The following is a 57530-nucleotide window of genomic DNA, read 5'->3' on the forward strand; positions in this document are numbered from 1 at the left end:
CCTGCACATCGCAGGCGCCGGGCCTTTCGGCGTTTGGGAAACCGGCGGCCGCCGGGTCTTCCGCACAGAATATCCGGGATGCGGTCATAACAGCTTTCCGTCGTCCTCGTTGGTGGAATCGTTGTGATCCTGGCGGAACGCCTTCAGGTCCGCCCGGTGCTCCGCGATGGGTTTCGTCACCCAGCTATGGTAACAGATCCGGATGGCGTCCCGCTCCTCGTAGAGCATCTGATCCATGGCAATTTTCCGTTCGTTGGGTTCATACTGTCCGTCATGAGAGGTGTCATTATCCGACGCACCTGTCTCCGGAAATGACGGAGCTTCCTTTCCTTCCGTCGTCTGCGGACGACTCAACTCTGCCAGGCCTTCCCAGCGGATCTTTTTGTGAGGCGTTCGAAAAAGCTGCACGAAATTTTTGCCGGCCATTTCACAAGAAACCGAGGCAAGATTTCGTGCGAAGGGCCATTTCCGAGGCCGCGGCACGACCCTTGCAGGCGAATTCTGAAAAGAGAGCGATAACAAGGCTTTTAGCGGCAGCGGAAAGAGCGGCTCCCCGACCGGGACCCTGAGAGAACACCCTTTTCCGCTGCCGGGGCAAACAGCGGCGGACGTACGCAGAAAACGCCGGCCTCCCATGCACGGGCTACCGCTGATATTCGAATTCCAGATTATAGAGGGAGACGGGATCCCCGTCCTGGATGCCCATCTCCTCCAGACGGTCGAACAGACCGCACTGGCGGAGCATCCGGTCAAACCAGTTGCGGGACTCAAAGTCTCCAAAATTGACGTTGGCCATCAGCCGCTGAAGGGCGGGGCCCTCTACGATCCAGGTGCCGTCATCCTCCCGGGTGATGGTCATGGGCTCGCTCAAGTCCACCTCCGGCGGCCGCTCCACATACGTGGGCTCATACACCGTGATGGGCGGCAGGCTCTCCAGTTCACGGGCGGCGGCGTACATCAGCTCCCGCGTCCCCTGCTGGGCGGCGGCGGAGAGTTCGAAAAAGGGCATGCCCAAGCCCTCCGCATGGGCGCGCAGCGCCTCCAGTCCGGTGCGGTCGGCGGCGATGTCCACCTTGTTGCCCGCCACCAGCATCCGGCGGGAGGCCAGTTCCGGGCTGTATTCCCGCAGCTCCGCCTGGATGGCCTCGAAATCGGCCACCGGGTCCCGGCCCTCGCTGCCCGAAACGTCTACCACATGGATGAGCAGGCGGCAGCGGTCGATGTGCCGCAGAAAATCGTGTCCCAGGCCCGCGCCGTCGGCGGCGCCCTCGATGATACCGGGGATATCGGCCAGCACGAAGGAGACCCCCTCCTCCACGTACACCACGCCCAGATTGGGGGAAAGGGTGGTGAAGTGGTAGTTGGCGATCTTGGGCTGGGCCTTGCTGACCACCGAAAGGAGGGTGGACTTGCCCACGTTGGGGAAGCCGACCAGCCCCACGTCCGCCAGCAGCTTGAGTTCCAGGATCACCTGCCGCTCCTGACCGGGCAGGCCTGCTTTGGCAAAGCGGGGGACCTGCCGCGTGGGGGTGGCGAAATGCTTGTTGCCCCAGCCGCCGTTGCCGCCCCGGGCCAGTACGAAGGGCGCCCCGGTGGACAGGTCGCAGATGATCTCGCCCGTCGCGGCATCCCGCACGACAGTGCCGCGGGGCACCTTGATGACCAGGTTTTCCCCATCCTTGCCGGAGCAGCGTTTGCCCTGGCCATCCATGCCGTTGCCCGCCGCATACTTGCGCTTGTAGCGGAAGTCCATCAGGGTGGACAGGTGGTCGTTGACCTCCAGGATCACGTCGCCGCCGCGGCCCCCGTCGCCGCCGTCAGGACCGCCGGCCGCCACGTATTTCTCCCGGTGGAAGGATACCACACCGTTGCCGCCGTTTCCGGCCCTTACCGTAATGCGGGCGGTATCCACAAAAGAAGCTGCCATAATTTCCCTCCTCCGTACAGGAAATGGCCCCGAACGGGATACGTTCGGGGCCATTAGTATACCCATTTTTACTGGGCGATCTCCACGATGGAGACCTGCTTGCGGTCCTTGCCCAGGCGCTCGAACTTGACCTTGCCGCTCTTGAGGGCGAACAGGGTGTCGTCGCTGCCCTTGCCCACGTTCACGCCGGGGTGGATGTGGGTGCCCCGCTGGCGGACCAGAATGTTGCCGGCCAGAACGTACTGGCCGTCGCCCCGCTTCACGCCCAGGCGCTTGGCCTCGGAATCGCGGCCGTTGCGGGTGGAGCCGACGCCCTTCTTGTGGGCGAAGAACTGAAGACCGATTTTCAGCATTGTGTTACACCTCCAAACACGTGTGTAGCAGTTGCGTGGGGAGTTATTCCTCCTCCACCACGATGATATTGTCCGGATACTCCTCGTGCAGCGTGGTAAAGTAGACCATCAGGGCCGTCATCAAAGCCTGACAGGTGGCCTCGTTGGTCTGCCCCAGGGCGCCGGGGAGCTTGAGAGAGATGGACGCGTCCTTTTCCTTCACCTTCACCGCCGCGCCCAGGCCCAGTACGTCGTTGACGGCGCACTCGGTAAGACGGACGGCGCTGGTGACTGCCGCGCAGAGCAGATCCTCCCCCGCTTCGGCGCAGCCGCTGTGGCCCGCCACGGTGAAGCCGGTGATGCGCTCCCCCTCCGTGCGGAAGGAAACGGTGGTCATCAGACGGAGATCTTGCCGATGGTCACCTTGGTATAGGGCTGACGATGGCCCTGCTTGCGGCGGTAACCCTTCTTCGGCTTGTACTTGAAGACGATGACTTTCTTGCCCCTGCCGTTCTTCACGACGCTGGCGTCCACCTTGGCGCCCTCCACCACGGGAGTGCCAACGGTGAGCTTGTCGCCGTCGATGACGGCCAGAACCTTGCGGAAGGTCACGGCGTCGCCGGCCTCCGCAGGCAGCTTCTCGATGAAAAGGGTGTCGCCCTCCGCCACCTTGTACTGCTTGCCGCCGGTCTCAATGATCGCATGCATGTAGTTTCAACTCCTTCATTACGGGCTCGCTGTCGGGGGTGGAACGAAGCGCGGCAGTGACGCGGCGCTTTTTCACTTGCTGACCCATTCAAAGCGGCTTTGATAGTATATCAGCCCAAACGGAGAAAGTCAAGTGCGATTTCCCGGAAGATCCGTGTTATAATCGTGGGTATGGAAGGGAATTAAGAGCGGTCTCTTCCCGCGGTTCTGCCGCGCAGATTTGAACCAGCGGCAAAGGCGCCGTTTCGGCGGCCCGGACGACGCTGCGGAAGGAGCGACGACCATGAGCCTGTTCTGCTGCCCCATCTGCCGCGCGCCCCTGGAGCGGGGGGAGCGGAGCTATACCTGCCCCAACGGCCACAGCTATGACCGGGCCAGGGAAGGATACGTCCACCTGCTGCCCGCCAACCAAAAGCACGCCAGAGATCCGGGGGACGACAAAGAGATGGCGGCCGCCCGCAGCCGCTTTTTATCGGCGGACTACTACGCGCCCCTGCGGAAGGCCCTGTGTGCGCTGGCCCTGGAGCACGCCGGAGCGGGGGCGGCGGTGCTGGACGCGGGCTGCGGGGAGGGCTATTATACCGCAGGGCTGTTCGGCGCGCTGGCCGTGGCGGGGCGGGAGAGCCGGCTGGCGGGCGTGGATCTGTCCAAGCCGTCGGTGCGTCTGGCGGCCAAACGCCTGCCCCATGGGGAATTTGCCGTGGCCTCGGTCTACCGCCTGCCGGTGGGCCGGCGGCAGATCGACCTGCTGCTCAACTGCTTTTCCCCCCTGGCGCTGGACGAATTCCGCCGGGTGTTGAAGCCGGGAGGCGTTTACCTGTACGTGGTGCCGGGGCCGGAGCATCTCTGGCAGCTCAAGCAGGTGCTCTATGAACGGCCCTATCCCAATCCGGAACAGGCGATCCCTTACGAGGGCTTTTCCTATGAGCGCATCGTACCGGTGGAGGCGGATCTGGCGGTGGAGGGGGCGGCGCTGCAGGATCTGTTCCGGATGACGCCGTACTATTGGAAAACGCCCAGAGCGGGCGCGCAGCGCCTGGCGGCGCTGGACGGGCTGAAGATGCGCGCTTCGTTCCGCATTCATGTGTTTCGGCGGGAAGGATAGGCATCCGGGCGGCGTCCGTCACAGCCCCGCTTCCGGGGATACAAAATTTGATCAGTATACCAGATCAGCCTGCTGTTTGCAAATAGAGAAGCAGTATGATATAATCAATCGGTTCCGGAGGCGCGGAGTGCTTCCGCAGCCTTCCCACCTGGGGGCGCGCCGGCGCTTCCGTTGATTTGAGGTCGCGTCCCCCGGACGGGGCGGGCGTTTGGGTACGAAAGAGCGTTTCGATGCCTGTGGGGACCTTGAATCAGGCAATTTGAAACAGAAGGGAATTTTGTACCAATGGAGATCAACGGCGAGCAAGTCAACGAGATCGTCAATTACGCGCAGCTGGACCTTTCCCCGGAGATCATGAAGGCAATCGACAAGAAGGGCTATGTCCAGGCCACTCCTGTGCAGGCGGGCGCGATCCCCTATTTTATGGATTGGAAGGACGTGATTGCCAAGGCCCCCACGGGCACTGGCAAGACCTTTGCATTCGGTATCCCCATGGTGGAGCACGTCGACCCCGCCGGTGAGGATGTGCAGGCCCTGGTGCTGGCCCCGACCCGGGAGCTGGCCGTGCAGATCCAGGAGGAACTGCGGGACCTGTGTGAATTTAAGGAAGGGGTGCGCACGGTCTGCCTGTACGGCGGCGCGCCCATCGACAAACAGATCACTACGCTGAAAAAGCGGCCCCAGATCGTGGTGGCAACCCCGGGACGCCTGATGGACCATATGAAACGGCGCACGGTGAAGCTGGACAAGGTGCAGACCGTGGTGCTGGACGAGGCGGACCGGATGCTGGATATGGGCTTTGTCCGGGATGTGACCCGCATCCTGGACCAGATCAAGCATCGCCGCAACCTGGGGATGTTTTCCGCCACCATCTCCCGGGAGGTCATGGATATCTCCTGGGTGTACCAGCGCGACCCTGTAGAGATCACCGTGCGTCCCGTGGAGGACTCCAAGCCGGATATCCAGCAGTACCGCATCGACCTGGACGGCCGGGAACAGAAGGTGGATACACTGGCCGCACTCATTACCCACGGCGGGTATGAACGGGCCATCGCCTTCTGCAACACCAAAAATATGACCGACCGGCTGGCGGGGCTGCTGCAAATGCGGGGGATTTCCTGCCAGGCGATTCATGGGGATATCCAGCAGCGCATCCGGGAGAAGACGCTGGAGCAGTTCAAAAAGGGTGAAATGAAGGTGCTGGTGGCCACCGACGTAGCGGCCCGGGGCCTGGATATCGACGATGTGGACGCGGTGTTTAACTACGACGTGCCCGATGAACTGGAGAATTACACGCACCGCATCGGCCGCACCGGCCGGGCCAAAAAACACGGCGTGGCCTATACCTTTGTAGCCACCATTACCGAGGGCATCCGTATGGACGATATCGTACGCAATACCCGCGCGGAAGTGCAGCGGCTGAAGTACGACAAGGACGGCTGCCTGATGCTGGTGGAAGAGAACGGCAGATGATTTAACCCAATTTATTGGAGCGGGACGTCATGACACAAACACAGATGGAATATTTTGAGAAAGTATACGAACTAAAGAACATTGCTAAGGCAGCTGAGGCCTTATTTGTCTCTCGGCCCGTAGTATCCCGTGCCATTCTGGGAATTGAGCATGAATTTGGTTGCAGGTTGTTTACCCGTTCCAAAACCGGAGTTGAGGTAACGGAGTCGGGTGAACTGATTCATGATATGCTTAAAAACATGACTAATCTCTACCAAGGGACGCGTCAGCACATTGTCCAATGTGGGGCTCTTTCAGATCAACGGCCAGAGATTCGCATTGGCATTTCACGTACCAACATCAATCGGCTGTATACATTGCTCTGTCTTCCGTTCATCAAGGCCCACCCTGATATCAATTTAAAGGTGTTGGAGTACCCCACAACACAAGTATGCGATGCCTTTCGGCGCAATGAGATTGACTTTGCATTTTCTCCAAAGCAGCCGTATGGTTTCTCTTCCCTAGAATCACTGGATGTCTTTCACGACAAGATGTCCCTGTGCGTCAGCAAAACATTCCCTCTGGCCCAGAAGGATAGCGCCGACACTCAAGATCTGTCCGACTTGCCGCTGGCTTTGTTGGGGGTACCAGTAGCCGGGTTTGAACGTGTTTTAAAGACACGCTCAATCTATATCGACCGTCTAAATGTCGTCTTGAAGACCTCCAGTGCCTCCTTGCTGCAGCAACTGACGGAAAGTGGTCAGGTGTGCTCTATTCTGCCCGAACATATGGTGGAGCACTGGGATCATGTAAAAGCGCTTCCACTATCGTTTTATCCGCCCATTACCCACAATATGTACTGGAATATTAGCCTGTCACATAATTCAGCCGCATCGGAATTCATTCGTTATGCCACAAAGATCATGTCTGACCGCCCGACCGGACGCGACAGTAGAAGACATTGAAGACTTTTCGGATGTTATATGTGGTATCTGTTCCACTTCACCGAAACGCTGAAAGCGGTTCCTATCTAGGCGCCGCTTTCAGCGTTTCGCTGTATTTATTTGCACTTCTATCCGTAGCACAAGAGGTACGAATCGGTAAAGAAAGGTGCTTTTTAATAGCCGCCCCCCCCTTATAATATATTCAAACAGCGCGAATTCCAGCTGGAGAGTTATTTTAAGAGAGGGAGGAGGCATTCACATATCAGAGTAACACCACACCCCGCAGTCATAGTTCTTTGTACACAAAAATTGCTAGGCGAGCAGAAAGGTATGGTTGTAATATGGGACAAGCAATTAGCGCACCCAAGAAATCTTCTGATAAGCTCTACTATGTATGGGTCGTAATTGGTCTATTCTTTATCTTCATTTTCGGTCGTGTGGTTCCTCCGTTCGCGGGTATTGATTCTGTAGGCGTCAGCATCATCGGCATCTTTATCGGTACCCTGCTGATGGTTTCCTTCGGCAACATGTCCTTCTGGCCCTTATTGGTCGCTTTTATTGCTATGATTGACTGTGGTTTCTCCACGTCCGGTGATTTGCTTACCAGCTGGTTCGGCAATACAACCATTCAAATGCTGATTTGGCTGCTTGCCGTTACCGGAGCCGTTGCTGATTCCGGTGCAGTTCAGGTACTGGTCTACAAACTACTCTCTCTAAAAATCATCAAAGGTCGACCCAAGACATTCCTGTTTATTCTATTCATCGGCTTCATGTTCTGTGCCCTGCTGCTGCAGGCTTCCACCGCTCTGGTCATCCTGTACCTTACCATTGTAGACGGAATCTGTAAAGCCTGCGACATCGAAGATGATAATGAATTGCGGCGCACGATGCAGCTGGGTGTCTACAACTCCGTGATGGGCATTTACATCCTCCCCTTCAAAATCGTCGGTGCTCTGGCTTTGGCCGAGGCTGCTCTGGAACCTGCCGGTTTGGCCTTTGACACCGGTGCCTATATCATCACCGCTGGTATCATCATCGTTGCTATTATGCTGATTTACTGGGCTATTGTTTGCTTTGTCTGGAAGCCTGATATGACCAAGCTGAAGAATTTCAACTTCGAGGACATGAACCTTAAGCCCGAGCAGAAGAAGCTGAACCGTCGTCAAATTATCATGCTGGTTCTGCTGCTCGTCGGTGTTGTTTATCTGTTTGCCAGCACCTTCGCACCCGCCGGCGGCACTATCCGAGCCTTTACCGGAAAATACGGCAGCGTGTGGATCTGGGTCGGCCTCCTGGCCGTCATGTGCATAATCCGCATTGATGGCAAGCCCATGATTAACGGTGCCAAGGTCATGTCTGATAAGGTCCTGTGGGGGATTATTGCTATGGCCGGTTGCTTTTCCATCCTGGGCAACTGTATCGCTTCCGACACTCACGGCATTAAGACCGCAATTGCCAACCTCATTAACAACACCATCGGCACCCCCAGCGTCTTCGTTCTGGTCCTGTTCTCCGTGGTGCTGACTACCGTGGTCACCAACTTGACCAGCGGCTTTGCCGCCTCCTACCCCTTGCTGGCGATCTGCCTCCCCATCGCTGCCACCATGCAGGCTAACGGAGTGATCAGCAGTGCCACTCCTCTGGCCACCGTCATCATCGCAAGTTCCTTCTTCGCTTACATGACCCCCGGAGCCATTATCTATGCCCCCATCTTGCTGGAGAAGCCCGGCATGACCAAGAAGTTTATTTGGACTAAGGGCTTGCTCGTTGTTGGCATCTTTATTGTTCTGGCAACTGCAGTCGGTACCATCTGCAGCTATATTCTGTAATCTAACCCCATCATCAAAGGAGCACAACTATGAAAGACACCTATGTCGAACCTTCCAGTACGTTGGAAATATACGAAGAGTGTGACATATTGGTGGTGGGCAGTGGTGCTGCAGGGCACTCCGCCGCCATCGCCGCCGCCCGCGCCGGCTGTAAAGACATCGTACTGATGGAACGTTATGGATACTCTGGCGGCGATGTCACCGGGGGTTATGTCATCATGGTACCCAACCTGTCCTGGTACGATAAGCAGTTTGTGCGCGGGCTTCAGGAGGAGTGGTTTACCCGTCTGGAGCCCATTCCTCAGGCCGTCCGCGGGCCCAAAGGTAACCAGCTGGCAGCACCGACCCTGTGCTGATTGACGCATGGAAAGCCGTCCACGACTGCGTGAGCCGCAGTGGTCACGAGGGTGCCAAGCCCAGCTGCCTGGTGCGCGCCGTCTACTACGAGCCCAACCAGCTGAAGATCGAGATGGACAAGATGCTTCTGGAGCATCAGGATTCCATTCGCGTCATGTATCACAGCTGGGGCTGCAAGCCCATCCTGGAGGACGGTGCCGTCAAGGGCGTCATCTTCGAGAGCAAGGAGGGGCGCAAGGTAGTTATGGCCAAGGTGGTCGTTGACGCCACCGGTGACGGTGATTTGTTCAGTCAGACCGGCGCGCCCTACAAGAGTTTGGCCGATGGTGAGACCCGTTCCAGTACCACCGCTTTGGTCTGGCGCATCGCCGGCGTCGACTGGGAGGCATTTGAACAGTGGAAGCGCACCCGGCCCGAGGCATTGGGGGCCCTGCGCGCCCAATTGAGTAAGGTGGCCGGTTTCCGCAGCTCTGCCCTGCCCACCAATCAAAACGATATGTGTTGGATCAACAACTGGCACCCCAACATGGACTGCACCAAGATCGCCGACCAGACCAAGACTGAGATGGAGACTCGTGCCACTATGCGGGATGTGTTGGCTTATCTGAAGGAAGCCATCCCAATGGCCTTCCACAACGCCTATCTCTATGATATCGCCCCTCAGCTGGGTACCCGTTGCTCCCGCCGCCTGCAGGGCGAATACATCATGACCTCCGATGATTTTGCCTTTGCCAAAAAACACGATGACGTCATTGCCTGGCACTCCACCATCTGTCAAATCAACGACTGCGGTCCTGTGGAGATTCCCTACCGGGCCATCCTGCCCCAGCGGGTGGATAACCTGCTCTGCCCCGGCCGCCATCTGTCCGCCGACGACGTGGCCATCGACTGGCTGAACCTGATCCCTCAGTGCGTAGGCACCGGACAGGCCGCCGGCATTGCCGCCGCTGTGGCAGTCGCCGATGGTACCACTGTCCGCAGTGTGGATATCAAGAAGGTACAGGATATCCTGTGCGACCAGGATGTGCCCCTGCCCCGCAACGCCAAGACCGATCCTTCCTACACTGAATGCTGTGAGCAGCACGAATATGGCCTGTATACCGGACTGGCTCAAAAGGCCCGCGAGAGCGCCGGCGGTATGAAGGCCTACCGCCAGTGGTAAACCTATCCCTATCCCACATCCTGTAACGACCGATCAGTCACCCGATCTTGCGAATGGAGGTACATAGAGACAATGACAACCAAGACTTATACCGAGACCAATGCGGTCCCCTATTATGACGAATGTGACGTCCTTGTGGTCGGTAGCGGCTGTGCCGGTCACAGCGCCGCCATCGCCGCCGCCCGCGCCGGTTGTAAGAATATCATTTTGATGGAGCGTTACGGCTACTCCGGCGGAGACGTCACCGGAGCCTATGTGCTGATGGTACCCAAGCTGTCCTGGTACAATCAGACCTATGTCCGGGGTATCCAGCAGGAGTGGTTCGACCGTCTGAAGGTGATCCCGGGCGCGGTGCTGGGCCCCGAGCCCGAGGAAGTGGGCTCCAGTGATCCCGTGTTGGTCAACCTCTGGGGTTCCTACATGGGCGGTGTCACCCGCCCCAATACCACCGGCGTGGCCAACAACCGAAACAATGCCAACAGCATCAACGACATGGACAAGCGCGTGGTCAATGCCGTCTGTTATGATGCCGACGAGCTGAAAATCGAGATGGATGCCATGTTGCTGGAACACAAGGACGCCATCCGGGTCCTGTACCACTGCTGGGGCACCAAGCCCATCATGGAGGACAATGAGATCAAAGGCGTGATTTTTGAGAGCAAGGAGGGCCGCCGGGCCATCTCTGCTAAGGTAGTCATTGACGCCACTGGCGACGGCGATATCTTCCGCCAGGCAGGGGCCCCCTTTGCCGGCCTTGCCGACACCAGAATGCGCTCCAGCGCCACATCGCTCGGCTGGCGTGTGGGCGGCGTCAACCACGAGGCATTCTATGAGTGGAAGAAGGCCAATCCTCAGGTGTTTGAGGCTATGCGCGCCATGATCACCAAACGCACCGGCTTTATGACTGGCCTGAACCCTGAGAGCCGCGACGGCGTCTACTGGGCTTCCAACTTCCACCGTAACCGCGACTGTGCCAACATCAAGGATATGACTTATACTGAGATCATCACCAGAAGCACCATCCGCGAAATCCTGGACATCTACAAAAAGTATTGCCCCATTGGGTTCAAAGACGCCTATCTGTACGATATTGCTCCCCAGCTGGGCTGCCGCTGCAGCTACCGTCTGGTGGGTGAGTATGTCATGTCCCCCAAGGACTGGGCCTTTGCCGCCAAGCACGACGACGTCATTGCCTGGCACTCCACGGTCAGCAGCGTGAACGACGGTGCCCCTGTGGAGATCCCCTACCGCGCTATTCTGCCCCAAAAGGTAGATGGTATGCTGTGTCCGGGACGCCACATCTCTACGGATGACGTGGCCATCGATTGGGTCAACCTGATTCCCCAGTGCATCGGTACAGGCCAGGCCGCCGGTATCGCCGCCGCTGTGGCGGTAGCCGACGGTACCACCGTACGCAGCGTGGATATCAAAAAGGTTCAGGATATTCTGGTACGGCAGGGCGTGCCCCTGCCCCGCCGCGGCGACGTGGATCCCGCCCTCACCCAAAACTGTGAGGAGCACGAGTACGGTATGTATACTGAGGTCTCTAAGAAGATGCGTGAGGAGATGTCTCTGGACAAGGATTTCATCGCCAATTTTCAATAAATAATCGACAAAGATAATGTGAGTGATAATTCACTTTGGGCGTATTTGCTTTCAGCTTCTAATCATCAGTAACCTGTCGGATGCGGTCTGGCGGACTCCTCTACAGACACGGTGGAGTCCGTCGGCCGCTCTGATTATAGACGGAGGAACATTTTATGGGTAAAGTTTCTAATGCGTTTATTGATTTTGCCTGCGAATACAGCAACTACAATAAGCTTCCGGAGCGTGTGATCCAGGGGGCCAAAAAGGTGCTTTTGGACGGAATTGGAGACGCGCTGGGCGGGATCTCGTCGGACAAGGGTAAAATCGGTGTTTCTATGGCCCGCGCAATGGGCGGTGTGCCACAATCTACGCTCATCGGAATCGGCGGCAAGTACTCTGCTCCGGTGGCGGCCTTTGCAAATGCAGAGATGCTGAACGGTCTTGATCTGGATCCAGTGCCCCACATTCCACCCATCGTCGTCCCTGCCCTATTGGCAGTGGCGGAAGCTCAGGGAGCCAGTGGCAAGGAATTGCTGGCTGCGCTCAGCGTTGGCCAGGAGGTAGCGCGCCGCCTCAGCCGGGTTCTGCTGTCCATCATGACCGTTTCCGTTATGAAATGTGGTAAGACTCCAGATATTTTTGGCAACAGCAACGAGCACATTATTGGCGCCGCGGTGGGCAACGGCATCTTGATGGGGCTTGACCGCGAGCAAATGGCCCATGCCATCGCCATCTCGGCATACTTCTGTAGCTTGCCTGTTTGCCGTGACTGGGAGTCCACCATGCCAAAATCCATGATTAAGTATGTGCCTGTCTCCTGGATGGCCCAAGGCTCTGTCCAGGCCGCCCAGCTGGCCAAATTCGGCTATACAGGAAACAAGGAGACCTTGGACACGGATCTGGGCTTCCCTGCCATCTACTGCCGCGAGGAGGGGGTTTGGGATCCAGACAAGGTGATCGAGCGGCTGGGCGAGGAATGGTTCTCCACTGCGTACAGCTTCAAACCCTACCCCTGCTGCCGCTATCTGCATAGCGTGCTGGACTGCTTCTATAAGCTCCTGGGGAAATACCGCTTCGCCCCTCATGAGATTGAGTCTGTGGACTGTTATACCAGTGCCTTTGTGGCGCATCCTGACCAATACGCCGTGGAAAACCAAATTGATGCCCAATTCAGTGGCCCCTACTGTATCGCCTTGGCGGCCATGAACTACAAGCCAGGCCCTGCGTGGCAGGACACCCAGGCCCTGACCGATCCAGCCATCCACGACTTTATGCACAGAGTCAAGATGCATGTCGCCCCCGAGTACGCCGAACATAAGAAGAAAGACCAGCGCTCCTGGTATGGCCGGGTGGAGGTCCATGCCCGCAGTCAGGTATTCACGGAAGAAACCCTCTACTCCAAGGGCACTAACATGGAGGGGTGGGAATTGTCCGACGAAGAATTCTATGATCGTTTCCGTACGTGTGCTTCAGTGATCCTTCCTAAATACAAAATAGAGCGGGCAATTGAGATTATAGAACACATCGAAGACTATCCCAGTTTAGACAAGCTGATGGAGAATATCACGCTGTAATTCCGGTCCTGCCCCGCTTAAACCGGACTGAAAGAGGTGCCTGTGTATGACAGACGCAGATAAAACTGACGAAGTCCCTGAGCCCGCCGCCGCTGAAATTGCCGAGCATTGCTCGACTAGTTTTTACCTTGAATTGCTGGATCTTCCCGCCTGTAAGCGCGGCCGGCCGTGTGATCTCTGTGGGCGGTGTGAGCACTAAGCTGTCGTATCATAGCTATATAGGATACAAGGAGTTGACCATTATGAGCAACGAGCGCTACGCTCCGCCGAAGGTGACCGACCTTCTCTGTAAAACCGTTGTAAATACTAAATTCGAACACCTGAGCGACTGGAACGTGAAGTGCTTCAAGGACCGACTGCTGGATACCACGGGCTGTCTGTTCGGCGGTGCCATCGTCAAAGACAACCAAGTCCTCACCGATCTTCTGTATAGGTGGGGCGGTGCTGGGGAGGCCCCTGTCTTTTTGCATGGCTTTCGTACCCCGCTTCCCAATGCGGTGTTGCTCAACTGCGTGACCACCCGCTCCAACGACTATGGCAGCATGGCCTTCAAAATCTTCGGCGAGACGCTTCCTTCCCATGTGGGTGAGACTTTGATCCCTCTGAACCTGACGTTGGCTGATGCCTATGGTGTCAGCGGCGCTGATTTTATTGCCCATAACGTGGCTGCGGAGGATATGACGGCACGTCTGCTCTATTCCCTGCGTAGACGCTGGCCCTATGATATGCTCCTGGTATCCTCCGCCGCGGCCGCTCTTACATCGCGTTACTATGGTTTGGATGCTGCCCAAACCAAGGCTGCCCTCTCTTATGCCGCCACCAACAGCACCGATCCCGCCAACGCGTACTATGACTATTCCCAAGAGTTTAAATACCACAACGGAGAAAGTGCCCGATGCGGCATTATGTCCTGCGAGTTGGCTAAGGGTGGATGGAGTGGTCTGTCCGATCCGTATTTTGGACATTGGGGTCTGGCTGTCCGAAACGACAATGATGAATTATCGCCCAATTACGAGAAATGTATCGAAGGGTTGGGAACAGAATATTTTACTGAGGGCTGTTTCAAGCGTTTTCCCTGCGGCATTCCGAATACCGGGGCCTGTATTGCCGCCATGAAGGTACGCAGGCAGTTTGAAGGTTGCTACAAGTTAGCTGATATCAGTCGGGTGGATGTGGATCGATCCGGGAACATTCGCTACAACTACTATGCAGCGCCTTTCAGCAGTCCAACTCAGATCAACGCTCTTTTCTGCCGTCAGTTCAACGTCTGTTGTGTCCTGTATCATGGGGATATACGGATAGAGTATATACAGTCAGAAGCGCTTCAGAGCACCCCCGAACTTCTGGAGTTGGTTCAAAAGTCTACATCCGGGGTCTGTCCATTGCCTAGTGGCCAAACCGACCCCTTTTTCCGAGTCCGCGTCACCATGAAGGATGGCGCCGTGTTTGAGGATGCAGAGCCTGCCATTTTCAACACGTCTTATCCGACTCAAGAAGAAATTATCGGAAAATTCCGTAAACAGGTTCAGGCCTACGGCAAGCTGCCCAAGGCGGCGGAAGAAAAAATTATCGATTTGGCCCTGCATATCGAAACGCTTTCTGATATGCGGGAGTATACTTCTCTCTTAATGGGGTAAGTAGGAAAATATGCACGACGGAGACAATTTTGCTGCAACGCCAATTATGCCATTATGGCACCGCTTCACATCACTGCATGCACACCAATCGGCTGCTGCCCTAATGCTGCGGCTGTGCCCCCGCAGCAAGTGCTTGTGCCTATTTTTAGCTACAGTGCTACTCCACAGAATCGTTGCAGTATTACCTGTTTTAACAGACAGCGGTGATTAGCCAAATCGCCTCTATGCAGAGATTCCCTTTTCTATAACGCTAGACATGTATCGAATCTTAGGGCGCAACATGCCACTAACTTTTGAACGTTGTGAATAATGCCGGATTGAAAAAAGCAATGAAAATGTGGTAAAATGAGAACCAGCGGCGAACCGGATGGATACCGATCTCCAATCATGTATTTCTTCTTTTGACCCAATTTTAAAGGTTCCGGAAGGATTTTTTAACAGCGGCGTGGTATCATGTACCCAGAACGACAAGGAGGGGTCAACATGAATGAACCCAAAAAGCTCTATCGAATCGAGCAGGGAGCCAAGCTGTTCGGCGTCTGCGGCGGTATCGCGGAATACTTCAATATCGACGCCAACCTGGTGCGGCTGATCTGGGTGGTGCTCAGCCTGCTCACCGTAGTGGTGACCGGCGTTGTCCTCTATCTCATTGCCGCGCTGCTCCTGCCCAAGAAGAGCGACGTATATCCGGGTTATTAGCGAGTGCGCAAAAAGGGACGCGCCCCCCGTTTCGGGGACGCGTCCCTTTTGTCAAAAGAGTTTTTTTAGGGAATCGACGGTGTCCGAAAGTTTGCCGGCCGAGAGCTTGGCCTTCACGCCTTGAACGATCTGTTGGATTGCATCATCCGGCAAATCCACGCCCAAAAGCTTCTCCACGGCTTTGGCTGGGTTCTGCTGGAACTGAGCCCGCAGTGCGCTGTCCTTAGCGAAGGATTCCGCCAGCTGACGGATTTGAGCGTTGAGATCCATACGCCGCGCTCCTTACGCCTGCTCCACGATGGAGGCGTCGGGGGCGTTTTTCTTGACGGATTCGATTCCGTTCATGCAGCTGGCCATGGCCTTGTACCCCTCGCTGACGGCGATGATTTGGCCGTTGACCGCTTTCAGACGGAACCGGAATTCCCCGGCTTTGTCGGCGTAGACCTCGAACTTGGGGTGCTTTGCGGCGGGATACCCCTCCACGGTCTGATCCTCCACGGCCGCCGCGGGCGCGTTCTTCTGAACGCTGGCGATGCCCTTGCGGCAGGCATCCTCAGAGGTATAGACCTCTGAAGTGGCGATGGTTTCTCCGTTGCCCGCCTTCAAGTCGAACTTGATGCCGGTGCTGGTCTTTCGAATGACGAATTTACCCATGATATTGCCTCCCTTCAAAGTTAAAGCATCGGAATTCAGGAACAGAATACATCAAAAGTACATAAAAGGCAAGAAAAAACGGGGAAAAGGGCGAAGGCCGGCGGGGCCACCGCGGAGACACGGGAGAAGATGGATATGAACTTTTATGAGCGCGTATACTGTCTGGTGCGGCAGATTCCGCAGGGCAAATGTGCCAGCTATGGGCAGATAGCCCTGCTGCTGGGTTCGCCCCGGGCGGCCCGGGCGGTGGGATATGCCCTGCGTGCCTGCAGGGAACCGGGGGTCCCCTGCCACAGGGTGCTCCGGGCCGACGGTTCCGCCAGCTGCGCGTTCGGCCCGGGCGTACAGCGGTCTCTGCTGGAGGCGGAGGGCGTGGCGTTTACGGCGGAGGGCCGGGTGGACTGGACGCGGAGCATGTGGGACGGACAGGCTGAGGCGCGGGACGCGGCGCACGAAGGCGGCCTGCCGCCGCCTGCTTATATTAAAGGTAGGAGGCGTTGACGGCGCGCCGGTTTTGCTTGCCATATGGATGCGGGCGTGATAACATATCGGTACACTGGGAAAACAAGGAGACGAAACCTGTATGATCGATTTTCACCCTCCCCGCCTGGAGGAAAAGCCTTGGGTCGACGAGCTGCTGCGGCGGGCGGACTACCGGGGCTGCGACTATAATTTTACCAACCTGTTTGTATGGAGCCGGGCGTACCACCAGGAGATTGCCCGGGTGGACGATTTTCTGGTGACCCATGTCTGCGGGCGGATGGGATGCAGCTTTATGTTCCCCGCCGGAGGCGGCGATCTGGCGAGCGTGATCCGGAAGCTGGAGGAGGAAGCGGCCCGGCGGGGCGAGCCCCTGCGGCTGGTGTGCCTTACCCCGCGCCAAATGGCGGAGCTGGAGGAGTTTTTTCCCGGTCAGTTTACCTTCACCGCCGACCGGGACGGATACGACTATCTCTACGAGATCGACCGCCTGGCCGATTTGGGCGGCAAGCGCCTGCATGCCAAGCGCAACCATATCAACCGTTTTATGGAGAACAATCCCTCCTGGACCTATGAGGAGATCACGCCCGAGAGCCTGGGCGAGTGCCTGGCCATGGACAAGGAGTGGTACCGGCGCTCTCTCGCGCGGGAGGGAGAGGCGGAGGAACGGGACCTGGGGGACGAGGGCGTCGCCCTTCGGCAGGCCATGGAGCATTATCAGGCGCTGGGCCTGGAGGGAGGGCTGATCCGGGTATACGGCGAGGTGGTGGCCTTCACCATGGGGGATCTGCTGAACAGCGACACCTACGACGTACACTTTGAGAAAGCCTACGGAGAGCTTCAGGGAGCCTACGCCATGATCAACCGTGAATTTGCCCGCTGGGTGCGCGGACGCCATCCCAATGTGAGATACCTCAACCGGGAGGACGACATGGGGGTGGAGGGGCTGCGCAAGGCAAAGGAATCCTACTACCCCGACCAGATGGTGGAAAAGCACACAGCGATGTGGAAGAGGGAGACCTGATCCGGCGGATCATTGGAAAGGAGGCGGGGCAGATGGTGGACATCCGCCCATCCAGGCCGGGGGAGATCCCGGCGCAGAAGGCGCTCTGGAAGACGGCCTTCGGGGACGAAGACCGCTTGATCGACTGGTTTTATGACTGCTGCATGCCGGAGGAGGATATGCTCCTGCTGCTGGAGGATGGACGCCTGGCTTCCATGCTGGCGCTGCTGCCCGTGTCGCTGTCCCTGCCCGGGGGCGTGGAGGCGGCGGGACGCTATGTCTATGCCCTGGCCACCGATCCCTCCATGCGCGGTAAGGGATATGGGCGGCAGCTGCTGCACTATGTGGACGGATTCCTGTCTTCCCGGGGGAGCGATTGTGTCACCGTAGTCCCCGCCGAGCCCAGCCTGCATAAGTTTTTTGCCACTGTGGCGTTTTGCCCGGCCTTTTCCACCCGGAAGCTGGAGCTGCTGCGGGACATGGTGGGGCCGGCGCGTGCGGAGGACGGCCTGACGGAGGCGGAGCCGCAGGAGTACGGCCGCCTGCGGCGCGCCCTGCTCTCGGATACCGCCGCGGTCCATTATGATCAGCGCCTGCTGCGGTTCCAGCAGGGCATGAGCCGTATGAACGGCGGGGGCTTGTACAAGATCACGGTGGACGGTGTGGAGGGCTGCGCCGCGGCTGAGTATGTGGATCGGCACAGCGTATTGTGCAAGGAGCTGCTGATCCCGTCTCAGCACCTGGCGCGGGCCGTGGCCCGGCTGGCGGAGCGGCTGCCCGCCGACCGGTATCATGTGCGTACCCCCGCCGGGTGGGAGGGCCTGCCGGGCAGCTACAACCAGGCGTTCGGAATGGTCAAGTGGTACGACCGGGAAAAGCGGGCGCTGTGGGAGCGGACGGCGCACGGCTATATGGGCCTCGGGTTTGACTGATAGGGCATCCGGCTGGAGGGGCGCTGCCTGTGTGGGGCGCGGCGCGGTTGAACCGCTCCGGCCCGCCGGAGAAAACGGGCGTACGCCGGTATCATGCGCCTGAAGCATCGAATTTTGCAGAATATGTCCCCAAAAGCGGCGCACGGCAAGTCCGTGCGCCGCTTTTTGCATCGTTTCTGGTCGGATGCTTCAGCACGTTAGTTTGACGGGTTTGGCTGCAAATGAATAATTTTTAACTTTGATGGTTTTATATTCGCTTGCAAGTTTAAAAATGAAGAAAAAAGACACCAAAAAACAGTTTTTCATAATAAAGAAAATTGTTTTCCGAAATAATTTATGGACAAATACGAGGATAAATGTTCGTGTCGTGAGGACACTTGCAAGAAAAGGAGTCATTTCCATCAAAAAGGCGGAGGGAATCCCTTGACGCAGGAGGGCTTTTAAGATAAAATAAACGAACGCTAATATGGGGCATCATGAATTGAAGCAACAGATATAGGAAGTGAAGAAATGGCAAAATACACAGCGAAGCGAGTAGTGATGGCGCTGTTGACGCTGCTGGTGGTGGCCTGCATTACCTTTTTCCTGATGAACGCCATACCGGGGAACCCGTGGCTGTCGGAGAAGACGCCGTCCCAGGCGACGATCGACGCGCTGAACGCGAAGTATGGGCTGGACCAGCCGCTGATCGTGCAGCTGGGAAAGTACCTGGGGAACCTGCTGCAGGGGGACTTCGGGGTGTCGATCAAAATGCAGAAGAACCGCCCGGTCCTGGACATCATCCTGGAGATGTTCCCGGTTTCGGCGAAGGTGGGCATCGTGGCCATCTGCTGGGCGGTGGTGGTCGGGGTGCCGTTGGGCTGCCTGGCCGCCTATAAGCGGGGGACTTGGGTGGACAGCCTTTTGCGGGTGGTGTGCACCATCGGCATCTCAATGCCGGGCTTCGTGGTGGCGACGATCCTGCTGCATACGCTGTGCGGCGGGATCGAGGGGCTCAAGATTTTCCCGACGATCTTTGACGGGACGCTGAAGAGCTATGTGCTGCCCTGCGCGGCGCTTGGGTTCTATCCCATGTGCTACCTGTCCCGGCAGACCCGGACGGCCATGCTGGACTCCATCAACCAGGAGTACATCAAGACGGCGCGGGCCAAGGGGCTGAAGAACAAGAAGATTATTTTCAAGCACGCCCTGCGCAACGCCCTCATCCCGGTCATCACCTACCTGGGCCCCCAGATCGCCTTTACCCTGTGCGGCGGGCTGGTGGTGGAGAAGGTGTTCTCCATCCCCGGTCTGGGGCGCTATTTCATCCAGTCCATCCAGAACCGGGATTACCCCGTGATCATGGGGACGACCATCTTCCTGGCGGCGTTCATCATCGTGATGAACCTGCTGGTGGATCTGGCGTACAAACTGGTGGACCCGCGGATCAATCTTTCGAAGGGAGGGAACTGACCGATGGCCGAACACAAGCGGAAAAAGACCTTCGGCTCCCTCCAGCCGGATATCGAGGACATCCTGTCGTGGAACGAGCTGCCCGGCGACGCCTTCGAGGCGGCAACCACCGAGGAGCGGGAGAACTTTATTCAGGACCGGAAGAGCGTGTCCTATTGGGCGGACGCCTGGCGGCGGCTGCGGAAGAACACAGTGGCCATGGTGGCTTTGTGCATCGTGGTGATCATCGCCCTGTTTGCATTCATCGGCCCGATGGTGGTTCCGTACACCTACAAGCAGCAGGTGCGCGGCTCCGAGTCGCTGCATCCGTGGCACTACAGCCTGGAAGACCAGAAGCGGATCAGCGATTACCTGGAGGAGCACAACGGCGCGGGCAAGCTGACCCCGGACGAGGCGGTGGAGAAGGCCCGCGCGGAAGCGGCGGCGGCGGGCAAGACCCTCTCCCGTGTGGAGGAGGCCAAGATCCGCGCTCAGGCCAATGTGAGCCAGGGGCAGACCGCCGAGGAGGTCACCCAGGCCGACGCCGTGAAGGCGCTGGGCATCCAGTCCAAGCCGTTCGGCTACTCGATGCAGGAACTGCAGCGCAAGGCCGCCGGGGAGGACGTGTTCCCCCACGTGTTCGGCACCGACGAGCAGGGGCGTGACATCATGGTGCGTGTGATGGTGGGCGCCCGGGTGTCCATTATCGTAGGCGTGTGCGCGGCCCTGCTGGTGCTGGTGATCGGCGCGCTGTACGGCTCCATCTCCGGCTACTGCGGCGGCATGGTGGACACGGTCATGCAGCGGATCGTGGAGCTGATCTACTCCATACCGGAGATGCTGATCATCCTGCTGCTCTCGGCCACGCTGAAGCCGGCGCTGGAACAGTTCCAGAACTCCGGCAACGGGCCGCTGCAGAACCTGGTGACCATCCTGGGTCCCAATATTATCGCCATGTTCATCGCCTTCGGGCTGTTGTACTGGGTGACCATGTCCCGCATCATCCGCGGGCAGATCCTCCAGCTCAAGCAGCAGGAGTACGTGACGGCGGCCCGGGCGCTGGGGGCGAAGGGCGGGCGCATCATCAAGCGCCACCTGCTGCCCAACTGCGTGGGCCAGATCGTCACCACCACGTTCCTGCAGATCCCGTCCGCCATCTTCCTGGAGTCATTCCTGTCCTTCGTGGGCGTGGGCGTGTCCGCGCCCCTGACCAGCCTGGGCTCCATGTGCTCCGAGGCCCTGAGCGGTCTGACCACCTATCCCTATCGCCTGTTTATCCCGGCGGCCATCCTGAGCCTGCTGATCCTGTGCCTGAATCTGTTCGGCGACGGTCTGCGGGACGCGCTGGACCCCCGGCTGAAGAAATAAGAAAGGAGGAGACAAACCTATGGACCATACGGAAAAGAACGGCAAGCTGCTGGAAGTCAAGGATCTGCACGTCTCCTTCTTCACCCCCGCGGGCGAAGTCAAGGCCGTGGGCGGCATCAGCTATGATCTGAATTACGGCGAGGTCATGGGCATCGTGGGAGAGTCCGGCTCCGGCAAGAGCGTGGAAGCCTACTCCATCATCGGGCTGCTGCAGTCCCCGGGCAAGGTCATCGGGGGGTCCATCACCTTTGAGGGGGAGGACGTGCTGGCCAAGAGCAAGGAGGAGATGATCGCCTTCCGCGGCAGCAAGGTGGCCATGATCTTCCAGAACCCCATGACCTGCCTCAACCCCGTATACACCATCGGCAACCAGCTGATCGAGGCCCTGAAGGCCCACGACAAGGGCGTCTCCAAGGAGGCGGCGGCCAAGCGGGCCATGGAGATGCTGGAGCTGGTGGGCATCAACAACGTGGAAAAGCGGATGAAGCAGTACCCCCATGAGCTTTCCGGCGGTATGCGGCAGCGGGTGATGATCGCCATGGGGCTGATCTGCCACCCTCAGCTGCTGATCGCGGACGAGCCGACCACGGCGCTGGACGTGACCATCCAGGCCCAGATCCTGGAACTGATGAAGGACCTGCAGAAGAAGACCCATATGGGCATCATCTTTATTACCCACAACCTGGGCGTGGTGGCGGAGATCTGCGACAAGGTGTCGGTCATGTACGCGGGGAAGATGGTGGAGCAGGGGCCGGTGGACGATATCTTCTATCAGCCCGGTCACCCCTACACGATGGGACTGCTGCGCTCCATGCCGCGGGTGGACGCGGAGAGCTACGAGCGGCTGATCCCCATTGAGGGCACTCCCGTGGACATGCTCAACCCGCCCGAGGGCTGCCCCTTCGCGCCCCGGTGCGAGCACGCCATGAAGATCTGCCTGCAGAAGATGCCGCCCTATGTGGAGCTGGGCAACCAGCACCGCTCGGCCTGCTGGCTGCGGGTACAGGAGCAGCTGGAGCGGGAAAAGGGGGAGAAGAAGGAGGTGGACGGCCGTGAGTGAGCAAAAAGACATCCTCGTACAGGTCGATCACCTGAAGAAGTATTTTGGGGTCAAGGGTTTAAAGGGCCCCGGCGTGCAGGCGGTGGAGGACGTGTCCCTGTTCATCCGGCGGGGCGAGACCCTGGGCCTGGTGGGGGAGTCCGGCTGCGGCAAGACCACGCTGGGCCGGACCATCCTGCAGCTGCATGAGCCTACCTCGGGCCGGATCGTCTATGACGGACAGACCATCTTCGAGGGGAAGGATCCCTGGCAGCGCAAGAGCGTGCCGGTCCGGGAGAAGGACGGCTCCACCACGAAACGGGAGGAGCTGGTCCAGGTCAAGGTGCCCCGGCCCAAGCAGGTGAACATGCTGCCCTACCGGCGGAAGATGCAGATCATCTTCCAGGACCCCTCTGCCTCCCTGGACCCCCGCATGACGGTGGGGGAGATCATCGGCGAGGCGCTGGACATCCACAAGCTGTGCGCTTCCAAGGCGGAGCGCACGGAACGGATCAAGGAGCTGCTGGGGCAGGTGGGACTGAATACCGAGCACGCCAACCGCTATCCCCATGAGTTTTCCGGAGGCCAGCAGCAGCGGGTGGGCATTGCCCGGGCCCTGGCGGTGAAGCCGGAGTTTATCGTGTGTGACGAGCCCATCTCGGCGCTGGACGTGTCCATCCAGTCGCAGGTGGTGAACATGCTGGAGGATATGCAGCAGGAGATGGGGCTGACCTATCTGTTCATTGCCCACGACCTGAGCGTGGTGCGGCATATCTCCAACCGCATCGGCGTGATGTACCTGGGCACAATGGTGGAGCTGGCGGAGAGCTACGAGCTCAACCGTAACCCGATGCATCCCTACACCAAGACGCTGCTGTCCGCAGTGCCTGTGCCCGATCCGGAGGTAAGCCGCTCCCGGCAGCGGATCGTACTGGAGGGCGATATCCCGTCGCCCATGAATCCGCCTACCGGCTGCCGCTTCCACACCCGCTGTCCCTATGCCACAGAAAAGTGCAGGGAAGCGGTCCCCGAGTTCAAAGAATATGCGCCCGACCATTGGGCCGCGTGCCATCTGCTGGGGTAAGGGGCGCATATTCTTCGGCCGGCAGGGCCGGCCCGCCGCGTGGGCGGCGTCCAAGCGGTTTGGCCGCATGGCCAAACCCTTGCCGCAGGGCCAAACCCTTGCCGCAGGGCGGATCGATTCCGCCCGAGGAAGCGCGGTAAAGGCGGGGCCCCCGCGGGGCGCGGCCCCGCGGGGGGCATATGCGCCCGGCCATTGGGCCGCGTGCCATCTGCCGGGGTAAGGAGCGCACGGAAGGCCACGCCCGGCGCAGGCGGCAGGAAAAGGATCTGGATTTTTGTTCAAATTTATGTAACAAATTTGAAACAATTGCTTTACACTCCGCTGAGCTCTATGATATAATCGGTTTGTTCCAAAAAGGCCATGGCCTTTTTGCGCCCGCAGAATGCGGGCGCAAAGAAACCCATTGTGTATCGCGCCGTAAGGCGAAATGATACAAAAATGAAAAATGGAGGTCCATATAATGAAAAAGACGAAGCTCCTGTCTCTGCTTCTGTCCGTGATCTTTGTGGTTTCTCTGCTGGCCGGCTGCGGCGGCGGCGGGACTGCGGAGACCACCGCGCCGGAGAGCACTGCTCCGGAGACCACCGCTCCCGAAACCACCGCTCCTTCCGACGGCGCGTATGAGATCACTCTGAACATCGCGTCCGAGCCCCAGTCCATCGACCCCGCCCTGAACTCCGCCGTGGACGGCGCCATCATGCTGGGCCACATGTTCGAGGGCCTGATGAAGTGGGAGGACTCCGGCGTGGAGGCCAACGGCTCCGACGGTACGGCCAACAATGCCGCGCTGACCTATGGCCAGGCCGCCAGCTATGAAAAGGCTGAGAACGCCGACGGCACCGTCACCTACACCTTTACGCTGCGTGACGACGCCATGTGGTCGGACGGCCAGCCCGTCACCGCCCAGGACTTTGTGTACTCCTGGCAGCGCCTGGTCACCCCCGAGACCGCCGCTGACTACAACTACATGATCGACTGCGTCGTGAACGCCAATGAGATCATGGCCGGCGAGAAGGAGCCCTCCGAGCTGGGCGTTTCCGCCCCCGACGAGCACACCTTCGTGGTGACGCTGGTGAACGATCTGCCCTACTTTACCGAGATCTGCGCCTTCCCCGCCACCTTCCCCGTGCGTCAGGACATGATCGAGGCCGCCGGCGACCAGTGGACCTTCGATACCGCTACCTACCTGTCCAACGGCCCCTACACCATGACCGCCTGGAACCACAACTCCGAGATCATCATGGAGCCCAACCAGTATTACTATGACGTGGCCAACCTGGGCCCCGACAAGATCACCTTTAAGCTGATGGACGACCAGAACGCCATGCTGTCCGGCTTCAACTCCGGCGAGCTGGACTTCATCGAGGATGTGCCTCAGGCTGAAATCGCCGGCCTGATCGCCTCCGGCGACCTGAAGATCGTGGACTACATCGGCACCTACTATGTCTGCTACCAGACCCAGAAGGCCCCCTTCGACAATCCCAAGGTCCGTCAGGCCTTCACTCTGGCCGTTGACCGCACCTACATCGTCAACCAGGTGACCCAGTCCGGCCAGGTCGAGGCCGGCGGCTTCGTGCCCGCGGGCGTGTATGACGCCGAGGGCGCTTCCGGCGCGGACTTCCGCACCAACGGCGGCGACTACTACGCGCCCACCGACGCCGACTACGAGGCCAACTGCGAGCTGGCCCGCCAGCTGCTGGCCGAGGCCGGCTATCCCAACGGCGAGGGCTTCCCGGTGGTCGAGTACCTGTACAACACCTCCGACGCCCACAAGGCCGTGGCTGAGGCCCTGCAGTACATGTGGGAGACCGAGCTGGGCGTGACCGTGACGCTGAACAACCAGGAGTGGGCCGTGTTCCTGCAGACCCGTAAGGACGGCGACTACTCCATCGCCCGCAACGGCTGGATCGCCGACTACAACGATCCCATGTCCTTCCTGGATATGTGGCTCACCGGCGGCGGCAACAACGACGCTCAGTACGTCAACCCCGAGTACGACGCGCTGATCCAGGCCGCCAAGTCCACCACCGATCCTGCCGAGCGCATGCAGGCCATGCATGACGCCGAGGACATCATCATCGGCCAGGACTGGGCCCTTAACCCCCTGTACTTCTACACCCAGAAGTACATGATCTCCGACCGTATCAACGGCATGTACTACACCCCCCTGGGCTACTTCTTCTTTACCTACGCCCAGCCCAACGCCTAAAACGCAACAGCAAAAGGGCGGAGCCGACCGGCTCCGCCCTTTGTTTTTTGTCAGCTTTGACGAATGAATAAATATTGCATTTATCTGAATATGGTGTATAATAAGAAACATCCAAACCGGAATGAGGCTATTACATCTGTGGATACCATGAATAGGAGAGAATGAAAATGAAGCAGTTTAAGAAGATTGCTGTCCTTGGCCTGGCACTGGCCATGTCCGTCAGCCTGCTGGCCGCCTGCTCCGGCGGTTCCGGCACCGCCGCCACCCCGGCCCCTGAGACCGCCGCGCCCGAGACCACGGCTCCGGAAACGACCCCCGCCGACGGCCTGGTCACCGTGGAAGCGGGCAAGCTCCACATGTCTACCAACGCCGCCTTCCCTCCCTATGAGATGGTGAAGGACGACGGCACCTTCGAGGGCATCGACGTGGAGGTGGCTGCCGCGATCGCCGAAAAGCTGGGGCTGGAGCTGGTCGTGGACGACATGGGCTTTGACGCCGCCCTGCTGGCCGCGCAGAATGGCCAGAGCGACATCGTCATGGCCGGCGTGACCGTCACCGAGGAGCGCGCGGCCGTCATGGAGTTCTCCGACAGCTACGCCACGGGCGTGCAGGTGGTCATCGTCAAGGAGGGCTCCGATGTGACCATGGACAACCTGGGTGAGAAGATGATCGGTTGCCAGAAGGCCACCACCGGCTACATCTATGCGTCGGATACTCCTGAGAAGGGCGGCTACGGCGAGGACCACGTCATCGCCTATGAGACCGGCGCTCTGGCCGTAGAGGCCCTGAAGAACGGCCAGGTGGACTGTGTCATCATCGACAATGAGCCTGCCAAGGCCTATGTGGCCGCCAATGAGGGCCTGACCATCCTGGATGGCGAGTGGGTCACCGAGGATTACGCCATCGGCATGAAGAAGGGCAACACCGCCCTGCTGGAGGCCGTGAACAACGCTATGGCCGAGCTGAAGGCCGACGGCACCTTCCAGACGATCGTGGACAAGTATATTACCACGAAATAAGGGTGAGCATTGAGGCGGCGACTCCCGGGCTGCGTTCCGGGAGCCGCCTTTCTCGCTGTCCGCCCCAACGGTTGAGGCAAAGAAAGGAGAGAGCCTATGGGTACTCGGCTGATAGAGTTCCTTGACTGGTTCAGTGTGGGCTTCCACCGGGCCTTCCTCGAAGGGGAGCGCTGGAAGCTGTATCTCAAGGGCATGGGGGTCACGCTGCAGCTCACCATCGCCGCCCTTGTCATCGGTATTGTGCTGGGCGTGGTGGTGGCCGTCGTCCGTACCGCCCACGACCAGCAGCGGCTGGGCCACCGGAACGTGGTGCTGGGTATTTTAAACGGTGTGTGCAAGGTGTATACCACCATCATCCGGGGCACGCCCATGATGGTCCAGCTGCTCATCTGGGGCTTCGTCATTTTTAAGACCAGCCGCAACCATACCATGGTTGGGATCCTGGGCCTTGGCATCAACTCGGGGGCCTACGTGGCCGAGATCGTCCGCGGCGGACTGATGAGCGTGGACATGGGACAGACCGAGGCGGGCCGCTCCCTGGGCCTCAACTACCTGGACACCATGCGTTTTATTGTGATTCCTCAGGCATTCAAGAACATCCTGCCCGCCCTGGGCAACGAGCTGATCACGCTGTTTAAGGACACCTCTCTGGTCTCGGCCATCGGCGGTACGGAGCTGGTCTACTTTGCCGAGGCGGTGGGCGCCAAGACCTATGAGTACATGTTCCCCTACGTGGGCATCGCCGTGATGTATCTGGTGGTCGTGATGGTCCTGACCTGGCTTCAGGGCAAGCTGGAAAGGAGGCTGCGTCAAAGTGATCGACGTTAAACACCTGTCCAAATCCTTCGGCAGCCACCTGGTGCTGGACGATATCAGCGAGCACATCTCCCCCGGGGAAAAGGTGGTGGTCATCGGGCCTTCCGGCTCGGGCAAATCCACGTTCCTGCGCTGCCTCAACCTGCTGGAGACGCCCTCTGCCGGTACGATCACCTTCGGCGGCACCGAGATCACCGACCCTAAGACGGAGATCGACAAGGTGCGCCGCCAGATGGGGATGGTGTTCCAGCACTTCAATCTCTTTCCCAATATGACCATCCGCAGAAACATTACCCTGGCGCCGGTGCGCACCGGCCTTATGAAGCAGGGAGAAGCCGATGCGGAGGCGGTCAAGCTGCTGGAGCGCGTGGGGCTGGCGGACCGGGCGGATTCCTACCCGGCCCAGCTTTCCGGCGGGCAGAAGCAGCGGATCGCCATTGTCCGTGCCTTGGCCATGAAGCCGAAGCTGATGCTCTTTGACGAGCCCACTTCCGCCCTGGACCCCGAAATGGTGGGCGAGGTGCTGGAGGTCATGAAGGAGCTGGCCCGGGAGGGCATGACGATGGTGGTGGTCACCCATGAGATGGGCTTCGCCCGAGAGGTGGGCACCCGGGTCCTCTTTATGGACGGCGGTAAGATTTTGGAACAGAACGAGCCGCAGGCCTTTTTCGCCAACCCCAGGGAGGAGCGGACGAAAGAGTTCCTGTCCAAGGTACTGTGAACGGCAAAAGGACCGATTTCCCACCAGCCCGCAAGCTGGTGGGAAATCGGTCCTTTTTGTGTGTTTGCCGGATTGGGCCGCGCCCGGGGCGGCTTTTGCAGCCGCGCTCCGGTCTCAACGGCTCATTCCGCCGAGATCATATAGTAGTAAACGGGCTGCCCGCCGGACAGCAGGGTGATCTCCGCATTGGGACAGGCGTCGGTGAAAAGCTTCAGCGCCTTCTGAGCGTCCTTTTCCGACACGTCCTCCCCATAAAAGATGTTGATAAATTCCGCATTCTGCTGGGGCTCGGCCTCCGCCAAACGGCGCAGGAGCTTATCCAGCTTCCGGTCGGTGCCGAAGAGCTGATGCTCGGTGAGGGCCAGATAGTCGCCCCGCTGGATGGCAAAACCGTCGAAATCGGAGTCCCGGGCGGCATAGGTGATCTCACTGGTGTGGACGCGGCCCAGCGCCTCGGTCATGGCGGCGGTATTGTCCTCCTCGGAACCCTCCGGGTCCATCACCATCAGAGCGGAAATGCCCTGAGGCACCGTCTTGGTGGGCAGCACCACCACCCGCTTGCCCTCGGCCAGAGGGATGCACTGCTCGGCGGCCATGATGATATTCTTGTTGTTGGGCAGTACGTAGACGATTTCAGCCGGAGTGCGGTCGATCTCCCGCATGATATCTTCCGTGGAGGGGTTCATGGTCTGACCGCCGCTGATGACGCCGTCGGCGCCCAGATCCCGGAAGACCTCCGCCAGGCCTGCGCCCGCCGCGACGGCCACCACGCCGTATCGCTTTTCCGGCGGGGCGACGTTCCGGCCTGCGTGGGAATGGTCGGCCTCCTCCAGGTCGTCGGTGCTCTGAATGTGCCGGCCGGCGGCCAGATCCTCCGCCTGGGTGCGCATGTTCTCGATCTTGGCCAGCTCCAGGGTACCGTACTTCTGGGCCTCCGTGAGGGCGGCGCCGGGGATGTCGGTATGGACATGCACCTTGAACGCATCGTCGTCCTCGCCGATGACCAGGCTGTCGCCAATGCTGTTGAGATAGGCCTGGAAGGCTTCCAGGCTTTTCCGGGTGGTTTTGCGGACGATGAACACCGTGTCGAAGGTAAAGGTGATCTCCTCGGCGGCAATGGCGGCGTAGTCGGTCTTCTGCTCGGGCTTGGCGTGGTCCCCGCTCTCCTCAGGCAGGGGCAGGCCGCGCATCGAGTCCAGCATCCCCTGAAGAATGACCAGAAACCCCTTGCCGCCGGCGTCTACGACCCCTGCCTTTTTCAGTACGGGGTTTTGGTTGATGGTGTTCTCCAGGGCGAGCTGGCCCTCCGCGATGGCGGCTTCCAGCACGGCCTCCGGGTCGTTGGGCGTGGCCCGCGCGGCGTCAGCCGCCCGGGCGGCGGCCAGGCGGGAGACGGTAAGGATCGTGCCCTCGGCGGGCTTCATCACCGCCTTGTAGGCGGCGGCCACGCCAAAGTCCAGGGCAATGGCCAGCTCGCGGCCGTCGATGACGTCCTTGTCCTTCACGGCCTTGGCAAACCCCCGGAAAAGCAGGGAGAGGATGACGCCGGAATTGCCCCGGGCGCCCCGCAGCAGAGCGGAGGCGTTGGCGGCGGCGGCGTCTGACACCGTCTTGGGGTGCTTTTTGCGCAGTTCGGCAGCAGCGGTGGAGATGGTCAGGCTCATATTGGTGCCGGTATCCCCGTCGGGCACGGGGAAGACGTTGAGCTCGTTGATCTGCTGCTTTTGTAGATTGATGGAGGCCGCCGCGTGGATGATCGCCTGAGCAAACGACGCTCCGTCAATACACTCTCTCATGTCTGTGTTCCTTCCTTTCGATGGCGGACCAGGGGTCAGCCGATGACCATGGAGTCGATGCACACGTCTACGTTGCGCACCTCGGCGCCGGTGGTACGGCTGACGATATAGCGCACCTCGCTCATGATGGAGCGGCTGACCGCCATCAGATTGACGCCGTTGTCCACGATGATGTGCAGCTCAATGGAGACGGTGGCATCGTCGTTATAGGTCACCTTGACGCCCTTGGCCATGGACTCCCGCCGCAGCAGGTGGACCAGCCCGTCGGTTGCGGAGCGGATCGCCATCCCCTTGACGCCGTAGCAGTTGGTCGCCGCCGCGCCGGTGATGTGGGTAAACACCTCGCTGCTGATGGTAATCTCGCCCTTTTCAGTTTGCAGCTTCATGGAATCCCGTCCTTTCTGGGAAAATGCAAGCAGGCCGCCGCGAAGACGGCCGATTTCTTTTCATTCGTTTCTATATTGTATTCTATTTTCATGCAAATTACAAGGGAAAAAAGTTTCAAGAAAGTAGGGCGGCGCACTTGTATTTTGGGAAAGAAACGTGTAAACTGTGGATAGCAATGGATCAGCAGCAAAAACGGTAAGGAGGCTGCCTGCACGATGAAAAAGTTTTTTTGCGGTGTGGTGAAGTTTTTCACCATTCTCACCATCCTGGCCGCTCTGGCCTACACTGTGGTTCTCTATTGGGATAAGATCGTCGATTTCGTCGACCGTGTGAAGGGGCTGTTGGCAGAGAAGAAGCTCTGCTGCTGCCATGACGAGACGGACGACTACGCCGATTGGGACGAGTAAGGCGAAAACCGGTCAGCCGGGCCTGCGAACGCGGACCCGGCTCTTTTTCGCGCCCGTTCCTGATGTTTTTCTTACAATGATGCGCCTGGCTTGACCTGCCTGCGGCAGATTGGTTATAATAGCACTGATGGCAAAGTACGCCGGCTGAAGCAACCGCTTTGCAGAGTTGCCGCGGCACACTGGAATACCGCTGAAAGGGGAGCGTGCCATGGATGCCAATATCCTGGTTGTAGACGACGAGCCGGAGATCGCCGATCTGGTGGAGGTCTACCTGAAAAGCGAGGGGTGCACCGTCTTCAAATGCGGCACGGGCACCGAAGCGCTGGCCTGCGTGGCCCGCGAGCGGCTGGATCTGGCCATTCTGGACGTGATGCTGCCCGATATCAGCGGCTTTACCCTGTGCGGGGAGATCCGCAAGGAGCACCACTTTCCGGTGCTTATGCTCACCGCCAAGGTGGATGATATGGACAAGATCACAGGGCTGACCATCGGCGCGGACGACTACATCACCAAACCCTTCAATCCTCTGGAATTGGTGGCCCGGGTGAAGGCGCAGCTGCGGCGCTATACCCGCTATAACGAGGCGGACAAGTCCTCCGAGAGCCGGGACCTGATCGATTTCAACGGCCTGGTCATCAATCGGGGCACGCATGAGTGCCAGCTCTACGACCGGGAGCTGAATCTGACGCCCATTGAGTTTGACATCCTATGGATGCTGTGTGAAAACCGGGGACAGGTCATCTCCGCCGAGCGCCTGTTTGAGACGGTATGGGGAGAGAAGTATCTGGACCGGAACAATACCGTTATGGTACACATCCGCCGTTTGCGGGAGAAAATGGGCGAGCCCAGCCGGAATCCCCGGTTCATCAAAACGGTATGGGGCGTGGGGTATAAAATCGACTGATTTTCCGTAAAAAAAGATTGACAAGCCGGGACAAATCGGGTATACTAACTCTTGCCCTGTGTGGCAGGGCCTGACAAGGCGGCATAGCTCAGTTGGCTAGAGCATGCGGTTCATACCCGCAGTGTCCCCGGTTCAAATCCAGGTGCCGCTACCAGACCCAAAAGACGGCACGTGCCGTCTTTTGGGACTTTCCTTCGGGAAGGGACCCCGGCCCGCTTGGGCAACATGGCCCGTTGGTCAAGTGGTTAAGACACCGCCCTTTCACGGCGGTAACACGAGTTCGAGTCTCGTACGGGTCACCAAATATGGAGGCGTAGCTCAGCCGGTAGAGCACTTGCTTCACACGCAAGGGGTCACAGATTCGAGTTCTGTCGTCTCCACCAAAAAAGAAGACACGCTGGAAGCGTGTCTTCTTTTTTTACGCGCCTGCCGCGGTTCCATGGGATAGCACAGGGCAGAGCCGTGCCGCCCACACGCCTGCGCCGCGACAGGATCGGCGCCGGTGGAATGGATGAGGACCGCTTCAAAGGCTGCAAGATCTGGAGGAGGCCCCTCGAAATCCGGCTGAAATTGTGGGATGAGGCAGGGCCGCAGAGGACGGGATCCCATCCCGTCCTCTGCGGCCCTGCCCTGCTTGAACAGCATTTGCAAAAAGCTCTGGAACCCATATGGTTCCAGAGCTTTGATCTGGTGGACGATACAGGACTTGAACCTGTGACCTCCCGCACGTCAAGCGGATGCTCTACCAGCTGAGCTAATCGTCCAGACAGCGAAGATTATTATATCCGCAACAGGACGACTTGTCAATACTTTTTTCCGAATTCCTCTTTTAAAGAGTGAAGGAAACTGCTATACTGGAGCAAAGGGAGAAAGCTGGCGAACGGAGAAAAAGGAGCGGGAGATATGCTGTACCGGGAATTTGGCCCCGCAGAGCTGCATCCGGGGCTGACGGCGGGGGAAGGAGTCCGGCTGCGGGCCTATTGCCGGGAACACACCGGCCTGTTGGCCGATGACGGCAAGCGCTGGGCGGTGCTTATCCTCCCGGGCGGGGCCTACCGGCGCCTGGCGCCCGCGGAGTCCGAGCCCGTGGCGCTGGCCTTCTTGGCGGCGGGGATCCAAGCCTTTGTATTGGATTACAGTGTGCTGCCCAGACGCTGGCCCCAGCCTCTGCTGGAGACGGCCGCAGCGGTGGCCTTCCTTCGCTCGCATGCGGCGGAGTACGGCTTTCGTGCCGACCGGGTGGCTGTATGCGGTTTTTCGGCAGGCGGACATCTGGCAGGATATCTGTCGGGCCGTTGGGAGGATCCGGCGATCGGAGCGGCGCTGGGCCTGACGCCGGATCAGGTGCGGCCTGACGCGGCGGTTTTGGGCTATCCGGTGGTCCACCTGGCGGCGCTGCTGGAGGAGATCGGAGCGCCGGAGGCGCTGCGGCTGGACCGGCAGGTCCGGCCGGGCCACCCGCCCGTCTTTTTGTGGGCCACTGTGCGGGATGCGACCGTCCCGGTGGAAAATACGCTGGATTATGCCCGCGCGCTGCGGGCGGCGGAGGTGCCCTTTGAGCTGCATCTCTTTGCGGACGGGCCGCATGCCATGGGGCTGGCCGACCGGGAGAGCGCCCGGGACGAGGATCACTGCAATGCCCACGCAGCTGCATGGCATCCCCTGTGCGTGGACTGGCTGAAAGGACGATAACAAAATGGGACAAAAGGTCGTTCTTATTACCGGTGGCAGTCGCGGCATCGGCGCGGCCTGTGTCCGGCGCTTTGCCGCGGACGGGTGCCGGGTGGTCATAAACTACCGCGGCTCCCGGGGCCAGGCAGAGGCTCTGGCGGCCCAGGTCGGGGGACTGGCCCTTCAGGCCGACGTGGCCGACCCGGTCCAGGTACAAGATATGGTTGACAATGTGTTAGATAAATTTTGTCAACTTGACATTCTGGTATGCAATGCCGGAATCTCCCAGCAGAAACTGTTTGGCGATTTGACTGACGCCGACTGGCGGCGGATGTTCGCCGTAAATGTGGATGGGGTCTTCCACAGCATCCGGGCCGTGCTTCCCCACTTCATCCACCGGAAGGCGGGGCGCATCGTGACGGTATCCTCCATGTGGGGGCAGGTGGGGGGCTCCTGCGAGGCGGCCTATTCCGCTTCCAAGGCGGCGGTCATCGGCCTGACAAAGGCTCTGGCCAAGGAGCTGGGCCCCTCGGGCATCACGGTCAACTGCGTGGCCCCGGGGGTCATTGATACCGAAATGAACGCCCGCCTGGATGCCGGGACGCTGGCGGCGCTGGCGGAGGAGACCCCGCTGGGGACCATCGGCACGCCGGAGGACGTGGCGCAGTCGGTCTGTTTTCTGGCCTCTGACGCCGCCCGGTTCATTACCGGACAGGTGCTGGCGCCGAACGGCGGGCTGGTAATTTAGACCGGCGCGTTTTAAAATTGTCGATATCTCCCACAATGGCTGTCCGCATTGGACGGCCATTGTGCATTTTAGCGGTTGACAATTTTGCTGTGGGAAGATATAATTGTCAACAACCTTAAAGGAGGTAATGAATGATGAAGAAATCCCGCATCCTGTCTCTTGCCATGGCGGGTGCCCTTTGCTTCTCCCTGCTGGCCGGCTGCGGCGGCAGCGGCGGCACCGCCAGTTCCCCCGCGCCTGAGACCACCAGCCCCGAGACCGGCGCGCCCGAAAGCACCGCCCCCGCCGGCGGCAGCACGTCCGCGTTCAAGCTGGGCGGCACCGGCCCCCTGACGGGCGGCGCGGCCATCTACGGCAACGCGGCCAAGCAGGGCGCCGAGATCGCCGTAGAGGAGATCAACGCCCTGAACGGCGACATCCGGTTCGACCTGCGCTATGAGGACGACGCCCACGACGCCGAGAAGGCGGGCAACGCCTATAACACCCTGAAGGACTGGGGCCTGCAGATCTTCCTGGGCTCCGTTACATCCACCCCCTGCGTGGCCACCTCTTCCGAGAGCAACGCCGACCACATCTTCCTGCTGACGCCTTCCGCCTCTTCCACCGACGTGCTGGGCGGCGTGGCCGATCCTCTGACCGGCACCGTGAACATCCCCCGGAAGGACAACGCGTTCCAGATGTGCTTCATGGACCCCAACCAGGGCTCCGCTTCCGCGCAGTACATTTCGGATAAGACGCTGGGCGAGAAGATCGCCGTCATCTACAAGAACGACGACGTGTACTCCACCGGCATCTACAACAGCTTTGTCGCCAAGGCCGCCGAGCTGGGCCTGGAGATCGTGTCCACCACCACCTTTACGGAGGACAGCCAGACCGACTTCTCCGTCCAGATCGCCGACGCCAAGACCAACGGCGCCGACCTGATCTTCCTGCCGATGTACTACACGCCCGCCTCGCTGATCCTGGCCCAGGCCAAGGCTGTGGGGTATGCGCCCACGTTCTTCGGCGTGGACGGCATGGACGGCATCCTGACGCTGGACGGCTTCGACACCGCCCTGGCGGAAGGCGTTATGCTGCTGACCCCCTTCAACGCCGACGCCGAAGATGACGCTACCCGGAGTTTTGTGACCAAGTATCAGGAGAAGTACGGCGATATTCCCAACCAGTTTGCCGCCGACGCCTACGACTGCGTCTATGCCATTTATCAGGCCCTGACCAATGCCGGCGCTACCTCCGATATGAGCGCCAGTGAGCTGTGCGACCTGCTGATCGCCCAGTTCACCTCCCCTGAGTTCTCCTTTGACGGCCTGACCGGCGAGGGGATGACCTGGGATGAGACCGGCGCGGTCTCCAAGAGCCCCAAGGGCATGGTCATTGCCAACGGCGCTTACGTGGGCATGGACTAAGCCCGGACACAGCTGCCATACAGAACAGCGGTATTTATCCCGCCCTTACGGAAGTTCCGAGAGGGCTGCCCGAAACGGCAGCCCTCTTACTTCTGTTTTTGTCCCGCCGTGTCGTCCCGAGCGAAGGGGAGGAAGCGCTTCCTCCCCTTCGCTCAGGACGACAGAGAAGTTGCGGTCCTGTTTGGACGAGCGGCGCGGTCCGCCGGTCCGGACTCGGACCCGAGAGAGAATTACGAGGTGTGTGTTATGACCTTCCTGAACCATCTGATCAACGGGATCAGCCTGGGCAGCGTCTACGCCATCATCGCCCTGGGGTACACCATGGTGTACGGCATTGCCAAGATGCTCAATTTTGCCCACGGGGACGTGATTATGGTCGGAGCTTACGTCTGCTTCTTTGCCAGCTCCAGCTTCGGACTGCCCCCCATCCTGGGCGTACTCCTGGCCATGGCGGTCTGCACCGCCCTGGGCGTGGTGATCGAGCGGCTGGCCTACAAGCCGCTCCGGCAGGCCACCTCCCTGGCCGTGCTCATCACCGCCATTGGTATGAGCTACTTCCTCCAGAATGCCGCGCAGCTGCTCTGGACCTCCAACCCGAAGATCTTCCCCACCTTTTTTACCGTTACCGACCGGGAGACCGGGGCCGTCAAGACCGGCATCAGCCTGTTTGAAGGGCAGCTGAACCTCTCCTATGCCTCCATCGTGACCATCGCGGCCTGTATCGTCATCATGATCGCCCTGACCCTGTTTACCAGCAAAAGCAAGATGGGCAAGGCCATGCGGGCCTGCTCCGAGGACAAGGCGGCGGCACAGCTGATGGGGATCAACGTGAATACCACCATTTCCATGACCTTTGCCATCGGCTCCTGCCTGGCGGCCATCGCGGGCGTGCTGCTGTGCTCCTCCTATCCCACCCTCCAGCCCACCACCGGCTCCATGCCCGGCATCAAGGCGTTTACCGCCGCCGTCTTCGGCGGCATCGGCTCCATCCCGGGGGCGCTGCTGGGCGGCATCCTGCTGGGCGTCATCGAGATTTTGGCCAAGGCATACCTGTCCACCCAGCTCTCCGACGCCATCGTCTTTGCCGTGCTCATCGTCGTACTGCTGGTGAAGCCTGCCGGCCTGCTTGGCAAGCTGGTCCGCGAGAAAGTTTGAGGTGGCGGATATGAAACGACTGAGCAAGACTTCAAGGGCCAACGGTTTGACCTACGTCATGGTGGTCGCTGCCTTTGTGATCCTCCAGGCGCTGAGCGCAGGGGGCGGGCTGAGCTCCACCCTTCAGGGGCAGCTGGTGCCTATCTGCGCTTATGTGGTCATGGCCCTGTCCCTGAACCTGACGGTTGGCATTCTGGGCGAGCTCTCTCTGGGGCACGCGGGCTTTATGAGCGTGGGCGCCTTTGCGGGCACGGTGGCTGCGGTCAGCCTCCAGGCCGCCCTTCCCTCCGCGCCGGTGCGGCTGCTGGTGTCCATGATCGTGGGCGCGGGCTGCGCCGCCGTGGCGGGCTTCCTCATCGGCATCCCGGTGCTCCGCCTCAACGGCGACTACCTGGCCATCGTCACGCTGGCGTTCGGTGAGATCATCAAGAGCATCGTCAATAATCTGTACATCGGTATGGACGGCGTGGGGCTCCACGTCAGCTTCCTCAAAAACACCATGACCCTGGGCGAGGGAGGGCGCATGATCCTCAACGGCCCTATGGGGATTCCGGGCATCCAGAAGATCTCCACCTTCACCGCAGGCTTTCTCCTGATCCTGGTGGCTCTGATCATCATTTTCAACCTGGTGAACAGCCGGGCGGGCCGGGCCATCATGGCCATCCGGGACAACCGTATTGCCGCAGAGAGCGTGGGCATCGGCGTCACCAAGTACAAGATGATGGCGTTTGTCCTCTCCGCCGCGCTGGCCGGGGCGGCGGGCACGCTGTTTGCCCAGGGGCAGACCGCCGTCATCGCCACCAAGTTCGATTTCAACACCTCCATTCTCATCCTGGTCTTCGTGGTGCTGGGCGGCCTGGGCCGGATGTGGGGCTCCATCATCGCCGCCGCAGCCCTGACCATCCTGCCGGAGGCGCTGCGCGGATTTGCCACCTACCGGATGCTGGTGTACGCCATCGTGCTGATCCTGGTGATGCTGGCGACCAACAACCCCATGCTCAAGAGCTTTTTTGCCCGGATCATTCCCAAACGGAAGGGGGCCAGCGTTGATGGCTAAGAAATTTGACAAGCCCAAGATGGTGCCCGTGCCCAGCCACTCCATCATCCCCGAACGGGATATCGACAAATCTCCCATCCTGGAATGCAGCCATCTGGGCATCGACTTCGGCGGCCTGCGGGCGGTGGACGATTTCAACCTGACCATTGGGCGCACCGAGATCGCGGGACTCATCGGTCCCAACGGCGCGGGCAAGACCACGGTATTCAATCTGCTGACCAAGGTATACCAGCCCACCCGGGGCACCATCCTGCTGGACGGCATGGATACCTCCGGCAAGACCACCGTGCAGATCAACCGCATGGGCATCGCCCGCACGTTTCAGAACATCCGCCTGTTCAGCAATCTGAGCGTGGAGGACAACGTAAAGATCGGCCTGCACAATCAGGAGCCCTATTCCATGCTCTCGGGCATCCTGCGCCTGCCCAACTACTGGCGGCAGGAGAAGGCCGCCCACCAGCGGGCCCTGGAGCTTCTGTCCATTTTTGACATGCAGGATCTGGCCGGCGTAAAGGCGGGAGCCCTGCCCTACGGCGCCCAGCGGCGGCTGGAGATCGTCCGGGCCCTGGGCACCAATCCCTCCCTGCTGCTGCTGGACGAGCCGGCGGCGGGCATGAATCCTTCGGAGACGGCCGAGCTCATGGAGAACATCGTCAAGATCCGGGATACCTTCCAGATCGCGATCCTGCTCATCGAGCACGATATGAGCCTGGTCATGGGCATCTGCGAGGGCATCTGCGTGCTCAACTTCGGCCAGGTCATCGCCAAAGGCACGGCCGAGGAGATCCAGAACAACCCGGAGGTCATCAAGGCCTATCTGGGTACCCATAAGGAGGCGTAAGACGATGCTGCTGAGCGTACAGGATATCAATGTCTATTACGGCGCCATCCACGCGGTCAAGGGCGTCTCCTTCGAGGTGGAGGAGGGAGAGATCGTCACCCTCATCGGTGCGAACGGGGCGGGGAAATCCACCACGCTCCAGACCGTGTCCGGTCTGCTGCGCTCCAAGACCGGTTCCATCACCTTCCTGGGGGAGAACATCAGCGGCGTGTCTGCCGCCAAGCTGGTCTCCCGCGGCCTGGCCCAGGTGCCCGAAGGGCGCCGGGTCTTCCTCCAGATGACCGTGGAGGAGAACCTGGAGATGGGCGGCTTCACCCAGCCCAGCAGCACCATTGCCCCCGGTCTGGAGCGGGTGTACGAGCAGTTCCCCCGGCTGAAGGAGCGCCGCCGCCAGGTGGCGGGCACCCTTTCCGGCGGTGAGCAGCAGATGCTGGCCATGGGGCGCGCGCTCATGTCCAACCCCAGGCTGCTGATGCTGGACGAACCCTCCATGGGTCTGGCCCCCATCCTGGTGGAGCAGATTTTCGATATCATCCAGGAACTGAACAAGGGCGGAGCCACCATCCTTCTGGTGGAGCAGAACGCTCAGATGGCCCTCTCAGTGGCCCATCGCGGCTATGTGCTGGAGACGGGGCGTATTACCCTCAGCGGTCCCGGAAAGCAGCTGCTGGAGGATGAGGCGGTCAAGAAGGCCTATCTGGGCGGCTGATGGCCGGGATGCCGGCAGGCCGGGCGGCCTTCCTGCGATCAAATAAACGGAAAGGACCGTCGGCAGTTCCCCGGGCGCCGGGGAAACTGCCGACGGTTTTTGCTTCCCACGCTTGACGGCTGTGCTATAATGTCAGGTAGAGCAATCGCAGGGCGGCCTGCGCAGGGCCGGGATCAACCGCCGTTCTCCTGAGCCGCCCGGATCTGTAAGGAGGAACCAGAGCATACCATGCCCAATTACTATGCCCATCTGAAATTTGGCGGCAAGGTGCTGGAAGCGCTTCCGCAAGGGCTTGCCGACGCGATCGCCGCAGAGCGGGAGGCCTTCGACCTGGGGTGCCTGGGGCCGGACCCGCTGTTCTTTTACCAGCCGCTGCGCCCCAACGCCGTCCGGCGGGAAGGGGTACAGATGCACCGCCGCTCCGCGCTGCCCGCCGCAGAGCGGCTGCGCCAGGCGGTCGAGGAGGGCCAGCCGCAGGCCGTAGGCTACACGGCGGGCTTTCTCTGCCATCTGGCGCTGGACAGCGCCTGCCACGGCTATGTGGACGAACGGGCCGCCGAAGGCCCCATCTCCCACATGGCCATGGAGGGGGAGTATGACCGGATGCTGATGGAGGACGATGGATTGGATCCATGCGGCAGGGCCCATTTGCCGGCGGCGCCGGAGGACGGCGCGGTCTGGCAGGCCGCCGCCCGGGCCTTCGTGCATGCCTCGCCGGGGCAGGTACGGCAGGCCTATCGCGCCATGACCTTTTTGATCGGTTTTCTGGCCCGCTCCTGCGGAACCAAGCGGGGAAGGGTGATCGGTGCGGTGAGTCATATGCTGCCCATTCGCTCCGCCAAGGGCATCGCCTTGAAAGAGGAGCCGCACCCCTCTGCGGCGGAGAGCAACGCGGATTTGGACCGCCTGCTGGAGCGGGCGGTGGAGGAGACGGCGGAGCAGCTTGGGGCATTCTTCCGGGCCGTCGCGGCGGAAGAACCGGTCCCGGCCTGGTTTGACCGGGATTTCAAGGGCAACCCGCCCCATATCCCGAGCACCCTGCGCTGGCAGGAGGCCCACAGCGCGTAAGTACATTGCAAAGGGACCCGGCGCGGGGCTACCGCGCCGGGTCCCTTTGCAGCTACAGGGCCTCCAGCAGAAAGGTGACCGGACGGATGCCGTCGGTGCAGCAGACCACGCTGACCCCGTCCCGCTTTTGCCAGGGGGTGTAGGAGGAGCCGGTGGACAGCGCGGATACCGTGCGGTAGAGGTCGATCCAGGCCCAGGGACAGAAGCCTTCCGGCATCTCCGCCCCGCCGGTGTAGAGGAAGCGGTCCCCCTCCTGGAAGAAAACGCATGCGCACTCCTCCGGCGCGTCAGTCAGGAATTCGCTTGCGAAGTCCTCGTAGAGCTGTTTGCGTAATACGGTGATTTGGACCTGTTTCATCCTGTGAGCTCCTTTCGCGGCGGGGCGCCGGGTGGGCTGCCGCGGCCGTCCGGCGCCTCTGTTTGAAATTCCGTCATCGTGTTCCAATAGCGCTTGGGCATGTGGGTCATGCGGCATTTGGGATTATAACGCTCGGCAATGGCAATGGCGTCGTAAAACCGGCGCCACAGCTGCCGGTAGTCCAGCTCCCGCCGGTCGGGGACGCCGGCCTGAAACCCTTCCACCGGTACGATGTCCCACCGGCCGGGCCGGGAAAACAGGGCCTCGTGGTGGGTGCGGTCGTGGATGACGAAGGCTTCCCCGGAGCAGCGGGCGCAGAAGTGAGGCCGCAGCAGGGGCAGGACCCGGTTCTTGGGCTCAATCTCAGCCACAAGCACCCCGCCCTGGTCCGAAAAACGGACGAAGCCGCGGAGCAGCTGAGCCTCCCCGCACAGATGCTGGTCGGCCTTGCGCAGTACGGCAAGCCGGGGGTCGGTCAGCTCGCGCATGACCCCGCCGCCCCGTTCGTACCCCAGAGCGATGAACCGCCACAGATGCAGCTCCCGCTCCTCCAGGCAGGTGAGAAAGCTGCGATAGACCAGGCGCTGGGCGTCGGCGGAGATCCTGCGCGCCAGGGAGCGCCAGACCCGCTGGGCGTGGGCGCGGTCGGTCTCCACCGCCCGCTCCGGCCACAGGGAGAGCCGGGGGTCGGCGGGGGTGGAAAAGCAGACCGGGGCCTCTTTGTGCACGTAGCTTTCAAACACGCAGGACAAAAAACCGGCAAAGCTGCCGTCATATTGATAAGAAACCTGGGGCCAGACCTCCAATTGTGCGTCCTCCTTTTCGGGCGTGGGGCAACAAAACGCCCTTGTCAACGGGCGGCGTCAAAGAGCGAGAGCTGCTGCGGAGCCTGTTGGGCCAGCAGGCTCCGCTCCTGCTCCGCCAGATGGCGGAGCACCCCGTCGGAATTCACCCGCAGGCCCTCCAGCATCCGCCCGGAGCAGGTGAGAAAGTATTGGGCGCGCTTGAGCACCACCCCCAGGGTCTTGAGCCCGGCAAAGGTGAGCCCTCCGCAGCGGCGGGCGGTGAGGATGCGCTGGGCGCTGCGTACGCCGATGCCGGGCACCCGCAGGAGGGTCTCATAATCGGCCCGGTTGACCTCCACGGGAAAGCGCTCCATATGCCGCAGCGCCCAGGAGCACTTGGGGTCCAGGCGGGGATCAAAGTTCGGATGGGTCTCGTCCAGCAGCTCGGCGGCGCGGAAGTGGTAGTAGCGCAGCAGCCAGTCGGCCTGATAGAGCCGGTGTTCCCGCAGCAGGGGCGGCTTGAACTCCTGGCGGGCGGGGAGCAGGGCGCTGTCGGACACGGGCACATAAGCCGAGTAAAAGACCCGCTTGAGCTGATACTTCCGGTATAACCCCTCGGTCAGGCGGAGGATGTGCAGGTCGCTCTCGGGGGTGGCGCCCACGATCATCTGGGTGGACTGGCCCGCCGGGGCGAAGCGGGGCGCGTGGCGGTACTTGGCCAGCTCCTGCCGGGAGAGGCGGATGCCGTCCCGAATCTGTCCCATGGGGGCCAGAATGGCGGAGCGGGCCTTGTCCGGGGCCAGCCGGTTCAGGCTCTGTTCGCTGGGCAGCTCGATGTTTACCGAAAGGCGGTCGGCCAGCAGGCCCAGACGATAGGTCAGCAGCGGGTCGGCCCCCGGAATGGCCTTGGCGTGGATATATCCGGCAAAGCCATATTCCTCCCGCAGAATGCGCAGGGCTTCCATCATCCGCTCGGTGGTGCAGTCGGGGTTGCCGCTTACCGCGGAGGAGAGGAAAAGCCCTTCGATGTAGTTGCGGCGATAAAATTGGATGGTGAGCTCGGCCAGCTCCCGGGGGGTAAACGCCGCCCGGGGTACGTCGTTGGAGCGGCGGTTCACGCAGTATTGGCAGTCGTAGGCACATACATTGGTCATCAGGACTTTGAGGAGGGTGACGCACCGGCCGTCGGCGGAAAAGGAGTGGCAGCAGCCCGCCAGCGTGGTAGAACCCAACTGTCCCGGCCGCCCGGCCCGGTCCAGCCCGCTGGAGGTGCAGGCGGCGTCGTACTTGGCCGCATCGGCCAGAATGGTCAGCTTATCCAGCAGTTCCACCGGGGATCCTCCCTTCAAATTCGAACTGGTGTACGATTATTATATATCGAACATACGTGCTGGTCAAGGGACAGTTTTTGGGAAAAACCATGCAACGAACAGGAAAAAGTGGGGGCGTCCGGAAATGAGCTGGACGCCCCCACAGCTTGTCGAAAAGTCCTGGCAGCGTTCGCGCCCGTGCCCAAGCCTGCCGGGCAGGCGCAGAAATACCCTTGGGGTACAGGCGCGGATCCGGTCCGATCCGCTTTCCCGGGCGGCACAAGATGAATTGCCCTGCAGGGGCAGGAGCGGGTCCCCCGGGGGAGGTGCGCCGGAGAAAACACTTCCCGGCCCGTAAGCGTGGGAGCTGCCCGCCATAGGCGGACGGCGAGTGCGCGCAGCAGGCCGCAGCTCCTTCAGACAAGCGGCAAAAGGATGCAGGACGGACCGGGTTCGACTTCCTGCGAAAAGTCACCCGGTCCGTCCTGCGAAGGGGCCTTTTCAAGGACGTGCGCATTGAAAAGGCCGGATTCTGATTTTAGCCCGTCATCTTCGGATGACGAACTCTGCGCGGCGTTGTTTGCCCGGAAAAGCGGCTCTGCCGCCTTTCCGGGCGCCCCTGAGGGCTGCTGTCACATGGTCAGCACACGGTGGAGGATGGTGGCCATCTCGGCGCGGGTCAGGTAGCTGGTGGGATTCAGCATACCGTTGCTGCCCTTGATGATGCCTGCCTGGACCAGCGCGGACACGGCGCCCTGGGCGTAACTGGCCACGGAAGCGCGGTCGGAGAAGCCGCTCAGCGCCAGGGCGGTACCGTTGTTCATGATGCCGCCGGTGGCCTGGACGGTACGCTGGATGAGCAGCATGGCGTCCTGGCGGGTCAGGGGGGCGGTGGGCCGGAAGTTGCCGTCCCCGGTACCGGTGGCGATGCCCATCGACTTGGCTGCGGCGATGGCCTGGGCGTAATAACTGTTGGCGGGCACGTCCGGGAAGCTGGAGGTGCCGGCACTCTTCAGGCCGAAGGCGCGGTAGAGCATGAGCACAAAGTCGCCCCGGGTGATGTAGTTGGCGGGCGAATACTGCGTGGCGCTGGTACCGGTGACCACGCCGCCGGTGTACAGGAAGTCGACGGACGCGGCGGCCCAGCTGTAGTTCGTGCCCACATCGGTGAAGACGGCGGAAGAAGAGGCGGGAGAGACCACGATCTGAACGGCGCCGGAGTAAGTGGCGTTGTTCAGGTCGGTGCCGGTATAATTCAGGGTCACGGTGCCGGTGAAGCCGGCCTTGGGCACGAAGACCAGATCGCCGATGGAGGGGGAGCCGGAAGCGTTGTAGGCGGTGGTGGCGCTGGCCGGGCTGCCCGGAGTGGCGGGCGTCTTATAGCCGTTGTACAGGGTGCCGTAGGAGCTGTCCGGCAGAACGAACTTCACGAAGGAGAGCGCTGCGCTGCCCCGGGCGTTGCAGGCGGAGATGAAGTCCGTCAGGCGCAGGGACACCGGGGAGCTGTTGGAGGTATACCGGATGACAGTGGCCTCCTTAGGCGCGGAGTAGGTGATGATCACGTTGCCGGCGGCCTTTGTGCCGCTGGTGGAGACCGCCTCAAAGGGAATGGTCACGCTGCCGCTGTAGCCGTTGGCGGGGACGAAGGTAATGTAGTCCAGATAAGGCTTGGAGGTGCGGTAATACTTGGCGCTGCCGGAGACCTTGGTGTTGGAGTTGCTGCCGGCGGAATAGTCGTAGTAAAGCACGCCGCGGCTGGAGGAGGGAAGGTCGAAGGTGACGTAGCTCAGGTTGGAACCGGTCTCATCCTTACAGAAGTCGTTGAAGTCGGTCACCACAAAGCGGACGTTCTCGCCCACGGAGGCGGTGTAGGATACGTCGCCCGCGTTTTTGCCCACGTAGATCTTCAGGGTCCCGGTAAACTTGGTGCTGTTGGAGCTGTAGCCGGTAAAGGAAATGGAGACGGTGCCGGTGTAGTTGTTGGCGGGGACGAAGGTGACATAGTCCGCGTAAGGCTTGGAGGTGCGGTAATACTTGGTGTTGGAGGTGACCTTGGTGTTGGAGCTGCTGCCCGCGGAATAGTCGTAATAGAGCACGCCGCGGCTGGAGGAGGGCAGGTCGAAGGTCACATAATTAAAGGTGTAGCCCGTTACCGCCTTGCAGTAGTCGATGAAATCGTCCTCGTCCAAGCGGACGGCGGTGTTGGCGGCAGTGGAATAGGTGATGGCCTTGGCCTCGGCGCCCACCTTGACGACCAGCGTGCCGGAGAAAGACTTGTTATTGGTGCTCACGCCGGCAAAGGGGATCTCCAGGGTGCCGGTGTATCCGCTGGCGGGGACAAAGGTCACGTCGGACAGATAGGGCGTGGAGCTGCGGTAGAACTCGTCGTTGGAGTCCACCACGTATCCATACCGGCTGCTGGAAGTGTAATTATAGTACAGGCGGCCGTATTTGGTGGCGGGAGGCGTGAACCAGATGGATTCGAAGTTGTAGCCGGTCACATCCTTGCAGTAATCGTTGAAGGAGGCGTTGTCCAGCTGTACGGCTTCATCCACCGCGGTGGTGTAGGTCACGTCGCCGCTGCCGGAGCCGGCGCCCACGGAGACCACCACGGTCCCGTTGAAGGCGGCGCCCTGGGAGTTATAGCCGGTGTACTCGATGGTGACGGAACCGGTATAACTGCTCTTGGGGACGAAGGAGACGTAAGAAAGATAGGGAGAGGTGGCGGTGCGGTAATACTTCTTGCTGGCGCTTACCGTGCCGCCGTTGTTGCTGCTGTTGGTATAATTATAGTACAGGGTACCCCGGGTGCTGGAGGGCAGGGAGAAATAGACGTAATTCAGGCTGTAGCCGGTCAGACTGTAGCACACGTCGTTAAAGTCGCTGGCGTCGAATTCCACGGGGGTGTTCTCGTCGGTGGAGTATTTGACCGCCGTGGCCGTGCCGGCGCCGGAGACGGTGACGGTACAGGCCGCAGTATAGGTGCGGCCGTTAATGGTCACCTGGGCGGTGATGGTGGCGGAACCGGTGGCTCTGGGATAGAGGGTGCAGGAAGAGCCGGTATAGGTGCCGGTGTTGGTGGTGCTGCCCACCCGGATGACGTTGGAGTTGCCGGAACTCCAGCGTACGCTGCTGGCGCTGGAGGAGGGGACCGTGGTGGCGCGCAGAGAAGTAGTGCTGCCCATTGCCACGCTTACAGAGCTCTTGCTCAGGGTCAGCGGACTGACAACGGTGATGGTGGCATAGCCGGACTTGGAGCCGTCTGCGGTGGAGGTGGCGGTAATGCGCACGGTGGAGCCGACCGCGGCGTTGGCGTTGACCGTGACCTTGCCGGAGGAATCGACGGTGGCGACCGAAGCGTTGCCGCTGCTCCAGGTCACGGCCTGACTGACCGCAGCGGGGGCGACAGAGGCGGAAAGCGCAGTCGTACCGCCGGGGACGAGCGAGTAGGTGGCCGGAGTGACCGTCACGCCGGTAGCCGTACCGGTGACGGTGATGGTGCAGCTGGCCGTTTTGGTCGCATCGCCTGCTGCCGTGGCGGTGACCTTGATGGTGGAGCCTGCCGCGGCAGAGGAGTCCACCTTCACCAGCCCGGTGGAGGCGTTGACCGTGGCGGGACCGGAGGTCACGGCCCAGGTCACGGTTTGGTTTGCGCTGGAAGGAGAGACCGTGGCGGTAAGCTGCTGTGTGCCGCCCGGGGCGACGGAAGCGGAGGCCGGGGAGATCGAGACGCTGGAAACAGCGGCGGCAGAGACCGTGATGGTACAGGAATCCGTATAGCCGCCGTCTTCTGTGGTAGCGGTGATGATCGCCGTATCGCCGGCGGCCGCGCCGGAAGAGACGGTAACAGCCCCGGTACTGGAATTGACAGTGATGGTACTGGAATTACTGCTCCAGGTCACCCCTTGGATCGTAGCGTCCGAGGGTGCAAGAATCGCCTCAAGCGTAGCGGTTCCGCCGGCGGACAGGCTCATGGAGCCGGGGGCGACGGTAACAGCGGTCACAGATTTGCAGGTATAGGTGTAGCATGCATCAGTATGCGTGTGGTAGCATGCATCAGTGTGAGTATGGCCCTCAACGGCACCTGAGCCGACTTCCTTGCCGCAAGTGGGAGATTGGTTCATATCGCCATTGGGATAGCAGTCGGGGCTGTGCTCATGTCCTGGAACAGCGGCGTGTTCTTCTTGTCCGCAGATAATGACCCTGTTAGAGTTATCCGGATCGACGGGATAACCCTCCTTATACTCACAGTTCAGTGTTTTCGGGCATGCGTCTGTATGCGTATGCGTATGGGAACTGCTGGCCAGCGCGGCGGGCATCAGGCCCGCGACCAGGGACAGAGACAGAACCAGAGACAGGACGCGGGGCCAAAGCTTATTTGTCTGGGATTTCATGGCGGTACTCCTTCCATATCCTTTTGTTGCTATTGTATCGCAACCGGGCAAAAAGGTCTATAGATTTAAGACGATCGTAAGAAATAAAAAGTTTCCGTTTGGAAGCAATTACGCAAAATAAAATCCGGCGCGGGCCTGCCCGGAAAACGGCAGGCCCGCGCATCCGCTGGTCGAACGACTGAGACTCGCACAAGCGGGCGCACGCTTCCTGCACAAGGGGAAGCCCTCGGCAGGGGTTCGCCGCCGCAACGGCGCAATCAACGCTGAGACCGCATTCTCCGGCGGCATGCGCTTCGGAGAATGCGCTGCTGCGCCTGAACGCGCATGGGCTGTCCGCCAGCGGCGGACAGCCCGTGCGCGCAGCAGGCCCCAGCCATCTCAGAAAAGCGGCTCAACCGCTTTTCTGACCGCTGCGCTGCTTAATCGTGGTATTGGAACGCGATCTCCCTGGCGTGGGTGCAGGCGTTCAGATCGCCCATGCTCTGTTCGAACCAGCGCTTGTGGGAAGCGAGAGCCTCCACCTCCAGCCGGTCGATCTCATCCCGCATGGACAGATTGTGCTCGGATTTGTATTTGCGCATGGCGTCCAGCGCGGCCTTGAACTCCTCGCCGAAGCGGAGGATATCCTCGTCGGCCCGGTCGCCCTTCTCCCACTGGAGCAGGTGGATGGACGGCGCGCCCACAAACTCCTTCAGGCCCTTCTGGTAGATATATTCGGTGATGTGGGGCACATAGATGGCATAGAGCTTGAGGATGTTCAGCAGGGCGTAGAACACCGCGTACTGCCCGCTGCGGCGTTCGGCCTCGCCATGGATCTCGGGCTCGTACAGGCGGGACTTGACGATCTCGATATAGTCGTCGCACAAATCGTTCCAGAACAGCTCGTCGATCAGGTGGCGGGCCAGGCCGATCTCGTAGGAGTCCAGCAGCTCGGTGGCCTTCCGGGCGGTCTCCTGCACCCGCTCCACCATCCAGCGGTCGATGGGCAGCAGCTCCGGCCGGACGCCGGGATCAAAGTCGTGCAGGTGGGACAGGCAGAACTTGGAGGCGTTCCACAGCTTGGTCATAAAGCGCTTGGAGGAGTCCACCATGTCGTTTTGATCGAAGAAGGTGTCGGTGCCCAGCCGGGCGCTGGCCGCCCAATAGCGGATCATGTCGGCCGGATGGGTCTCCAGCAGGGACTTGGGCGTGAGCTTGGCGTTGCCCTTGGACTTGCTGATCTTTTCACCCGGCTTGGCCAGAACGAAGCCGCAGATCATCACGTCCTTCCAGGGGATGGTGTGGCGGTGGTAATAGCTTTTGACGATGGTATAGAAGGCCCAGGTGCGGATGATCTCATGGGCCTGGGTACGCATGGTCATGGGCACGAAGGGCTCCTCGTAGCCTGCGCCCCGGGCGGTGTTCTCGTTGATGACGGGGGTCAGGGAGGAGGTGGCCCAGGTGTCCAGCACGGCGGACTCGGGCACAAACTCGGTGCAGCCGCATTCACAGGCGCCGTGATAGGGGGTCTCCAGGGGGTTGACGGGCAGCTGAGACTCGTCGGCAAAGTGGGGCTTGCCGCACTTTGCGCAGTACCACACCGGGAAGGGAACGCCGAAATACCGCTGGCGGGAGATGCACCAGTCCCACTTCAGGTTCTCCACCCACATGCGGTAGCGGTTTTTCATGGAGGCTGGATACCAGTTGATCGCGTCGCCGGCCTTCAAAAGCTCTTCCTTAATATTGAGCACGTCGATATACCACTGCTGGGAGGGAATGATCTCCACCTCGGTGCCGCAGCGCTCGTGGATGGACACCGTGTGGGTCAGCTTCTCCGACTTGAGCAGCAGGCCCTTCTCGTCCAGCAGGCGGATGATCTCCTTCCGGGCGGCCCGGACGGAGAGGCCCGCGATATAGGGCACGTCCGCGGCGATGCGGCCGTCGGGCAGGATGACCTGACGGTAGGGCAGCTGATAGTCGTTGTACCAGTCCAGGTCGGTGGAGTCGCCGAAGGTGGCGCACATGACCACGCCGGTGCCCTTTTCGATGCTCACCCGCTCATCGGAGAGGATGGGCACCTCGTACTCATACAGGGGCACCGTGATCTGCTTGCCGATATAGGCCTTGTAGCGCTCGTCCTCGGGGTTGACGAAGACGCACACCACACCGTAGAGCAGCTCGGGCCGGGTGGTGGCCACCTCCAGGGTCTTGCCCTCTACCACGAAGGGGATATAGTTGAATGTGGAGTCGATGTCCTTGGCGTCCAGCTCCGCCTGAGCGATGGAGGTCTGGCACTCGGAGCACCAGAGGACCGGGGACTTCCTGAGGTAGGCGTGGCCCGCCTTGGCCAGCTCGATAAAAGAGCGCTGGGAGATCTTCTGCGCCTGGGCCCCCACGGTGGAGTACTGCAGGTCCCAGTCGCAGGAAAAGCCCATGGCCTTCCACAGGGCCTTGAACTCCGCCTCGTATTTTCCAGTGATCTCGATGCACTGGCGGCCGAACTCGCTGCGGGGCACGTTCATGGCCTTTACGCCGGTCTCCTTTTCCACCAGCCGTTCCGAGGGCAGGCCGTTGTCGTCAAAGCCGAAGGGGTAAAACACGTTGTAGCCGTTCATCCGGCGGTAGCGGGCGATCATCTCCGCCTGCGTATAGCTGAAGATGTGGCCGATGTGCAGGCTGCCGTTGACGGTGGGAGGGGGCGTGTCGATGGAGTAAATGGGCCGGGACTGGTCCGGCACGTACTTGTAGACCTGCTGCTGCTCCCACAGCTGCTGCATCTGGGGCTCGATCTCCAGCCCGTTATATCGTTTTTCAAATTCTTCCATAGTGACCTCCCAATCAAAATAAACGCCCTAAACTGCTGCCAGTTTAGGGCGAAATCAACTCCGCGGTACCACCTAAATTCGCGTGCCGGGACGGCGCGCGCGCTCTTGGGGGCGATAACGGGCCCCTCCCGATGGAGTCTACTGCAGTTCCTTCCATGGCTCCCGGGCGACTTGGGCGGCCCGCCTGCGAAAGCTCACACCCAACGCTTTCTCTCTGGGGCAGGAAAGACCGCTTACTACTCCCGATCCGTGCCGTTTTCCTATGATTTTCCGAATCGAACGGAGAAATGCTATCACATTTCAAATTGCTTGTCAAGAGCAGAACGCTCCCCCGCCGCGGCAGGCGGCGGGGGAGCGCAGACGGTCGAGCGCGCAAAGCCCATGCAGGAAGGACGGGGACGCTTCCATGGGAAAAGCCTCCGGCGGGGGCCGGCCCCAGACGGCCAAGAACATACGCCTGGGACGTTTAACTGCTTCAAGAAGCGGGGATTCAGCTCAGATAGGCCAGGGGATTGACCGAGGTGCCGTTGATCTTGACCTCAAAGTGGCAGTGGTTGCCGGTGGAGCGCCCGGTGGAGCCCACCCGGGCGATGGTCTGGCCCTGGTAGACGTGGTCGCCCGCCGAGACCAGTACGCTGGAGCAGTGGCCGTAATAGGTCACCTTGCCGTTGCCGTGGTTGACGATGACCAGGTTGCCGTAGCTCCAATTGCTGCCGGTGGCCCGGCCCGCGAAGGTCACGGTGCCGCCGTCGGCGGCGGCGATGCCGGTGCCGTAGGAAGCGGCGATGTCGATGCCGCCGTGATAGCTGTAGGAGCCGAAAATGGACCGGTAGCCAAAATAGGAGGTGATGCGCCCGTAGACCGGCCAGATAAAGTAGCCGTTGGGGTACCAGGAGGGCCGCACCTTGGTGCCCACCGCGATGACCTTGGTGGTGGCCTCCTGCAGCACCTGGGTGCTGATGATATCCCGCTCCTGCTCGCGGCCGTTGACATAGGTGATGTTGGCGCTGACCAGCGCTTGGCCGGGAACGCCGGGGTCGATCACACGGGATTCACCCTGGTACATGGAGTCGTCCTCCACCTGCTCCACGGGGCACTCCACGGCCTCGGTATAGGTGACGGAATCCACCGTCTGCACCGACAGGTAGGGGATCTCCTCCCGGACGTTGAGCAGCTGGCCGATATAGATCCGGTTGATGTCGATCTCGGGATTGAGCTGCTGCATCTCGCTGACGGTCATGCCGTTGTCCAGCGCGATCTGCATAAAAGTGTCTCCGCTCTGAACCTCATAGGTGGTCTGGCCGTTGGTGTTTTGGGTCAGCCGGGCCAGCATCGCGTCCAGATCCTGATTCACGTCGGAGGGGGTGTATTCATGAGAGACGACCACATTGGAGGTGAAATCGGCGGAGACGGTGTTTTCGGTCCGGTAGGGCGCCTTGATGGCGTCCAGCAGGGCGTCCAGGCTCTCCCGGTCGGCGGCTGCGCCGATAAACGTGCCGTCCACCTTGAGCACATAGCTCTTCATCACCGCGCCGATCTGGTCGAAGAGATAGGTCTCAAATTCGCCGGTGTCGGAAAGCTTCCCGCGCTCGGACAGGGCAAAGGTATAGCTCACCGTGCTGGGGATCTCATAATCATAGCCCAGAATGGTGGCGGCCCGGGCCTCCACCCGGTCCATCACATCCTCAAAGACCTGGGGATCGGACACGGTGCCCAGGGGCACCCCGTCCACCGACACTACGTAGCTGGGCGTGTAAACGGTGGCCACCACAGTGGCCACGCCCACCACGGCGGCCACAGCCAGAAAATTCAGCGGTGTGAAGAGCCGTTTTCCCCCTGCCGTGGCCTCGTCCAGCTTGTGCTGGAACCGCCGGGCGCCCAGCCGCACACGGGCCATGCCGTCCATCCAGGCGGCACGGTAACGCTCCAGCCGTTTTGCCAGGGGCAGGCCTGCCTGCTGTGCGTCCTCGTCCCGGGGCGCATGCAGAATATCGTCCATATGGGAATCCCTCCCGTTCGAGTGGTTTACATCAAGATCGATCCGGCACGAAAGCGCCGAATCGTAACAAGTTGAATAAAAAGATTACAAAAGGTTACAGAGTTTATGATACACGTTTTTCCCGGCACAGTCAAGCCCTTTCTGCCCTGGGGGAGGCGCGGCGGCCCGCGCCGGGCGGCAACACGACATCTTGTGGAGCCGGGGCGCGGAAGGGAAGCCGTACCCCCACACCCGCCCCGCGAGCCGGAAACGGCCGGAGGGGCGGTATAAAAATTTCGTCCTTTTGCTGAGGGCGCGCTCCGGGGACAATGCGCGGCGGCATTAGAGCAGCCCCTCCCAAACGGCCCCGGTCAGGGGCGAGAGAACGATCATGACCAGGCTGAAGGTCATGGAGGAGACCGAGATGAGGGTGGCCCGCCGCTGGGAGGGGATCATGGCATTGAGCCGGGCGTCGGTAAGCATCTGGAACGCATCGTCGCAGGCGCTGGCCAGAAAACCTCCGGCGGCCAGCAGGGGCAGGCGGCCGGTGAGCGACAGAGCGGCTCCGGCGGCGACCCCGGCCAGACAGAGGAGCCCCGTCAGCCGGTAGGGCAGCCGTTCCAGCAGCAGGGCGGCGCGGGAGCCGGCCACGCCGCCCAAAGCCACTAGGAGCAGCAGAGGACCCAGCAGCGCGTTCCCCGCCCCGGCGGAAGTCAGGCCGTCCTGGAGAAAGAAGCCCAGCAGGGTGGCCAGAGCGCCCACCAGAGCATTGAAGAGCATGACCGCGGCGGCAGCGGGGTTGGCGCGCAAAAAATCCGCCGCGTCCCGTGCGCAGTCCCGAAAGCCCCGGGGCAGTTCGCTTAGGCGAGGCCGCCGCTCCGGAGCGCCCACGGCGGGCTCCGTCAGGCCCAGCGCCGTCAGCACGGCCAGCACGTCCACCAGGATGTCCAAGCCGTAGGCCAGCCGGTAGCCCAGCGCGGCGGTCAGCCCAGCCCCCAACAGGGCTGCGGCCCCGGCACCCCGCCAGAAAATGTTCTGCCAGGCGCTTACCCGGAGGTAGCGCTCCGCCTGGCCGCATTGGAGAAGCGAGTCGTAGGTGATGGCCTCACGTGTGCCGGAGGCCAGGTTGTAGCCTAGGGCGCACAGGCCCATGGCCAGACACACGCCCAGTCCGGTCCGGGCCGTGATCATGGCCAGGGCGGACAGCGCGCCCATCGCCCGGCTGGCCGCCAGGGTCCATTTCCGGCCCAGCAGGTCGGCCAGCATACCCGAGGGCAGCTCACAGCAGAGGCTGACCAAATGGAACACGCCCTCCGCCAGGCCGATCTGAGTCAAGGTAAAGCCGCGCAGGGTGAGCAGCAGCACCCAGGCCGTCCCGGCCAGGTGGAGGTTGCTCAGCCCGTCCAGCAGCAAAAGCCGCCGGATCTGTTTGTTCAGGTTCATAATCGCATCGTTCCTTTCTGATCGCTCCATCCCTGCAGGCGCCGGCCCGAGCCGCACAACGCGTTTGGCCGCGCGGGGCGCGTCTGGCTTTACATCAGGGAAGGAACGTTGAAATAAGCATCAAAAAGGAAAAGACGCCTTTTTTGCGCAGAAAAAGGCCGCGGCAGAACTGCCGCGGCTATAAAACATCCGATGGTTTTACCGCCGTGGGTCCCGCAAAAAGGGCGCACTTCCCCCAGGACGGCCTAAAAAATTTCCAAAAGTTTCCATAACTATGCCGAACGCCCAGCCCATGGTACGCCCTCCTCTCGAAAAAAGATAACGATAGGATACCATAAATTTATTGTAATTGCAAGCGCGCCGCAGGACGCGGCGGGATTGGGCAACTTCATTATACAATTAACCATCCGGAAATAATGTTACATACTCGGAAAATGAATTGCCCCTACACAAGGTTTTGGAGCAAAGCACAGATCGCTTGTACGGCGCACGGGCCGCGCCATTTTGCCGGGTTCTATAGAACGCCGCCGCCCCTTTTTGGGGCGGCCCGTGTCGATCTTTGGGTGGACGTCAAGAGGAATCTATGCTAAAATAGCCGTACTAGAGCAGTTCCAGTATCGTTTCAAGCGACTTCCAGAGAAAGCGTCTGCATCTGTGTCAGGGGAAGGAACGTGGTGTTACTATCAATACCGAATATTACCGCGTGATCCTGAAGGCCGCCGAAATGGGAAACATCACCCGGGTCGCTGCGGAGTTGGGCTATACACAGTCCGGGATTAGCCATATTATCAGCCGGGTCGAGCAGGAATTCCACCAGATCATCTTCGCACGCAGCAACGAGGGGATTATAGTCCTGCCCGCGGCGGTACCATTTTTAGCGCTTATGCGGCAAACCGTAGAGGCGGAAGACCTCCTCTATAAGGCTGCGCGGTATGATTCCAGCGATACGATCCGCCTGTCGGTGCTCCCCACCGTGGCAACTGCTTGGGCATCCCAGTTGCTGGTAGATTTTTCTAAAAATTTTCCCAAATTCCACTTTGAAATTTGGGAAAAGAAGGACTATATCGATATTGTGAACGATTTAAAGGCCGATACGTCTGATATCGGCTTTATTAACGATATTTCCAGCCAGAATCTGCTCTTTTATCCCTGCTACGAGGACCGGTATTACGTCGTCTTTCCCCGGGAGCACGCCCTTGCCTCTCTCGATGAAATCGGGATCGAGCAGATTGCCCAAGGTCCCATCATCCTCCCCGAGGAGGCAGTCCAGCACAAGTACCTCAAGAATCACCTCCTTAAGCCGGACGCCCCTGCTGATCCGGTTTTTTCCTCCCGTAAGCCGATCGACGATTGGATGACGTTGAGTATGGTGGAACAGGGCTACGGTATTAGCGTAGTGCCCGGACTGTACCTCTACCGCCACAGGTATTCCCTGCATGCCCGTCCGCTGAAAGAAGGATATTCCAGAGTGATGGGTCTGTGTACCCGTAAAGAGAAAAAAACTCCCTGGAGATCCGCACGTTCATCACCTTCACCCGCAAGTGGGTGAAGGCGTGGGAGAAGGCGAACCCTGGCTTTTCCTGCTAGGCTGGACAATAGAAACAGCGCCGCCGCACTCCGTTCTACAGAGGCGATGGCGCTGTTTTTTCTCTCTAGGGTGAGTTACGATTCATAGCCGCACCAGTTCAAAATCGTGGCGGCAATCACTTTGCAGGCGTCCACAATCTCAGAGATGCTGACGGATTCGTTGACCTGGTGGGCCTCCGGAAGCTCACCGGATCCGACGAGCACAGAGGGAACGCCTAAATACCGGCTGAACATAGCCCCGTCCGCCGTGCAGGCGATACCGGTGATCTCTGTCTCCCGCTTCCGAACCAGCCGCATGTTTTGGTTGACGAGTTGGATCAGCTCCTCGTTTTCGTCTACGCTGATCGGGTGCCAGCAGGTGCCCAGCCACTCCAGTTCCGGCCTGTGTTCACTCAGCCACGGATCCTCGCTGCAGATTTGCTCGATAAATGCCTCGAATTCCGCTTTGGCCGTCTCCACCGTCTCATTAGGGGACATCCCGTAGCGGATTTCCATAACGGCCAGATCTGGTACGCTGGAGGGCCAGACGCCGGCGTTCAGCTTACCCACGTTGATCTTAAAGGGTGTGGGGTACTGAGAGAGCTTCGGGTGCGCCAGCCTGGCACTGCGTTCCTGCTCAAACGCATCCAGTTTAGAGAAAATATGCATACGGCTTTTTTAAAGTTAAAATACATCCGCTTGATTTGCCAAGAAGTATGTTTGCCACAATGCGCATCCTGCGGCGGGGTATCTGCACTGAGTGTAATCGAGTTCTGACAGGCCTGTTTCTGTTATTTCGGTTAACAATAGGGCTGCACGATCATTCGGCGTCCTGATAGCCGCACCAATCCATAATGGTAGCGGCAATCACCTTGGTTGCGTCCATCATTTTGTTGATTTCGACATATTCGTTTGCCTGATGCGCCACGGTGACCTCTCCGGGGCCAAAGAGTATAGACGGGATCTCGAGAAATCTCGAATACAGTGCCGCATCTGCTGCCACGGCAATACCGCAAATGGTAGCATCATTGCCGACGACGGCTTCATGGTTTGCGGCAACCATCTGCACGAAGGCATCATCGGTGTCCATGCTGTACGGATGCCAGCAGCAACCCAGCCATTCCACCACGGGATGATGATCCTTTAGCCAAGGATCTGCATCGGCAATTCGATTGATATAGTCTTCAAACTCAGCCTTTGCCTGCTCCACGGTTTCCATCGGAGACATGCCGTAACGAATCTCCATGACAGCCTGATCAGGAACAGCGGACGGCCAGTTGCCGCCATTGAGCTTTCCAACATTGATCTTAAAAGGCGTTTTAAAACCAGCCAGCAACGGGTGGGCCAGGCGCTGGGTGCGGTCTTTTTCCAGAACGTCCAGCCGTTGGTAAATATAAAATGCCTTTTCAATGGCACTGGCGCCGGTCTCCGCATTGGACAGCAAGGCACCTTTGCCGGGAACTGTGATCCGCACCCAGGTGCTGCCGACGGTGGCAACGCCGATCATGTTGCGCATACACTCGGGGAACAGTGCCGCGTCAGCCCGATACCCACGCAACAGCTGTGCCAGCGATCCCATGCCGCCGCACTCCTCATCTACAACCGTTTGAAACAGGACATCGCCCTTCAGCGAGAGTCCTGCTGCTTTAATGGCCTGCAGAGCGATCATGCTACAGGCGATGCCTGCCTTCATATCACCGATGCCGCGGCCATAGATACGACCATCCTTAACCGTGCCGCTCCAAGGAGATTCATCCCAATCACTTTCCTGGCCGACAGGAACTACATCCACATGTCCGTTGATAATCAAAGATCGACCTTCACCGGTGCCTTTGAACACACCACACACATTGGGGCTGGTATCAAAACTCTCGCGTGTTGACGCAAACGCCGGATGCTTACGCATCTGCTCAATGTCAGGATACCACAAATCCACATTAGCTCCCATGTTTTCCAGACGTTGGGCGACAAATTTTTGAACTTCTTCTTTTTGGTATAGGCTGGGGAACTTTACAAGATCACTGGCCAGTTGCACCATTTCATCCTGAAACTGATCAATACGGTCAAAAACCGCTTGTTTCTTGCTGTCTAACTGAGCCATAATACACACCTATTACAATAAATTTGGACAGGAAGGCCGGGCAGCCAGTCCGGCGTTCCCTCCATCTCGTGCCTAAGCTACAATGAGAGGAGCAACTGGCTGACCATTCACTCCTTGGGCTTATATGTCCGAACGGAAGACTGTCAGCTATCCTCTTGTTGTAGCGTTCGATTTAAGCAGGTTGAGCCATCGAATACCGGAGAGTTCGTGTCACGCAATAGATTGAATCGGCAGCGAGAAAAGATGGATTACGGTTGTGGATTCTTAGGATTGGAGGAATGTGAACGAACTGCGTTGGCATTGATGTTTCCAAAGGGAAAAGCATGATCTCCGTCATGTGCCTCTTTGGAGAGGTGGTGGTTTCACCCTTTGAAGTCCGGTATTGACGGGCTCAGAAAGCCGCCCATTTATTTGACGCTTACGAAGTTCGGCATACCGCCAGTGAACTGAGCGAGTTGGCAAAGCTGCTCAAAAGTCTGGACGGTGAGACCCGTGTGGTCATGGAATCCACGGGCAATTACCATACGCCGGTGGCCTGGTTGGTCCACAATGCAGGGCTTTATGTCGCTGTAC

At 60.1% G+C, this 57530-nt stretch carries 50 protein-coding genes, 4 tRNA genes, 1 pseudogene and 1 other annotated feature; of the genes and pseudogenes, 36 read left to right on the top strand and 19 right to left on the bottom strand.

What is annotated here, in order from left to right:
- Positions 1-84 precede the first annotated feature (84 nt).
- From H8S57_RS03855 to rplU, 5 genes are all read right to left on the bottom strand, one after another.
- The gene (locus H8S57_RS03855) at positions 85-237 is read right to left on the bottom strand and encodes a hypothetical protein (RefSeq protein ID WP_186906762.1); all 153 of its coding nucleotides are present in this window, start codon (positions 235-237) and stop codon (positions 85-87) included.
- A 406-nt stretch (positions 238-643) separates the two neighbouring features.
- Positions 644-1927 (bottom strand): GTPase ObgE, encoded by a 1284-nt coding sequence (obgE, locus tag H8S57_RS03860; RefSeq protein ID WP_186906763.1) that lies wholly within the window; start codon positions 1925-1927, stop codon positions 644-646.
- 68 nt (positions 1928-1995) lie between these two features.
- Positions 1996-2280, bottom strand: coding sequence for a 50S ribosomal protein L27 (rpmA, locus tag H8S57_RS03865; protein ID WP_186906764.1), 285 nt, complete (start codon positions 2278-2280; stop codon positions 1996-1998).
- Positions 2281-2323: 43 nt separating this feature from the next.
- Complete coding sequence (locus H8S57_RS03870) at positions 2324-2656, bottom strand: ribosomal-processing cysteine protease Prp (protein ID WP_186906765.1); 333 nt, start codon at positions 2654-2656, stop codon at positions 2324-2326.
- The gene (gene rplU / locus H8S57_RS03875) at positions 2656-2967 is read right to left on the bottom strand and encodes a 50S ribosomal protein L21 (RefSeq protein ID WP_186906766.1); all 312 of its coding nucleotides are present in this window, start codon (positions 2965-2967) and stop codon (positions 2656-2658) included. Before rplU ends, H8S57_RS03870 begins: the two co-directional genes overlap by 1 nt.
- A gap of 283 nt (positions 2968-3250) precedes the next feature.
- Here rplU and H8S57_RS03880 point away from each other — a divergent pair, with 283 nt between their 5' ends.
- From H8S57_RS03880 to H8S57_RS03925, 10 genes are all read left to right on the top strand, one after another.
- Positions 3251-4072, top strand: a complete 822-nt coding sequence (locus H8S57_RS03880) for a putative RNA methyltransferase (protein ID WP_186906767.1) — start codon at positions 3251-3253, stop codon at positions 4070-4072.
- Between the two features lie 285 nt (positions 4073-4357).
- Positions 4358-5545 (top strand): DEAD/DEAH box helicase, encoded by a 1188-nt coding sequence (locus H8S57_RS03885; RefSeq protein ID WP_186906768.1) that lies wholly within the window; start codon positions 4358-4360, stop codon positions 5543-5545.
- A 44-nt stretch (positions 5546-5589) separates the two neighbouring features.
- Positions 5590-6489: a LysR family transcriptional regulator gene (locus H8S57_RS03890; RefSeq protein ID WP_207723693.1), complete on the top strand. Its 900-nt coding sequence runs from the start codon at positions 5590-5592 to the stop codon at positions 6487-6489.
- A gap of 320 nt (positions 6490-6809) precedes the next feature.
- The gene (locus tag H8S57_RS03895) at positions 6810-8297 is read left to right on the top strand and encodes an SLC13 family permease (protein ID WP_186906770.1); all 1488 of its coding nucleotides are present in this window, start codon (positions 6810-6812) and stop codon (positions 8295-8297) included.
- A gap of 29 nt (positions 8298-8326) precedes the next feature.
- A complete protein-coding gene (locus tag H8S57_RS17660) occupies positions 8327-8653 on the top strand; it encodes an FAD-dependent oxidoreductase (RefSeq protein WP_186906771.1) in 327 nt (108 codons plus the stop codon).
- Positions 8647-9816, top strand: coding sequence for an FAD-dependent oxidoreductase (locus H8S57_RS03905; RefSeq protein ID WP_186906772.1), 1170 nt, complete (start codon positions 8647-8649; stop codon positions 9814-9816). Before H8S57_RS17660 ends, H8S57_RS03905 begins: the two co-directional genes overlap by 7 nt.
- Positions 9817-9888: 72 nt before the next feature.
- Positions 9889-11421 (top strand): FAD-dependent oxidoreductase, encoded by a 1533-nt coding sequence (locus H8S57_RS03910; protein WP_186906773.1) that lies wholly within the window; start codon positions 9889-9891, stop codon positions 11419-11421.
- A gap of 155 nt (positions 11422-11576) precedes the next feature.
- A complete protein-coding gene (locus H8S57_RS03915) occupies positions 11577-12977 on the top strand; it encodes an MmgE/PrpD family protein (RefSeq protein WP_186906774.1) in 1401 nt (466 codons plus the stop codon).
- Between the two features lie 242 nt (positions 12978-13219).
- Complete coding sequence (locus H8S57_RS03920) at positions 13220-14614, top strand: MmgE/PrpD family protein (protein WP_186906775.1); 1395 nt, start codon at positions 13220-13222, stop codon at positions 14612-14614.
- A gap of 483 nt (positions 14615-15097) precedes the next feature.
- Entirely contained in the window at positions 15098-15313 is a 216-nt protein-coding gene (locus H8S57_RS03925) for a PspC domain-containing protein (protein WP_186906776.1), read from the top strand.
- A 51-nt stretch (positions 15314-15364) separates the two neighbouring features.
- Here H8S57_RS03925 and H8S57_RS03930 read toward each other — a convergent pair whose 3' ends face one another.
- Positions 15365-15583, bottom strand: coding sequence for a hypothetical protein (locus H8S57_RS03930; RefSeq protein ID WP_186906777.1), 219 nt, complete (start codon positions 15581-15583; stop codon positions 15365-15367).
- Between the two features lie 12 nt (positions 15584-15595).
- Positions 15596-15967: a YegP family protein gene (locus H8S57_RS03935; RefSeq protein WP_186906778.1), complete on the bottom strand. Its 372-nt coding sequence runs from the start codon at positions 15965-15967 to the stop codon at positions 15596-15598.
- A gap of 135 nt (positions 15968-16102) precedes the next feature.
- Here H8S57_RS03935 and H8S57_RS03940 point away from each other — a divergent pair, with 135 nt between their 5' ends.
- The 11 genes from H8S57_RS03940 to H8S57_RS03990 all read left to right on the top strand — a co-directional run bounded on the left by H8S57_RS03940 (position 16103) and on the right by H8S57_RS03990 (position 28069).
- Entirely contained in the window at positions 16103-16468 is a 366-nt protein-coding gene (locus H8S57_RS03940; RefSeq protein WP_186906779.1) for an MGMT family protein, read from the top strand.
- 82 nt (positions 16469-16550) lie between these two features.
- The gene (locus H8S57_RS03945) at positions 16551-17471 is read left to right on the top strand and encodes a DUF2156 domain-containing protein (protein ID WP_186906780.1); all 921 of its coding nucleotides are present in this window, start codon (positions 16551-16553) and stop codon (positions 17469-17471) included.
- Positions 17453-18382, top strand: coding sequence for a GNAT family N-acetyltransferase (locus tag H8S57_RS03950; protein ID WP_369807592.1), 930 nt, complete (start codon positions 17453-17455; stop codon positions 18380-18382). Before H8S57_RS03945 ends, H8S57_RS03950 begins: the two co-directional genes overlap by 19 nt.
- 510 nt (positions 18383-18892) lie before the next feature.
- Positions 18893-19834 (top strand): ABC transporter permease, encoded by a 942-nt coding sequence (locus H8S57_RS03955; protein WP_186906781.1) that lies wholly within the window; start codon positions 18893-18895, stop codon positions 19832-19834.
- Positions 19835-19837: 3 nt separating this feature from the next.
- Positions 19838-21181 (top strand): ABC transporter permease, encoded by a 1344-nt coding sequence (locus H8S57_RS03960; protein ID WP_186906782.1) that lies wholly within the window; start codon positions 19838-19840, stop codon positions 21179-21181.
- A gap of 19 nt (positions 21182-21200) precedes the next feature.
- Complete coding sequence (locus H8S57_RS03965; protein ID WP_186906783.1) at positions 21201-22241, top strand: ABC transporter ATP-binding protein; 1041 nt, start codon at positions 21201-21203, stop codon at positions 22239-22241.
- Entirely contained in the window at positions 22234-23304 is a 1071-nt protein-coding gene (locus H8S57_RS03970; protein WP_256174672.1) for an ABC transporter ATP-binding protein, read from the top strand. The genes H8S57_RS03965 and H8S57_RS03970 overlap by 8 nt, the downstream gene beginning before the upstream one ends.
- A gap of 460 nt (positions 23305-23764) precedes the next feature.
- Positions 23765-25513: a peptide ABC transporter substrate-binding protein gene (locus H8S57_RS03975; protein WP_186906785.1), complete on the top strand. Its 1749-nt coding sequence runs from the start codon at positions 23765-23767 to the stop codon at positions 25511-25513.
- A gap of 167 nt (positions 25514-25680) precedes the next feature.
- The gene (locus H8S57_RS03980; protein WP_186906786.1) at positions 25681-26532 is read left to right on the top strand and encodes a transporter substrate-binding domain-containing protein; all 852 of its coding nucleotides are present in this window, start codon (positions 25681-25683) and stop codon (positions 26530-26532) included.
- A 96-nt stretch (positions 26533-26628) separates the two neighbouring features.
- Complete coding sequence (locus H8S57_RS03985; RefSeq protein ID WP_186906787.1) at positions 26629-27360, top strand: amino acid ABC transporter permease; 732 nt, start codon at positions 26629-26631, stop codon at positions 27358-27360.
- On the top strand, positions 27347-28069 hold the full coding sequence (locus H8S57_RS03990; RefSeq protein WP_186906788.1) for an amino acid ABC transporter ATP-binding protein: 723 nt from the start codon (positions 27347-27349) through the stop codon (positions 28067-28069). Before H8S57_RS03985 ends, H8S57_RS03990 begins: the two co-directional genes overlap by 14 nt.
- Positions 28070-28191: 122 nt before the next feature.
- Here H8S57_RS03990 and H8S57_RS03995 read toward each other — a convergent pair whose 3' ends face one another.
- Positions 28192-29865, bottom strand: a complete 1674-nt coding sequence (locus H8S57_RS03995; RefSeq protein ID WP_186906789.1) for a DAK2 domain-containing protein — start codon at positions 29863-29865, stop codon at positions 28192-28194.
- 35 nt (positions 29866-29900) lie between these two features.
- Positions 29901-30251: an Asp23/Gls24 family envelope stress response protein gene (locus H8S57_RS04000; RefSeq protein WP_186906790.1), complete on the bottom strand. Its 351-nt coding sequence runs from the start codon at positions 30249-30251 to the stop codon at positions 29901-29903.
- A gap of 216 nt (positions 30252-30467) precedes the next feature.
- Here H8S57_RS04000 and H8S57_RS04005 point away from each other — a divergent pair, with 216 nt between their 5' ends.
- From H8S57_RS04005 to H8S57_RS04025, 5 genes are all read left to right on the top strand, one after another.
- Complete coding sequence (locus H8S57_RS04005; RefSeq protein WP_186906791.1) at positions 30468-30659, top strand: hypothetical protein; 192 nt, start codon at positions 30468-30470, stop codon at positions 30657-30659.
- Positions 30660-30867: 208 nt separating this feature from the next.
- The gene (vanR, locus tag H8S57_RS04010) at positions 30868-31563 is read left to right on the top strand and encodes a VanR-ABDEGLN family response regulator transcription factor (protein ID WP_186906792.1); all 696 of its coding nucleotides are present in this window, start codon (positions 30868-30870) and stop codon (positions 31561-31563) included.
- Between the two features lie 77 nt (positions 31564-31640).
- Positions 31641-31717: transfer RNA gene (locus H8S57_RS04015), tRNA-Met, on the top strand.
- 73 nt (positions 31718-31790) lie between these two features.
- Positions 31791-31865, top strand: a tRNA-Glu gene (locus H8S57_RS04020).
- Positions 31866-31870: 5 nt separating this feature from the next.
- Positions 31871-31946: transfer RNA gene (locus tag H8S57_RS04025), tRNA-Val, on the top strand.
- A 305-nt stretch (positions 31947-32251) separates the two neighbouring features.
- Here H8S57_RS04025 and H8S57_RS04030 read toward each other — a convergent pair.
- Positions 32252-32327: transfer RNA gene (locus H8S57_RS04030), tRNA-Val, on the bottom strand.
- Positions 32328-32466: 139 nt separating this feature from the next.
- On the opposite strand from H8S57_RS04030, the gene H8S57_RS04035 reads away from it, so the two are divergent.
- From H8S57_RS04035 to H8S57_RS04070, 8 genes are all read left to right on the top strand, one after another.
- On the top strand, positions 32467-33255 hold the full coding sequence (locus H8S57_RS04035; protein ID WP_186906793.1) for an alpha/beta hydrolase: 789 nt from the start codon (positions 32467-32469) through the stop codon (positions 33253-33255).
- A gap of 4 nt (positions 33256-33259) precedes the next feature.
- A complete protein-coding gene (gene ymfI, locus H8S57_RS04040) occupies positions 33260-33982 on the top strand; it encodes an elongation factor P 5-aminopentanone reductase (RefSeq protein ID WP_186906794.1) in 723 nt (240 codons plus the stop codon).
- Positions 33983-34116: 134 nt separating this feature from the next.
- The gene (locus H8S57_RS04045; protein WP_186906822.1) at positions 34117-35388 is read left to right on the top strand and encodes an ABC transporter substrate-binding protein; all 1272 of its coding nucleotides are present in this window, start codon (positions 34117-34119) and stop codon (positions 35386-35388) included.
- A 246-nt stretch (positions 35389-35634) separates the two neighbouring features.
- Complete coding sequence (locus tag H8S57_RS04050; protein WP_186906795.1) at positions 35635-36543, top strand: branched-chain amino acid ABC transporter permease; 909 nt, start codon at positions 35635-35637, stop codon at positions 36541-36543.
- 10 nt (positions 36544-36553) lie between these two features.
- Entirely contained in the window at positions 36554-37600 is a 1047-nt protein-coding gene (locus tag H8S57_RS04055; protein WP_186906796.1) for a branched-chain amino acid ABC transporter permease, read from the top strand.
- A gap of 19 nt (positions 37601-37619) precedes the next feature.
- Entirely contained in the window at positions 37620-38441 is an 822-nt protein-coding gene (locus H8S57_RS04060; protein ID WP_243204679.1) for an ABC transporter ATP-binding protein, read from the top strand.
- Between the two features lie 7 nt (positions 38442-38448).
- On the top strand, positions 38449-39150 hold the full coding sequence (locus H8S57_RS04065; protein ID WP_186906823.1) for an ABC transporter ATP-binding protein: 702 nt from the start codon (positions 38449-38451) through the stop codon (positions 39148-39150).
- A gap of 228 nt (positions 39151-39378) precedes the next feature.
- Complete coding sequence (locus H8S57_RS04070; RefSeq protein WP_186906798.1) at positions 39379-40218, top strand: zinc dependent phospholipase C family protein; 840 nt, start codon at positions 39379-39381, stop codon at positions 40216-40218.
- Positions 40219-40270: 52 nt separating this feature from the next.
- On the opposite strand, the gene H8S57_RS04075 is transcribed toward H8S57_RS04070, so the two are convergent.
- The 7 genes from H8S57_RS04075 to H8S57_RS04105 form a co-directional block, all read right to left on the bottom strand.
- A complete protein-coding gene (locus tag H8S57_RS04075; RefSeq protein WP_186906799.1) occupies positions 40271-40576 on the bottom strand; it encodes a TIGR04076 family protein in 306 nt (101 codons plus the stop codon).
- Positions 40573-41382 carry a TIGR03915 family putative DNA repair protein gene (locus H8S57_RS04080; protein WP_186906800.1) on the bottom strand — a complete coding sequence of 270 codons (810 nt, stop codon included), beginning with the start codon at positions 41380-41382 and terminating at the stop codon, positions 40573-40575. The genes H8S57_RS04075 and H8S57_RS04080 overlap by 4 nt, the downstream gene beginning before the upstream one ends.
- Before the next feature lie 44 nt (positions 41383-41426).
- On the bottom strand, positions 41427-42692 hold the full coding sequence (locus H8S57_RS04085; RefSeq protein WP_186906801.1) for a putative DNA modification/repair radical SAM protein: 1266 nt from the start codon (positions 42690-42692) through the stop codon (positions 41427-41429).
- Between the two features lie 611 nt (positions 42693-43303).
- Entirely contained in the window at positions 43304-47065 is a 3762-nt protein-coding gene (locus tag H8S57_RS17855) for an S-layer homology domain-containing protein (protein WP_186906802.1), read from the bottom strand.
- Positions 47066-47484: 419 nt separating this feature from the next.
- The gene (locus H8S57_RS04095) at positions 47485-49869 is read right to left on the bottom strand and encodes a valine--tRNA ligase (protein WP_186906803.1); all 2385 of its coding nucleotides are present in this window, start codon (positions 49867-49869) and stop codon (positions 47485-47487) included.
- Between the two features lie 41 nt (positions 49870-49910).
- Positions 49911-50128 (bottom strand) — a binding site (T-box leader).
- 231 nt (positions 50129-50359) lie between these two features.
- Entirely contained in the window at positions 50360-51868 is a 1509-nt protein-coding gene (locus H8S57_RS04100; RefSeq protein WP_186906804.1) for a M23 family metallopeptidase, read from the bottom strand.
- Between the two features lie 321 nt (positions 51869-52189).
- Positions 52190-53290, bottom strand: coding sequence for an MFS transporter (locus H8S57_RS04105; protein ID WP_186906805.1), 1101 nt, complete (start codon positions 53288-53290; stop codon positions 52190-52192).
- Between the two features lie 703 nt (positions 53291-53993).
- On the opposite strand from H8S57_RS04105, the gene H8S57_RS04110 reads away from it, so the two are divergent.
- Entirely contained in the window at positions 53994-54839 is an 846-nt protein-coding gene (locus H8S57_RS04110; protein WP_186906806.1) for a LysR family transcriptional regulator, read from the top strand.
- Between the two features lie 113 nt (positions 54840-54952).
- On the opposite strand, the gene H8S57_RS04115 is transcribed toward H8S57_RS04110, so the two are convergent.
- Complete coding sequence (locus H8S57_RS04115; protein WP_186906807.1) at positions 54953-55525, bottom strand: M20/M25/M40 family metallo-hydrolase; 573 nt, start codon at positions 55523-55525, stop codon at positions 54953-54955.
- 151 nt (positions 55526-55676) lie between these two features.
- Positions 55677-56957 (bottom strand): peptidase, encoded by a 1281-nt coding sequence (locus H8S57_RS04120; protein WP_186906808.1) that lies wholly within the window; start codon positions 56955-56957, stop codon positions 55677-55679.
- A gap of 323 nt (positions 56958-57280) precedes the next feature.
- Between H8S57_RS04120 and H8S57_RS04125 the strand changes: the two are divergent.
- Positions 57281-57529: pseudogene (locus H8S57_RS04125) on the top strand (hypothetical protein); the annotation flags it as partial.
- Between the last annotated feature and the right edge of the window lies 1 nt (position 57530).

This window comes from Lawsonibacter hominis, from assembly GCF_014287895.1.
Classification (GTDB): Bacteria; Bacillota; Clostridia; order Oscillospirales; family Oscillospiraceae; genus Lawsonibacter_A; species Lawsonibacter_A hominis.

What these genes read in the sequence shown, in the direction of transcription:
- H8S57_RS04045 (WP_186906822.1), top strand. Translation starts at nt 34,117, where the DNA reads ATGAAGAAATCCCGCATCCTGTCTCTTGCCATGGCGGGTGCCCTTTGC.
- H8S57_RS04055 (WP_186906796.1), top strand. Translation starts at nt 36,554, where the DNA reads ATGAAACGACTGAGCAAGACTTCAAGGGCCAACGGTTTGACCTACGTC.
- H8S57_RS04060 (WP_243204679.1), top strand. Translation starts at nt 37,620, where the DNA reads ATGGTGCCCGTGCCCAGCCACTCCATCATCCCCGAACGGGATATCGAC.
- H8S57_RS04005 (WP_186906791.1), top strand. Translation starts at nt 30,468, where the DNA reads ATGAAAAAGTTTTTTTGCGGTGTGGTGAAGTTTTTCACCATTCTCACC.
- H8S57_RS03895 (WP_186906770.1), top strand. Translation starts at nt 6,810, where the DNA reads ATGGGACAAGCAATTAGCGCACCCAAGAAATCTTCTGATAAGCTCTAC.
- H8S57_RS03985 (WP_186906787.1), top strand. Translation starts at nt 26,629, where the DNA reads ATGGGTACTCGGCTGATAGAGTTCCTTGACTGGTTCAGTGTGGGCTTC.
- rplU (WP_186906766.1), bottom strand. Translation starts at nt 2,967, where the DNA reads ATGCATGCGATCATTGAGACCGGCGGCAAGCAGTACAAGGTGGCGGAG.
- H8S57_RS03910 (WP_186906773.1), top strand. Translation starts at nt 9,889, where the DNA reads ATGACAACCAAGACTTATACCGAGACCAATGCGGTCCCCTATTATGAC.
- H8S57_RS03935 (WP_186906778.1), bottom strand. Translation starts at nt 15,967, where the DNA reads ATGGGTAAATTCGTCATTCGAAAGACCAGCACCGGCATCAAGTTCGAC.
- H8S57_RS03925 (WP_186906776.1), top strand. Translation starts at nt 15,098, where the DNA reads ATGAATGAACCCAAAAAGCTCTATCGAATCGAGCAGGGAGCCAAGCTG.
- ymfI (WP_186906794.1), top strand. Translation starts at nt 33,260, where the DNA reads ATGGGACAAAAGGTCGTTCTTATTACCGGTGGCAGTCGCGGCATCGGC.
- H8S57_RS03955 (WP_186906781.1), top strand. Translation starts at nt 18,893, where the DNA reads ATGGCAAAATACACAGCGAAGCGAGTAGTGATGGCGCTGTTGACGCTG.
- H8S57_RS03945 (WP_186906780.1), top strand. Translation starts at nt 16,551, where the DNA reads ATGATCGATTTTCACCCTCCCCGCCTGGAGGAAAAGCCTTGGGTCGAC.
- H8S57_RS04035 (WP_186906793.1), top strand. Translation starts at nt 32,467, where the DNA reads ATGCTGTACCGGGAATTTGGCCCCGCAGAGCTGCATCCGGGGCTGACG.
- H8S57_RS03890 (WP_207723693.1), top strand. Translation starts at nt 5,590, where the DNA reads ATGGAATATTTTGAGAAAGTATACGAACTAAAGAACATTGCTAAGGCA.
- H8S57_RS04105 (WP_186906805.1), bottom strand. Translation starts at nt 53,290, where the DNA reads ATGAACCTGAACAAACAGATCCGGCGGCTTTTGCTGCTGGACGGGCTG.
- H8S57_RS04120 (WP_186906808.1), bottom strand. Translation starts at nt 56,957, where the DNA reads ATGGCTCAGTTAGACAGCAAGAAACAAGCGGTTTTTGACCGTATTGAT.
- H8S57_RS04070 (WP_186906798.1), top strand. Translation starts at nt 39,379, where the DNA reads ATGCCCAATTACTATGCCCATCTGAAATTTGGCGGCAAGGTGCTGGAA.
- H8S57_RS03980 (WP_186906786.1), top strand. Translation starts at nt 25,681, where the DNA reads ATGAAGCAGTTTAAGAAGATTGCTGTCCTTGGCCTGGCACTGGCCATG.
- H8S57_RS03885 (WP_186906768.1), top strand. Translation starts at nt 4,358, where the DNA reads ATGGAGATCAACGGCGAGCAAGTCAACGAGATCGTCAATTACGCGCAG.
- H8S57_RS04095 (WP_186906803.1), bottom strand. Translation starts at nt 49,869, where the DNA reads ATGGAAGAATTTGAAAAACGATATAACGGGCTGGAGATCGAGCCCCAG.
- H8S57_RS04075 (WP_186906799.1), bottom strand. Translation starts at nt 40,576, where the DNA reads ATGAAACAGGTCCAAATCACCGTATTACGCAAACAGCTCTACGAGGAC.
- H8S57_RS04000 (WP_186906790.1), bottom strand. Translation starts at nt 30,251, where the DNA reads ATGAAGCTGCAAACTGAAAAGGGCGAGATTACCATCAGCAGCGAGGTG.
- H8S57_RS03880 (WP_186906767.1), top strand. Translation starts at nt 3,251, where the DNA reads ATGAGCCTGTTCTGCTGCCCCATCTGCCGCGCGCCCCTGGAGCGGGGG.
- H8S57_RS04115 (WP_186906807.1), bottom strand. Translation starts at nt 55,525, where the DNA reads ATGCATATTTTCTCTAAACTGGATGCGTTTGAGCAGGAACGCAGTGCC.
- H8S57_RS03930 (WP_186906777.1), bottom strand. Translation starts at nt 15,583, where the DNA reads ATGGATCTCAACGCTCAAATCCGTCAGCTGGCGGAATCCTTCGCTAAG.
- H8S57_RS03940 (WP_186906779.1), top strand. Translation starts at nt 16,103, where the DNA reads ATGAACTTTTATGAGCGCGTATACTGTCTGGTGCGGCAGATTCCGCAG.
- H8S57_RS04100 (WP_186906804.1), bottom strand. Translation starts at nt 51,868, where the DNA reads ATGGACGATATTCTGCATGCGCCCCGGGACGAGGACGCACAGCAGGCA.
- H8S57_RS04050 (WP_186906795.1), top strand. Translation starts at nt 35,635, where the DNA reads ATGACCTTCCTGAACCATCTGATCAACGGGATCAGCCTGGGCAGCGTC.
- rpmA (WP_186906764.1), bottom strand. Translation starts at nt 2,280, where the DNA reads ATGCTGAAAATCGGTCTTCAGTTCTTCGCCCACAAGAAGGGCGTCGGC.
- H8S57_RS03975 (WP_186906785.1), top strand. Translation starts at nt 23,765, where the DNA reads ATGAAAAAGACGAAGCTCCTGTCTCTGCTTCTGTCCGTGATCTTTGTG.
- obgE (WP_186906763.1), bottom strand. Translation starts at nt 1,927, where the DNA reads ATGGCAGCTTCTTTTGTGGATACCGCCCGCATTACGGTAAGGGCCGGA.
- H8S57_RS17855 (WP_186906802.1), bottom strand. Translation starts at nt 47,065, where the DNA reads ATGAAATCCCAGACAAATAAGCTTTGGCCCCGCGTCCTGTCTCTGGTT.
- H8S57_RS03855 (WP_186906762.1), bottom strand. Translation starts at nt 237, where the DNA reads ATGGATCAGATGCTCTACGAGGAGCGGGACGCCATCCGGATCTGTTAC.
- H8S57_RS03960 (WP_186906782.1), top strand. Translation starts at nt 19,838, where the DNA reads ATGGCCGAACACAAGCGGAAAAAGACCTTCGGCTCCCTCCAGCCGGAT.
- H8S57_RS03915 (WP_186906774.1), top strand. Translation starts at nt 11,577, where the DNA reads ATGGGTAAAGTTTCTAATGCGTTTATTGATTTTGCCTGCGAATACAGC.
- H8S57_RS03995 (WP_186906789.1), bottom strand. Translation starts at nt 29,865, where the DNA reads ATGAGAGAGTGTATTGACGGAGCGTCGTTTGCTCAGGCGATCATCCAC.
- H8S57_RS03870 (WP_186906765.1), bottom strand. Translation starts at nt 2,656, where the DNA reads ATGACCACCGTTTCCTTCCGCACGGAGGGGGAGCGCATCACCGGCTTC.
- H8S57_RS17660 (WP_186906771.1), top strand. Translation starts at nt 8,327, where the DNA reads ATGAAAGACACCTATGTCGAACCTTCCAGTACGTTGGAAATATACGAA.
- H8S57_RS03920 (WP_186906775.1), top strand. Translation starts at nt 13,220, where the DNA reads ATGAGCAACGAGCGCTACGCTCCGCCGAAGGTGACCGACCTTCTCTGT.
- vanR (WP_186906792.1), top strand. Translation starts at nt 30,868, where the DNA reads ATGGATGCCAATATCCTGGTTGTAGACGACGAGCCGGAGATCGCCGAT.
- H8S57_RS03965 (WP_186906783.1), top strand. Translation starts at nt 21,201, where the DNA reads ATGGACCATACGGAAAAGAACGGCAAGCTGCTGGAAGTCAAGGATCTG.